The following is a 40889-nucleotide window of genomic DNA, read 5'->3' as shown; positions in this document are numbered from 1 at the left end:
GTTGTAAAATGTTTCGCAAAATCAATTTACAACTTTGAGGGGAAACCTTTAGGGAGTACCCTCATTTTAAAAAATTAGTCGGTCACTAGTGAAATACAATAATTAAAATATACCTGCATTTTTGCAGTGGATTTTTTCATATAACTTGGATTTAGTTAGCTGATTTAAGGGTAAGGGCAAGTAAACGTACTTGCCCTTCTTGCATAAAAAAAGGAGCCATCGGCTCCTTTAATAATCAAGTGTTTAATTATTTTTACTACTCGTCCAACAGTGCTATTATAGCCTTTGTCACCCCTTCCTGATCATTGCTTAAGGCTTCAAAAGCAGCAGCTTCTTTAACAAGCGAATGAGCATTGGCCATTGCGTAACTGTACTTAGCCTCAGTCATCATCTCCAAATCATTCAAATAATCACCAAAAACAACCGTCTGCTCTTTGCTCACTCCGAATTTTTCTTGCAAAAATTTAATCGCATTCCCTTTATTAGTTCCTTTGGGCATAATATCTAACCAAATAGGGCTAGATGTGCTTATTTGAAAATCATTAGATAATTCTTTTAACTGAGGATAGGTAGACGATTCCATATTTGAAAAATCGTTAACCGCTATTTTAAGAATATCATCTTGTACAAATGTTAAATCCTCCACTATCTTGTGCCGGACATAGTATTTCGACATCTCACTCACAAAATCTTTGGAAGTGTCCTCTACATAAGCACCATCTTTACCACACAAAACAATATTAGCCCCTTCGATAGCCCTAATCCTATTAATTAAACCACTTGCGTCTTTTGGCTTTACCGAACGAGTTACCATCTCTCCTCCACTCCACTTAATAAATCCTCCATTTTCGGCCACAAAGACAATGTTATGATTCAAATGCTTAAACTCGTCTTCTAAGGTGTAATACTGACGCCCACTAGCTACAACAAACTGTATTCCTTCTGCTTTCAGCCTATTAAACACTGCCAAAAAATCACGTGGCAATTGTTTATTCGAGCTCAATAGGGTTCCGTCCATATCGGACACAATCATTTTTATCATCTTCTTATATATTGTTTTGCAAGCGCAAAGATAGAAGGATTAAAACACATCAAAAGTTATCCAACAAAAAACCCCGCTTTTGCGGGGTTAATATAATATGTATTGAAACTAGCTTATTTTACTACAAACTCAAACTCCACATCTGTTGGAGGTAAGCATGTTTCATTGTCGCAGCACATAAATGTTAAATAACCCTTTACCGTTGCCGGACGCTTTGTAATACGTACATTCTGACTTAAAGTAGCCTTCTTTTTAAAATAGGGCACTTCCATATCGAATACCTCATCGTGTTTTACAGTTGGTGGCGTTACCTCAACTGCTTTCTTAAGTGGTTTACTATTTTCACCACCTTCAAAGGTGATTTCAGTAGCCACTGGTCCACCTTCGGGCACATTTAATCCGTATACTTTCCAAGATTCTTCCACAGTTGCATGAGCCACAACCTGAACTTCGTATTGATTAACTTCCTTAATCTCAAACTTCCATTTTACAGGCTCTTTCATTTGAGCACTTACTACTACAGCTCCAAACACAAGCAACATTAATATTGCAAATACGTTCTTTTTCATATTTTTATATTTTAGTTTTTTAAGGTACAAAACAAATATACTGCCAATTTAAATAAATAGTTACTGATAATTGTTGTGAGCCACTATTTTTAATAACAATCAGTGTATCTAAACCTTCGAAATTCACAAAACGTTGTTAAGCACTTGTTAAAAACTGACTGTAAAAGTCATTTAGTCGAATACAGACCTCGAAATACCAATTGCATTTACTAATTTTAATTTCTAATATTTAATACATGCCATCCATCTTCAGACAATGTATGGCTTGATAGAAAACACACAATAAACGAACTAAATTTATTTCGAATGAAAAATTATCTTTTACTAGCTTTCGCTGCAAGCTTATTACTAACAGCTTGCAATCTAAAAACAAATGAATCAGATGATAACTCTGACAAGGCTGACAAAGTTATTGTAATCGACAACCTTCTTAATGAAGCTGAAGGCTTAGTTGATAAAACAATAAAAATAAAAGGCCATGTGACCCATACATGTAAACACTCCGGTAAACGCGCATTTCTTGTAGGTGATGATGAAAAATTTACCGTGCGAGTTGAAGCAGGTGGAAAGATTACTGGTTTCGACCAAAGTCTTATGGGGAATACGCTAATAGTGACCGGCACCTTGAAAGAGCGTAAACTTACCAAGGAATACATTGACCAGTGGGAAGAGGAACTGCAACACAAAGCGGAAGATGGTTCTGCAGAAGCATGTTCTACTGAGATGGATAACATTAACGACATGCGCGCCTGGATGAAAGAACATGGCAAAGATCACTACTCTATTTATTTTGTTGAAGGAAGCGAATATGAAGTGGTCGAATAAGAAGTTTAGAAAATGGATCCGAATCATCCACCGCGACTTAGGTTATCTGATGGTGGGGATTTCTCTTATCTATGGTATATCAGGATACATTCTTAATCATATTGACGGTACAGATCCAGCTTTTAAAAGCACCGAAGGAACAGTTATTTTAGCCAAACATTTATCACGAGCTGAACTCGCTGCTGAATGGCAGAGCAAAGGTGATCTTCCAGAAATAAAGCGCATATTAAGTATTGATGAAGAACACTATCGCGTTATGCTGGATGGCGGATTAGGCATATACGAGACAGTATCAGGAACTGTTGATTACGAGTATCATAAAAAGAAGCCTCTCATTTACTTTATGAATAAGTTGCACTATAATAAAGTGGCTCATTGGACTATTGTAGGAGATATTTTTGCATTTACGCTCATCTTTTTTGCATTATCAGGTCTATTTATGGTAAAAGGAAAAAAAGGGTTAGCAGGTAGAGGCAAATGGTATTTAATGGCTGGTTTGATTTTACCTTTAGTCTACATAATTTGGATGTAAGTTTCAGCATCTAAAAAATGGAAGGATCGCATCTGTATTAAAAACTTAATAAAGATACGATCCTTTTTTTTATCAATACGAATGTTTACTCCACGAAAACCTCACCTTTAAATTCATTCAGAATCATAAGCGTATGAGCTGATGACCAACTAAAGTTGTAGCAACTTAATCCTTCACCAGTTATAGGGTGGTAATTTTCACGAATAGGATGCCCTTTTTGACTTAAGCCTTCGGCATTAAGCAATATTTTATTGGCTAAAATTTTAGCCTCGTTATCAAAGCCATAGTTACGCATGCCTTTTAATCCAAACCAGGCAGGACTCATCCAAACAGGACCTCTCCAATAACCCTTGGGATTGAAACGCGGATTATCTAAGCCGGCTGTTGGAAATGGCACTTTTGTATTAAACTGTTCCTTATCCATCAGGTTGCTAACCACAGCTTCGGCTTGCAGTTTTGTAGCCACATTCGCCCATAATGGGATCCATCCTTCAGGCCCTTTTCCCCGGCTTGCAACACGCTCTTTACTTTCAATATCTACATCGTAAAAGAAACCAGTTTCTTGATCGAACATTTTTTCACGAATGAAAGTAGCCACCTTTTCAGCTTCCTGTTGATATTTTTTTGCTTGCTTGTTACGCCCAAGTAATTCAAACATTTGTGCTAAATATTGTTTTTCGGCCACCAAAAAAGCATTTAAATCAGAACTTTCCTGATTCATACTATAACCAATTAGTCGACCATGGTAATGATTGTCCAACATTTTAACACCTAAGTCCTCATCGAAACGAATGAAGTTATCACCACCACCTTCCCAGGCAGCTGCTTCAATGCGATGATCGCTTATACTGCCATCCTTCTCGGTAATAGCTACGTTATAGGGATGAATGGTACATCCATACTCGCAAATACCATTACCATCGTGATCACGATTTCGATACCACCAGTTATGATACCGCACCAAACGTGGTAACATCTCTACAACAAAACTGGTATCTTGCGAGTGTTCAAAAGCTTGCCACACTGCCCAGGCTGCCAATGGTGGTTTTGAGTTACGCTCATTCCAATTTCCCGAACCATTCTTATCATCGTAGTAAAAAATACAATCCAAAATCATTCCTTCGTCCCAAGGTCGGTCTTCATCATCGACAGAAACCTGATAATCGAACATGCTACGAATGTTGTTCTTAGCTACTTCGGGTAAGAATGGCGCTAAACCAACACTATGTTTCCACGAGTCCCAGGCCCATACTCCATTGAACCATTTATAAAAAGTACTTGGCACAACACCTTCTGTTAGTATTTTCCCTGCTGGCGAACGACGATTGGTATTCAGAGTCATTAACGCCTTCATCCCTGTTTGAAGCGCTCTTTCGTCACTCCCGACTCTTGATTTCACCTTTTCTTCCAAGGCCTTCCATCGCTTACCGTTGGTCCTATGCACATCATCGGCCGTATTGAAATAAGTCGCCACATTACCTTCGAAGATACTAGCTTCTTCATTAGTAAAAGTATAGGCTTGCAAAACATTATATATCTTTTTTTCTCCCTTGGAAATACTTACATGATTAGGTAATGAAAAGCTAAATTTATCACCCTCTATAGTGCTATTAACCTCATCTTGGAACCGGATAGCAAAACGATGCTCAGCACCTGTCATATAATTCCAAATCTCTTTTTGCCCCTTAAAGTTTATATTCAGTCCAGCACTATTTAACTCTAGTTTCAAGTCATTCTTGTAAGGTAATACTTCGCCTTTCCATTCAACTCGAAATTCTGAATCTTCGTTAGAACTATTTTTTATTTCGTATGAAATTAGAGCTGTACGCGAATCGGCATAAGATAAAGTCAAGTTTAGTTCAAGGTCATTTGATTTTAATGTCTGCACTAAACGCCCGGGATAATAGGCCTTAGAGGTAGAATCAAATTGACATGGAATCCAATTACCCTCGATACTTTTCTTGATGATAATTTGACCTAAACTTTTGGCCAAATAAACAGGGTATTCGCCTGCAATAATATACGGACCGGTAAAGCCTCCCATCATATTTACCGATTCGGGCAAGAAATAACCATGCCAAGCCCCTTTATCGGCAAAACCCGTATGAACATGGTTATTTTTAGATGTTGGTGAATCTGGATTATAGGCTATATCTAATACATCGGCACATGTAGCCTCCAAAAACGAAGTTTCTGTAACTGGGGCTTGACACGACGCCAGAAATATTACTGCGCAAATGACAACTAATTTATTAAATAAATTCATGATATATCTTGTTTGTTAATTTATACACAAATGGGGAAAACCAATTAACGAATCGTTATTCGAATACAATTCTCCCCAAATGATTAACATCAACATTTTTTAATATTGGTCGTATCGAATACGAATAACTATAAGCTTTGTAAGGCAAGCAATATTCAGGGTGTACTTTCGCTCCCCAGCTATTATCACCGCCAACACCTTGCTGCGCTAAATCAATAAATACAGAATAAACATCGCCTTCTTTAACAGAGCCACCGTGCTTTTGCGCTTCACCTTTCTTCTTGTGGTACAATACCGAATAATCGAATGGTAATACATTGGCACTTAATTTTTCATCGCCTCGCACCATAAAACCATTGCCTTCCTTATTGATTATACTAAACCAACTAACATCTGTTTTATATCCCGTTTCTTGCGGTCGAACATAAGGAAAATACTGCTCCCAAACACTTCCTGAATAAAGACCAACAAATGCAGAAGTATGACGGTCATTGTAGTTTTCGTGAGGGCCACGGCCTAACCATTGTAAATCTTTAAGATCAGAATTCACCAACATGTGCATGCCTATGCGTGGTAATTCGGGCATGCTCTTATTTCCAGGAATTAATTGATAATCGACATTGATTACTCCATTGGCCAATACAGAATACACTACTTCAACAAGTACTTCCGTTTGTTTATCCTCAAGCTTGGTTGAAACCACAACTCTGTCTTTTAAGTCTTCTACATCAAATGCCACACACCTTAAACGATCAGCCACATCTTTCCAAACGCCAACACGCGACGAAGCTCCATTACCCAAGTCATTGTCGATTTGAGCTCGCCAAAAATGAGGGCGCAAGTCTCCTTTCATGATATCCAATCCATTCAGACTATACTGTGTTAATGTGCCTTTTTCCTTATTGAAAGTTACTTTATGGTCTTTGGTAGCTACATTCAAACTATTGTTAACAGTGCTCACTTCCAATCTTCCTCTAGCCTTTCTTTTAATCGCTGGCAAAGCATAAGGTAAGCCAAACTGCTCAGCAGCCACTTCATGCCCTTTGGGAATCATCGCTGTTGCGATCTTGGTTTTTACATTTAAGTTTAAATGGTATTGTGCTCCTTTTTTCGGATTAATCTTAAATTTAGGTAAGCTCACCACAGCCGAATTATTAGCCTCAATAGTAGGCACTTTAAGTAAACCTGATTTTATTTTCAAGCCGTCTTCCTGAATAGAATATTCGAATTGATAATTCTCTGAAGTATTAAAGTCAAATCGGTTATGTATTTTAATTTGGTTTGACGACAAATCAAGAGCTTCGAAATGGAAATTCTGATATACCTTTTTAACTTCCCAAATGTGTGGATTTAAAGAGCGATCAGCAGCCACTAAACCATTGGCACAGAAGTTACTATCATTTTCAACGCCAACATGGCCCATGTCGCCTCCATAGGCCCATATTGGGTTTCCGTCTTTATCTTCAATGGCAAAGGTTTGATCTACCCAATCCCAAATGAAACCACCTTGTAATTGGTGATGTTTGTAAATCAGATCCCAATAATCCTGAAGATTGCCAACACTGTTACCCATGGCATGTGCATATTCACACAGAATTAGAGGACGCGTTTGTAAATGGTTGGTATGTTGCTTCAAGCGCCACGGGCGCGCATACATTGGGCAGTAAATATCTGTGTATTCATTTAAGCCGGCATCTTCCGATTGTATTGGACGGGTATCATCAATCGACTTCATCAGTTCGTAACAGGCTGGCCAGTTTGGTCCATCACCCGATTCATTACCCATGGACCAAATAATAATTGAAGCATGATTTTTATCTCTTTGCACCATGCGCTCAACACGATCAAGGTAAGCATTCTTCCACATGGCTTGATTAGCAGTAGCTTTTTCAGGCGAATAACCCATACCGTGTGATTCTATATTTGCTTCATCAACCAAGTAGAGCCCATATTTATCACACAAGTCGTACCACTCCTCACGATTTGGATAATGGCTTGTTCGAACGGCATTGATATTAAACTGCTTCATCACTTCAATATCCTTGATCATGCTTTCCATCGAAACCACACGCCCAGTATTCATATCGTGCTCGTGGCGATTCACACCTTTAATCAGGATTGGTTTTCCATTCACCAATAATTGCCCACCTTTAATTTCGGATGTTCTAAATCCAATTTGGCGTGTCACTGATTCTATGACTTTACCATTGGCATCTTTATGCGTAATGGTAAGCATATATAAATTTGGTTGCTCGGCACTCCATTGCTTTACATCCTTAATGCTTGTTTTAAAAACACTATTTAAAGCTACTGGTTTTGTCTCATTAAAATATTCAATGCCATTTCGCTTTATCGAAACTGTTACATTCTCAGCAGCATCAATGGCTCCAACAAATTTCGTTTCTAACGAAAAAACACCGTCGCGATATTGCTTATCCAACAAGGCCTTAACAAAAAAGTCTCGCAAATGAGTTTTGGGACGAGCAATTAAAAACACATCCCGTTCCAAACCACTTATTTTCCAATAATCCTGATCTTCGAGGTAAGCACCATCGCTATAACGATATACTTCAAGCGCCACAGTATTGTCTCCTTCATGTAAATATGAAGTAATGTTGAATTCGGCAGGCACCTTGCTTCCTTGTCCATATCCTAGTTTCTCACCATTTATCCAAATATAAAAAGCGGACTTAACACTACCCATGTGAATAAACACCTCTTTACCATCCCAATCAGATGGAATAGAAAACGAGCGTTTGTAGCTACCTACCGGATTAAAATCGTTTGGTATAAAAGGCGGGTTAGCCGGGAATGGATATGGTACATCGGTATAAATTGGCGTACCAAACCCCTGGAGTTCCCAATTACCAGGCACTTCAATATCATTCCAAGCTTCAATGTTATAATCGTTCTTATAAAAATCCTTTGGACGGTCGGCAGGTTTCTTCACAAAATTGAATTTCCATGTACCGTTCAGGCTTTTCACAAAGGGACTTTCAAACTTATCCCTAAAGGGCTTATCCGACACTTCATCAAATGGAATAAAAGTGGCATGAGCCGGCTCCTTATTCACACTAAAAACTTCGGTATTTTCCCAATCGTGCTTTCCTTGCTCACTGCAAGCAATGCCTGTAAAAACAAACATTGCCAAAACAATCATTTTCAACAGATTCTTCATAACTGTTCTTTTATTTAAATTCCTAATCTCTTTAATTATAATACCAATTGTATTCCAAAATGATTGATAAATCATTTTGCTAATTACAATGGTTAATGCCGATACAAAAGCACAGGTTGATTTTTTTATCAATCGTTTTGGTTTGTAAGCGGTATAATCGGATCGGGAAAGCAAACTATTAATAAAACGCCTAAGTCTTGCCTACCCCCTAAATTTACATTGAAAAATGGATATAGCTCTCCCATTAAAGCTACACTACTAATCTGTAACTGTCTAATTTTTAACTACAAAAACTCAAAAATCACTTTAACCAGAATAGGCACCAATATTGTTAAGATTATTCCACTAAAGATGGCAATGATGCCGTAATCCTTACCTGTGAATTTCACGATAATGGGTAAGGTAGTGTCCATGGCTGTTGCACCTCCCGTTGCAATTCCAGCTAACTTTCCAAAATATCGAACTAAAAATGGAACAGCCAACAAGGTCAGTATTTCTCGAAAAATATTGGATAGCAAAGCAACTACCCCAAGCTCTGGCCCACTCAACTTACTTATAAAAATACTTGATAGAGAGTAGTAACCAAACCCTGCTCCAACGGCCATCGCTTCTTTCACACTTATATCGCTCAAAATAAAAGAAATTAGTGCTGTACCTGCTAAACTACCAACCACAACAGTTAATGGCACCAACACAACTTTTAAATTCATTTTACGCAGGATGGAAAATGCCGTTTTGTCACTTCCAATACTAATTCCAACGAGGAACATTAAAGCAAATAAAGCATAAGTTGTTAACTCTTCATTTAATAACCAAGTTGGAAAAACATCATAAATACCGCCAACAAGGCCGACTGCAAAAAATGCCAATATTATTAAACTCCCTTTCATAACTATGCCTTATCCTTCGTTTTAAAAAACAACTCATAAACAAGCTTTGCCAACAATACGCTGCCTGCAACGGCACCAAATGTTAACCAGAAAGCTTTATAACCAATTCGTGAAAAATTATTGATAATTTCTTCGTTAACCCCAACGGAAATACCAAGTAAAAATAGTAGCAGGTATACAGCCCAGGTAACAGCTACATCAACATTTTTACGTGTTTTTTCCTTATTTCGAAAAAGCCATCCAACGCCTATTCCAACCGAAAATAATGCAATTACAATGTATGAAGCCATATGTATTAGTATAGATGATATTTATTTAACATTTCATTTATCACGTTGAGTGGTTCTTCATACGTTTCAACACTAGAAACACCAGGTGTGGCTATGTACATTTCTTCCCACTCGCGCATATTATTTTTTTGATTTCCCGATTTATCGGAATGATAATTAATCCATCGAGGCACATAATAATCGCGAATTAAACCACTCCAAACACGTCCCGAGTAATCATTAACAGGATCGCCACCCCATGTCGTAATCAATCGTTTGGCATTCTGCTCGTAATAGTCTTTCTCAACATTATTATCTCCCCAGCTACGTGCAAAATTAACCCAATTATCCAATTTATGATTGGGATGTGATTCTAACAAACGATCCATTACCAATAGAATATCCATTATTTCTTTTAATTCCAGATGGTCATTTTCACCTTCTTCATCAAGAAAAAATAATAATTGCTGATCAATAAAAAGCCCCAAATATTGCACAGCCATCTCTATGGCATCGTAGGTATATAAATCACTTTCATCTAATTCAGATGAACAAGCCACAAATGTTCTGACCGCTTCCTCAAAAGTTTGCGATGTATGAACGGTAGCATGATCTTCAACGCCCTGAGGCTTATCATAGGGTCTGAATTGATAACGATGCATTGGATGATCGGTAAATGTTCCAAAGCAAGACTGGTTCAAAAGTTCAAAAGCATCCTTCATTTTCGCAGGATAGGCTCCATAACGTTGAATACAATATTTTTCAATCCAACTATCTAAATTAACTCGTTTATGCGACCAGGCCACATCCGATAATAATTCATAAATAATTTCATTATTTTCAATCCCCTCGGGAGCAAAACCAAATCCAACCAAATTCTTTTTATTCTCATACTCGAGTGCATCAACCGCAATATTAGCATACACATCAAGTACCCCATTCAATGGCACTTTACCTCCCATATTAGGGATAAAAGAATAAATCCATTTTTTACCAAAGAAACCTTCGTACATTTTCCAGGATGAATCAATCTTCCAGAATACATGATTGTACTCGTTCGCCAAATCAAGTATTAATAGCTTGTCATCAGGTACTTTTGAAACCAGAGATCCCAATCGCTCTTTTGTCCAGAACAACTTGCCGTTTTCATCACGGTGATAGGGAAATGTCCAACCTTGCATAACCCAAGTGGCATCCGGATTAGCCTTTTTTATGGAGTTATAAACAGACTCGCCGTACATAGCCAGTTCAGCAAAGGCTTCTTCTGGATCTGGAGATTGCGGCACATCCATTTCATTAAAACTATCGGCCAAATAATATTCACCTTTACCAAATTCCTTTTCCCACTCTTCAATGTATAAAGCACCTATTTCAATAAATTGCGGACTTTTAGGTGAGAGGATGTAGGCATTATTTTCCAGTGGCAATCCACCTCCCCACCCAAGTTCACGCATCTCAACATCAGGATACAATCGCTTTAAGCCTTTAGGTACAAAGCCAGCAAACGCATGAACAATTGGCGTCATCTCCAAGTCATACATCCGATCTAACATTTTGTGTGTTAAATCAATTTGTTTCTGATAATACGAATCAGGCACAGGCCCATCCCAACCATTAAGGTTACCCATGCGGTTCCAGGGAAAATGTGCAGGACCAGAAAAATAAGCTTCAATTTCAGGTTTGGTTAACCCAAGTTTCTCAAACACTCTATAAAGAATCGCCTCATGTGCACCACCAATCAATGGCATATTTATGCCATGTAAAGCCATCCAATCAATTTCCTTCTCCCATCGCTTCCAATCCCAATAGGCAGTGGAGTAACCATGTGTTACCACATTAAAATAATAACGAAATTGATACGGACTTGTTACCTGACGATTAACCTGTGGTAAAACTTCAGGAATATTAATTTTTGAACCAGACCAAGACACCAAACTATTACAATCGTTTTTAAAAAATTCGTAAGTTCCCCTACATAAAGCGATAGGTGTATTAGCTTTAATATGAATCTTTCCTCCATTATTAACTACTGAATAAGCATCCTTTTTTATTGCATTAGGTTCTAATGAAAATTCAAAAATATTTAGTTTATCGGCACCAATTGTCCTGCTTAAAACTTCAATTGCTACTTCTTGATTAGCTTTCTTTTCATCTAATTCAGAACAACTAAAAATAAAACAAGAAAGCACAAGCATACCAAAAAAAACTATCTGCTTACATTTCTCCATCATCTTCAAATCTTTGTTAAGTCTAACTAATAACATATTTAGTAGTATTTTCCTCTACTGATCTAGCATAAACCTTTGGTAAAAATACTTTTATTTTTTACGAAAAAACATAACATTTACTTCATACTCAATTTAAATACTTTTTGATCATATCCCTTCATTTTAACACCTACCAAATAAATACCTTTTCTTATTCCTGAAGTAGATATTTCATTTACTCCTTTACTACGCTTAATAACCTGTCCTGACAAATTATATATTGAAATTGCCTCAACAAAAGGTTCATCTCTCACACTCATAAGTTGAATTTCATCGTTGTATACTATTTGTAAATCATTATCCACATTTATCGTATTAATTGCATTCGATCCAATAGCTCGCAATTCCACATCATCCCAAAACCATCCATAGGCTTGTTCTTCATAAATACAGAATCCTAAATAAATTTTTTGACCTAAAAAGTCGTCGGGAATTTTCGAGACCGCTTCTTCCCATGTGTCGTTTGCTTGCGGGTGTGAATCGTAAATGGTAGCCCAATTCAGCTTATCAGTTGAAATAGCAACCTTATTAGCAGCATCTCCTTTTAAATCATACTTCTGCCAAAATGAAAATTCAACCTCATTATAATCGTAAAGATCAATCTGAGGAGTAATTAACCAGAATGCCTCATTTCCCTCATTCTTATTATAAAACTGAATACTATTTGTACCTGCAGGTGTGTGATTACCTCCTCTTACAGTTTCCCAATAGGTGTCACTACCTTCGTTTCCTTTCAAAGCTTCCCAGCCATCAGGCAATAACGGAATACTTGCATTCTCAAAATCTTCAACAAATAAACGAACGCCAGCTTCTTCATTGATAAACTTAAGGCTTACTCCAGTTTTTTCCGACTGATTAATTTCCTCACTAGTTAGTGTTTTATAGGCGGAATTATGAAACTTAAATTTAATATTATAGCGATTATTCGACGGCTCATGTTGATCTTGTTTGCCAACCAACTCTAATTCTATTGAATTATTTGAAATCCTTTTTGTCCTCACACTATAAACTAAAGGCAAATTTTTCACTTCAAAACTGGAAGATTTTAAACTTTCTCCTTCAAATACAAATTCATCACCTACTAATTCTAAACGAATCGTATTTCGAATTGATCCATCGTTTAAATACGACTCAAAAAAAGTCTCGCCATGCCACAATAAAGTGGGTTGTGGCTCAGCAATATTAAAACTTACTGCATCGTTTTCTAAAACCGTGATATCCTTAATTTCAACCCCAGATATTCCACCTGAAAATAACTTGGTAGAAGGTATTGTAAAAGCACCAACATGTGTTTTACCCTCAATACTTGGAAATAAATCGGCAGCAACTCCACGATCCTCTCCATCATATAAACCACCTGAATACGAAAAATCAGCTTCGAGCATCCGAATCCCAGGATTTTGACGATTATCATTTACACCTCGCTCTTTTTTGCTTTGCTGCTCATTAACTTGGTAAATCGCCAAGCCAGAACCTGGTTGTGCTTCATCATTGTTTTCAGCCTGTCTATTCTCGATCAGAAAATACTCATTATCGCTTCGTGTGTTTATTTTGAGCACCTGGTTTTCAGATGTATTCATCGATGACAAAACTAAACTCTCGTATTCATCAAAATTTTTCTCTATTGGAGTTTCCCACCCCAGTTTATACCTGCACCAAGCCATGAGATTTGATGGTCGATAACCTCCATCCAACCACGAACCTGCCGACATTAAAGCCCAATGCCCAAGTCCACTCGATTTTCCAGTTCCATCATACAAATCGGGTAAACCTAGTGCATGTCCGAACTCATGACAGAAAGTGCCAGAACCAGCGGCTTGCAGAACTCCGTTGTTCTTTCGCATTTCGCATGCAATTACATATTGATCGATTTCAACACCATCGTATCTTACCTGCTTGTCTACAGTACCCGATAATGTCCAGGAGTGAGGCCATATATATTGTTCTTCACCACGATGATCAGCGCCCAAACCTGCATGCATAACAATCACTGCATCGGCATTCCCATTATTATCATTATCATATTTAGAGAAATCAACACCAGAGTTCTCTGCTGCATCAACTGCTTCTCTAACCAAATTTCCAGTTAAATACATACCTTTTTCTTCGGAGTACTCAGTACTCGGATTATCGGTACTCATCCACCCTACTACATCAAATGAAATATTTAATTTGCCATGTGAAGCTCGTTGAAAAAATTCTTTAACACTACCAAACCCCTCGTATCCCGCTTCATTAAACATTCTATCAATATCTTCGCGTGTACGACTATGTTTTTTATTAGAGTAATCAATTAAAAGCACCAATATATTAATATCACCGACACTTTGGACTGAAGGAAATAATTGGGTCGCCTTTAAGATGGCCCTTTGTTGTTGATAATATTGCGCTATCCTAATATTAAAAAGTAAACAATTCTGCTTTTGTTCTTCAGTATGATTCAAGGTAATTTCATGGCCAGACGGATATAACTTTCCATCAATAAAAGCAGCATACTCAAAACATTTTTCATACTGAATAACTGGATAAGAATCTTCAGTTAGAAAATAATTCAGAGCGTTATCTCCAATCCGAGTAAGTTTAATTACTTCACCCAAAGAGTTGGTATAAGCAGTCGTTTCAGGAAAAATAGGTGAACCGACCACTTTAGATTGTGCAACAATAATATTTGTTGCCAATGCAAAAAATAGGAAAATTATAATAAAACGCATATACGATATGAGTGAAACGTTAGTTAAACGCTACAAAGTTTATGGGAAAAATTTAGTTAGTGTGCACAGAAACCTCAGGCACACTAACTAAAGATCATATATTATTTTAATTCATAGTCATGGTACAATTACCAGAACACCATGGGAAACTTCCTTCGGTGCCATCATCACAAACATAATCGAACTGAATGAAATCCATCACCTTACCATCTTCATCCATAGTAGCAATTAAATCAGTTGCTAACCACCAAGCTCCTTTATCATCCCAACCATTATCCAATTTTGTACCAGCTGGAACAATAAAACGTAGATTATTAAGATCGGTAGCATCCACGGTTCCAGCCATATCCAAACCATTACCCCAGAAACTATTCATTACTAATTCGTATGGAGTTCCAGTCGCTTTAACTGAAGCATCACGAGTCCAACCGTCACCTTCGAATGTATAATCTCCAGCCCAACCCGATACATCGTAGTTAATCTTATTTAGAACAACTGTTGAGGTAGTCTTTGAATTTCGTGCACCGCTTACCGTCGTGATATTTAAAACCACCTTTTTCTCAACATCCGCTTCCAGTTTTTGAGCATCAATAACAAATGGCACTTCCACAAAATTAGAACCAGCGACTACTACCAAATTCTTGCTTTCTATTGTAAATTCAGTCCCTTCAATAGCAGTTGTTGCAGCATCAACTTCAATGCTTACCTTTACATCTGACGCTATTGATTTACCAAATAAACGCACATTTACAGGATCAATCTTTTCAGCATAAGGCTCCAGTATTATATTAGCTCTATAGATATCAGCTTCCCATACAACTACGGGCACTTCTTGTTCTATATCTTCAATATCCTTTGTATCGCACGACCATACAAAGATCAAAACTAAAAGAGGAATTATATATATATTTAATTGCTTCATTTTTTTATTTTTTAAGTATTGATAAACTTTATGCCCTTACTTAAATCTATTTTTTATTAAAATAGACTAAAATATTAGGACACATATAAAAAGTCACAACTATAATTCCTCATTAGTGTTAGTTTCACTTTCGGGAATTGGGAAATAAGCATGATTTGATAAAACAAAGTTATCTGCCCCAGGCTTACCACTGTTTTGCATCTTAGATTCAAGTAAGTTAGGATCCCATCGTCGTAAATCGAAGAATCGATGACCTTCATATGCAAGTTCAACAGCACGCTCATGAATAATTCTTTGGCGCATATCTTCTTTACTCAAACCACTAGGCAATGCAGGCATATCAGCTCGTGCTCTAACACGGTCAACATGCGGTTTGGCAGCATCAGCAGAACTTGATTCATTCAAGGCTTCACCATACATCAATAATACATCTGCGAATCGCATAGTTGGTACATTTTGAGAAGAATACCATGGATCATTATCACTCTCTGGTCGATCTGACAAAGTATATTTACGGTAAATTATTTGTTCTGAATCACCAAAAACATCTTTAAAACTTTCTCCAAATACGTCTATATTAGGATCATCAAAAAACAATGTTTCATACATTCTAGTGTCATACAATCCTGTTGTAGCAATCATACCTTCCGACTTAAATTCATCTACTATGTTGGAAGTTGCTTCAATATTTCCCCAACCACCAGTTTGACTGGCAGAAGTAAATTTACCTAGTACATGACCAATATGACGTCCATTAGAACGCACCGGCGAATATTGAATTTCAAAAAGTGATTCTTCATTATTCTCATTTGATCCATCAAAATTTGATTTATAATCGTCCACTAAATCATATTCACCAACACCATCATCAACTAATTTCTTAAACTCTGAAGCAGCTTCGGACCACTTCCCTTGATACAATAAAGCTTTTCCCAAATACCCAATGGCTGCACCTTTTGTTGCGCGACCAGTATTTTCTTTGGTCTGCGTTTCTGGTAAATTATTAGCTGCATCAATCAAATCTGATTCAATAAGTGCCCAAACCACAGAGCGTTCACTAACACCTTGTGATAACTCTTCTGCACTGGTAGGTGCCTTTTCTTTTAAAATAATCTTCTCCCAATTATTTAATAAGCGAAAATGTAGAAATGCACGTAAGAATTTTGCTTCAGCAACAATTTGATTGCGTTGTTCTGGGTCAATTTTCTCATCTCCCATTGCCCCAACTTTCTCAATTACCTGATTAGCATGGTTCAATCCGCGATAAGAATCTTCCCAATAAATAAAGAAACGACTGTTACCAATTGTGTAAGTAAAAGTGGATATGGCTGTCCAATCTGCATATCTATCTGGACCAGGCATACACATATCTGAACGAAATTGCTCAACTACAAAGTTTACCTCAGTCACATCCCAACGGTCTGACGCACCAATCTGAGCATAAACGGTTGCTAAAGCTGCTTCCGCATCGGACAGATTACGATAAAATGTTTCAGTTGTTAGTAAATCATCTGGAGTTTGGGTTAAAAAATCATCACCACAACTCCCCAATATTGGCATCAAGCCAACTAATATATATATAAGATATTTCTTCATGATAGTGCTATTTTATAAAGTAATTTGAACACCTGCAATGTACATTTTAGAGATTGGATATAATGCTGTATCCAGACTTGGGCTCCACACGTCGGACCTACCAATTTCCGGATCCTGCCCAGTATAATTAGTAAACGTAAATAAGTTCTGGCCACTTACATAAAAGCGTGCCTTTTGCAGCTTAATCTTTTCAGTCCAAACTCTTGGTAGAGTGTATCCTAATTGTATCGTTTTAATTCTGAAATAATCTCCATCTTCAAGAAAACGAGTCGATTCCCGACTATTACCATTAGGATCACCAAAAGCAGCACGCGGCATATCAGTATTAGTATTCGATGTAGTCCATGCATTCGCAGTAGTAGCAAACATATTTCTTCCCGTGCGCATACCTTCAAAATAATAACGATTACCATTATATATCTTATGACCTGCTGATCCATGCATTAAGATAGATAGATCAAAACCTTTATATGCAGCATCGATACTAAAACTATAATTAACCTTAGGAATACCAGTACCACTAAATATTTTATCATCGTCATTCAATACACCATCACCATTCACATCTTTAAAACGAATGTCTCCAGGTTTTGCATTTGGTAGGATATCAACACCATCTTTACCCTTAGCATTATAATCACTAACTTCTTTGTCATTCTGGAAAATACCATCAACCTGATACAAATAAAAAGCACCTAATGGACCTCCCACTCGAGTTTGATGCGCAAAGTGTTCCGAATAATTTAAAGCAACACCTCTGATACTTTCTGAATCATTCCCTAATTTCGTCACTTCATTCTTAGTGGTACTCAAACCCCCAAATAGAGTATACTCTAGATCTCCAACTCTATCTTGATAAGTTAATTCTAGCTCAAATCCGCTATTTACCATTTCTCCAAAATTCACTTTTGGAGTATTAATACCAGCTGAAGAAGGAATTGGTTTATTAACCAGCATATCAGTTGTTGTATTATCGTAGTAATTCAATGAACCAGACAGCTTATTATTAATTACTCCAAAATCAAAACCAATATTCATCGTTGTTGTCGTTTCCCATCGGTATTCTCTATTTTCTAAATCTCTCGAGATAGTTCCTAGCCACACTGTTTCTCCACCACCTCTGGAATAACTTAAATATTCACCTGTGCTACTGGTCATCAAAGGCATATGTTCGTAAAGGCCTAAACTATTTTCATTACCAAGAATACCATAACTGGCTCTTACTTTTAAGTTTGACAACCAATCCTGAGAACCCATAAAACTTTCCTCGGTTAAACGCCATCCTAAGGCAAAAGAAGGAAATGTACCGTATCGTGAATCTGGACCGAACTTAGAAGAACCATCACGACGCACCGTTGCCTGAAACAAATAACGACCTCTATAAGAATAATTTAAGCGCCATAACAACGAAGTTTTCGTATAAGTAGTGCGGGATCCACCTACGGATGAATCACCATCTTGACCTGCATCTAAGGTATTAAAACTCTCATCTAAGAAACCTGTTGGTTCTTCCGTAATAATTAATTCATCTCCTTCAGCACTATATACATTCTTAAAGCCACTTATATTGGCAGTCATCCAATCATTTGTTTCTTTCTTAACAACATAAGCACCCATTAATTTCAAACTATGATCCCCGAAATCTTTTGTGTAATTAAGTATATTATTAATATTCATTTCACGCCAGTTAGATCGCTCTTCATATACTCGAGGATAGCGTACAATCTGCTTTTCATTAATATTATATGAAGGATGATGTAAAAATGAATGACGATTGCTATTATTTAAACCTGCTTCAAATTTAAAATTTAGTCCTTTAATAATATCAAATGTCACATAACCCAATCCACTGAAAAACTGGTCTGTTGATTTGCTATCGCGAAAATGCTCTGTACCAACTGGATTATTGTTAGAAAGCATTCCTTTATCATCATCGGCGTAACCAAAGCCATCCGGCCTTGAACCATCAAATACTGGTATCATAGGCATCATTTCATATGCTTCTTTAATACTCATCGACAAATTACTACGATCAGTCTCGTTATAACTCACATTAATCCCTGCATCAAAATACTCTCCTTTGAAATCAATTTTAGAACGAATATTTGCCTTTTTAAAATCTGACCCAATAATGGTACCCTTCTGGTCCAACCAACTACCAGAAACATAGTATTGAATATCCTTTGATCCACCACTCATGCTTACATTATACTCTTGCATTGGTGCATCGCGCACTACAGCATCTAACCAATTAGTATCGTAATAATAAGGTTCAGATAAAAACTGTGGCTTTGATGTATTCGTATTTTCATACATCATATTAGCTACCTTCATGTATTGACTTGAATTCAACATTTGAAGCTGTTCTGTTTGTTTCTGTACAACCATTTTCGCAGAAGCATTAACGGTCATTTTACCTTCTTTACCCCTTTTTGTTGTAATTAAAATAACTCCATTAGCCGCTTCAGTACCATAAATTGCCGCGGCAGCTCCATCCTTTAATACTTCCATCGATTCAATATCATCTGGATTCAGCATAAACATGCTACCCGGAACATTATCAATAATCACCAATGGGCTATTATTATTTAAAGTACTTGCTCCGCGAATTTTGATATCCATGCCTGCACCAGGCCCACCTCCAATTGAAGTGATATTTACACCAGCCATTCGACCTTGCAGTTGCTCAGCGGGATTAGATGCAACTACTTTTGTTAATTTATCTCCTTTAACAGATGCTACAGCTCCTGTCAAATCACTTTTCTTTTGAACGCCAAAACCTATAGCAACAACTTCGTCTAATCCAAAGGCTTCATCCATTAAAGAAATATCAAAACTTGATTTACCCTGAGCAGCAACTACCTGTGTTTCAAATCCAATAAACGAAAATACTATATTTTCATCTGTTGTATTAATCTCCAACTCAAACTCACCATCAACATTTGTAATAGTTCCATTTGTAGTACCTTGCACAAATACGTTAACACCAGGCAATGGAAATCCTGTATTATCAACTACCTTACCTTTAATGGTTTTCTTTTCTACCTGTTGTGCAATATGATTTTCATCTTTCATTATTACAATTAACTTGTCGTTAATCTGATAAGTCAAACCGGTTCCCTTAAGTGCCACTTGTAGCACTTCATCTACATTAGCAACATCAACGTCCTGTGTAATAACACGATTTAAGTCAACTTGATCATCTTTATAAAAGATAGTATAAGATGATTGCTGCTCAATCTCCTGAAAGACATCTTTTAAGGTTGAATGCCCTTTAGTAAAGTTTAAATTCTTTGATTGGGAATAAGATGATGCGGAAATATGCACCATACTAACGATCAGTAGGAATATTGAAAGTTTCATAATCTTCCACTGTTTTGAATTCGCAAAGGAACAGAGCATTCCCATGCTGTTAGAAAATTTTTTCATAAATTTGTGTGATTTATTTTAAACTCGTTTTAAAATTATTCTTAACCGGAAGGATGTTGCCGCATCTCTCCGGTTTTTTTTGTATGTGCTACTTTACCTCATAGGCAACTATTTTTTCAATGTTATAAATACTTTTCTATGCTCAGTTGTATAATCCACTGGCGTGGTCATCCGTATGGCATCAAATGCCTGCCATACAGTTTCTTCATTTCTAAATTTACCTGTATATGTAAGGTCTTTAAAATCTTCTTTATTGTATTCAATGGTAACATCGTACCATTTTTCCAAACGTGTCATTAACTCATTAAAAGGTATACTTTCAAAATAAAACTCATTCTGAGTCCAGTTACATTCTAACTCAATATTAGCCCATTGAATCTTTAAGCCATTATTTTCATAAGTTGCTTTTTGACCAGGCTTTAAAATTATACCATCATCATAAGCAAATCCCTTACGATTGAGTAAGACCTTACCCGATACTAAAGTAGTTTCAACTCGTTTAAATTCGGGATAAGCCATCACATTAAACTCTGTACCCAAAACTCTTACTTCCAAATCATCTACATTAACCACAAAAGGTTTTTTGGGATTATGCTCTACCGCAAAATAAGCTTCGCCTGATAACTCAACATTCCTTTCCTTTTCTGAAAAATTACTTGGGTATACCAACTTGGATCCGGCATTCAATGTCACATTAGTTCCATCAGGTAATTTGAGTGTAGATTTAGAGCCATACGGCACTTCAATTGTTGCGTAATGAACATCCTCATCAGCTACTTCAAAAAAGAAATATCCAGCCATAAGCGCAATTACAGCAACAGCTGCCACCTTAATCAATTCGATGGAAATTCTACGGAATGGGATCGACCTTAATCGAGATTGATTTAACTTCTTCCACTGCTTCTGTGATTTTTCATGCCCAATAACAGATGGTGTGGCATCCCACACATCCTTCATCTCGTGATAATGTTTCCTGTTCTCCTCTGCCTCCTCAAGCCAATTATTTAATCGCTTTAACTCGGATTCCGTTGCAGTGTTATCCAAGTGGCGAATAATAATCTGCTCTATTTCGTTCAATTCGTTCATCTGTCATTTCACTTTCTATATAGCATGACAGACAAGTACGAAAAACTACGTCAACAAAATGAAAGAATTTTTAATTTTTATTTACAAAATCACGTAAGGAGTCGCGCAACTTATTAATTGCCCGATAAATACGAGTCTCTACAGTACGTTGTGGAATATTTAATTTTTCAGCAATTTCTTTGTTCTTTAAGCCTTCAAAACGACTCATTTCAACTACCTGCTTGTAGTCTTCGGGTAATTCTTTAACCGCCGATGCAATTACGCTAGCCGTTTCTTTTTGAAGTAAGCTCGTCTCCCCATTAAAATAATCAAGCTCTTTTTCCCTTAATTCAAGAGAAATTGCCTGATGATGTTGACTATGTAATTTTTGCTGCTCTATGTGGTTCAAACAAAGATTGTATACGGTTTTATAGAGATAAGCAGTGACAGATACTTTTATAAGCACTTCATTCCGGCTTTCCCAAAGTCGGGTAAATGCATCTTGCACAATGTCCATTGCCAGATCTTTATCTCTAACAAATTTATAGGCATAGAGCACCATAGCATGATGGTGCTCCATGAAGAACTCTTCAAAGTTCTTTATATCTGCCAATACAATTTTATCAGACATAAATTAACACAAACCTTTATTATTAGTCTTTTGGTACACGTTTTTCATCCGGAAAACGCTGGCGGTATTCCACCCAAAACGATTTTACCTCATCCTTCATTTCACGATGCAGGAATAACAAACCAATCAAGTTTGGAATGGTCATCAATGCAATTGTAATACCCGATAAAGTCCAAATGATTGTTGTGTCAACAAAGGAAGCCAAAAAGAATGCAACTACATAGATCATGTGATACCAAATGACCGCTTTGGGTCCCCATAAATAGGTAACTGCCCTATCGCCATAATACGACCAGGAAATAGCTGTTGAGAAGGCAAACAATAGTAATCCAATTGATACAATGTATTGACCCCAATGGCCAAACCAGCCTTTGGTAAAGGCAACAGTGGTAAGTGGTGCACTATGTACTAATGATTTACCCCGAATAACTATTTTATTACTTGGCTCAGATGAGAATTGTGCCTTTATTTTATCCATAAACGATTCAGGCTCTGCCGTATCATCTTTCAAACTAACCACACCATTCATCACATCAATATGACCTGTAAATGGAGTACCTCCCTTTTGAACCTTAACATTTTCGGCCAAAGAACGAGCGTGTACAACTTTAACATCTGATGTTATCAACCCTTCTTCAACACTAAGTATACCAGTAAAAAGTGGCAAACTCTCTTCTCCGTTAATATGATTGGCTAGCTGAATTCTACCATTATCACTTACATCTTCATAATGCACACCTTGCAATACTTGCAGGTCGGCTAACTGGAAACGGTTGTCCAATTTTTCGTTCCAAACACCCGAAGCCAATAAGGTTAAACCTGTTAGGGTACAAATAATGATGGTATCAATAAATGGTTCTAATAACGCAACCAGACCTTCCGATACAGGTTCGTGTGCACGAGCCGCGGCATGCGCAATTGGCGCAGACCCTTGTCCTGCCTCATTAGAAAATAAACCGCGGTTTACTCCGCGATTAAATGCAAATGCTATGGTTGCTCCCAGAAATCCACCTGTTGCGGAAGAACCTGTAAATATATCGGCGAAGATGGCTTGAATAGACGGCCAAATATTCTCATAATTAAAAGCAATAACCGAAATAGCTCCGATAAAATAGAGTAATGCCATAGCAGGCACCAACTTCGATGTCACCTTTGCTATACGTTTTATACCACCAATTATAACAAAACCTAATAATATAGCTAACACAAAACCTGTTAACATGTGCGGTAAACCAAAGGTGGCAAATATGGAGTTGGATATGCTATTAATCTGAGGTAAACTACCTGTACCAAACGAAGACAAAACGGTAGCTAGGGCAAAAACAATGGCGATCCATTTACCCGTATTCAGCATTTTACCCGAAGACAATTTGATGTTCAGACGCGCCTTCATGAAATACATTGGTCCACCTGCCATTGAACCATCAGCAACTTTCTCACGGTATTTATGCGAAAGCGTCACCTCAACAAACTTTGTGGTCATACCCAACATGGCAGTTACCAACATCCAAAATAAAGCAGCTGGCCCACCCATATGCACTGCCAAAGCCACTCCAGCAATATTTCCTGTTCCTACGGTTCCCGAAAGCGCGGTTGTTAAAGCCTGAAAGTGGGAAGTATCTCCCTCATCATCTTCCTTATCAAATTTTCCCTGAACAATGCGTAAAGCATATTTAAAAAAACGTATTTGTGGGAATTTCAGATAGATGGTAAAAAAGATACCTGTACCGAGCAATAGCCATACAAACCACAGATGACTACCAATATATGAATCAATTAATTTTAAAAATTCGTTTAGTTCTTGCATAATTTTGGTTTGCTTAAAAGTCTTTGATGTGTTAAGAAATGCTAAAAAACGAATTTTTTATTTTTTATCCCTCAGAAACGAGAATTTTATTGAGAAAAAATGAAAATTAATTTTTTACAAGTTATCCTGACTGCTATTTATCATGATAGTCAAAACGCTAATCTTTCACCATACCACACGTTCTATTGCCTTTTCCATTTATTTCATATAGGGCATCACCGAGCTCCGATCTCATCTTATTAGCCAATATTTTAATCTCCTCAACTACTTCTGGATTTTGCATGGCTACATTCTTCGTCTCGCTAATATCAACTGACAAATCATATAATTCAATTTCATTCATCGTATTATACTCATATTCAACTGGCAATCCATTATCACCACCCGGCCGGCCATTTAATGTTCGATAAGAATGTGGAAAATACATTTTCCATTGCTTATACCTAACGCCATGCAACTCATTAACATGATAGTAAAAGTAATAAGCATCATGCGGACTTTTATTGGATTCTCCTGTCTAGATGTCCCAAACACTCTTACCATCAAATACATTTTGAGGAAGTGAACTACCGGTTATTTCAGCAATTGTCGGCAAGATGTCAATATTCATCATTGGGGTTTCAATGTTTCTTCCTGGTTTTATCTCATCTGGAAAATAAATAATACACGGCTCCCTTTGCCCACCTTCAAGTGCCGTACCTTTTCCTTCTCTTAAAGGATAGGCACTACCAGCGTGTGTTCCATAATTTAACCATGGGCCATTATCAGATGTAAAAATAAGGAGGGTATTATCTTCAATTTTTAACTGTTTTAATGTTTCCATTATTTGACCGACAGACCAATCAATCTCCATAATAACATCACCATATAAACCTCTTTCTGATTTCCCCTTAAATTTATCCGAAACATATAATGGCACATGCGGTTGTGGGTGTGCAACATACAAAAAGAACGGCACATCTTTGTTGCGTTTAATGAAATCAACGCTCCGTTCAGTAATCTGAGTCGTTAGCAGGCTTTGATCAGTCAAAGTGTCAATTATGGTTTCATTTTCAAATAATGGTAAGGGAGGAAAATCAAATATGGGACCTTGCTGAGGGTGCATTGGCCACATGTCGTTGGAGTATGGAATCCCAAAGAATTCATCGAAGCCATGGTTTAATGGCATAAAATCCGGATGATCTCCCAAATGCCATTTACCAAAAATTGCAGTATTATAAGCCTTAGCTTTTAACATCTCAGCAATGGTCGTTTCCGACAAACTCAAGCCATGTTTGCTATCGGGCATAAAGGCTCCATGTATACCTATTCTATTAGGATAACAACCCGTCAATAGCCCTGCACGAGAAGCAGAACATACGGCTTGAGCAGCGTAAAAATCTGTAAGTCTGATTCCACCTTTTGCCAATTTATCCAGGTGAGGCGTTTCAATATCCGGGGAACCAAAACACCCAAGGTCCTGATACCCCTGATCATCAGTGAATATGATAATAACATTAGGCTTGCCACTTTCCTTCTCATGCTTTTGTGAACAAGAAACGACAAAAAAGAAAGTCAGAATAAAAACTAAACACTTGGTCATATCAAATCATTTTTCAAACAGCAATATACCGCAATGATTAGATACTTGAAATAATTTACCTTCTAATTGAGTCCCTTCATCGACAATTGAATACGTTTACGCTGGCGATCAACTTGAATGACCCTTACTTTTACGTGCTGCTGTAATTTAACAATCTGGTTAGGATCGCTCACATATTGATTGGCTAATTGAGAAATGTGCACCAAGCCATCCTGTTTTACACCAACATCAACAAAGGCACCAAAATTGGTAATATTAGTAACGATTCCAGGCAACTCCATACCATCGTGTAAATCATCAATGGAAAAGATTCCTTCGGCAAATTCAAAGGTTTTAATCGTTTCACGAGGATCGCGGCCTGGCTTATCTAGCTCCGACATGATATCATTCAATGTAGGCAAGCCAACTTTATCGGTCACATAGGCATTCAAATCAACCTTTTGACGCAAAACCTTATCAGCAATAAGGTCAGCTACTTCACACTTTAAATCCTTTGCCATTTGTTTGACAATACGATACGACTCTGGGTGAACCGCTGTATTATCCAAAGGATTATTAGCATTAGCTATTCTTAAAAATCCTGCACTCTGTTCGTAGGCTCTGGCACCCAAACGCGGTACTTTCTTTAACTTATCACGTGAATCAAATGCACCATTCTCACTTCGGTAATCTACGATATTCTGAGCCAACTGAGGTCCCAATCCTGAAACATAGGTTAATAGATGCTTACTCGCTGTATTAAGGTTAACCCCAACCTGATTAACACACGATTCAACAACTTGATCTAAAGATTTTTTTAATTGATTCTGATCCACATCGTGCTGATACTGTCCAACACCTATGGATTTTGCATCAATCTTAACCAATTCTGCCAAAGGATCCATCAAACGTCGACCGATGGAAACAGCTCCACGCACTGTTACATCGTAATCAGGAAACTCTTCGCGAGCTACTTTACCTGCTGAATAAACCGAAGCTCCATCTTCGCTCACTACAAAAATTTGCACCTCATGTTTAAATTTCAAACCTTTCGCAAAAGCTTCTGTTTCGCGCGAAGCTGTGCCATTACCAATGGCAATGGCTTCTATTTTATGCTTTTCAACCAAGCGCGTGATTGTATCGCTCGATTTTTGATATTCGTTTTGAGGCTGGTGAGGATAAATATTACAATTCTCCAATAAGCCTCCGTACTGATCGAGACATACTACCTTACAACCACTTCTGTAACCAGGGTCTAAAGCCAAAACACGCTTCTGCCCAAGGGGCGAAGCCAATAATAACTGACGTAGGTTATCAGTAAAAACCCGAATGGCTTCGGTATCTGATTTCTCCTTAAACAAATTCGAAAATTCCGTTTCAATGGAAGGTGACAATAAGCGTTTGTAGGCATCGGTTATAGCATCCTGTACCTGACCAGCCGCCTCTGTATCGCTTTTTACAAAATAACGATCCAATCGATCCAAGGCATTTTCAGCATCAGGCCCAATACTAAGCTTCAAGAAACCTTCTTTCTCTCCACGGCGCATAGCCAAATATCGGTGCGATGGGCATTTTTTCAATGGTTCACTCCATTCGAAATAATCGCTGTACTTTGCCGCTTCTTCCTCTTTTCCTTTGGCAACTTTTGAAGTAATAATAGCCTCTTTTTCAAACACAGATCGCACTATTTCGCGCCCTACCCGATGCTCATTAACCCATTCTGAGATTATATCGCGTGCTCCTTGTAGAGCATCACTCACAGTTTCCACTTCACCTTTGACGAAGGCATTGGCTTTTCCTTCAACATCGTTCTCATATTGTTTCATCAGAATCTTAGCCAAAGGTTCCAAACCTTTTTCACGAGCTTTAACAGCACGCGTTTTACGCTTTGGTTTGTAAGGCAGATAAATATCTTCAAGTTCTGTTAAATCGTAGGTTGACTCTATCTTTTTTCGAAGCTCATCACTTAGCACACCTTGCTCATCCATCGATTTTAGGATGCTCTCTTTCCGCTTTTCAATTTCCTGAAGCTTCTCATAGCGCTCCTTCACGTTTGCAATATCCAACTCATCCATACTGCCAGTCATTTCTTTGCGATAACGACTGATAAATGGAATGGTAGCTCCTTCATCCAAAAGCGTTAACACATTAGAAACACTCGTCTTTACAAGACTTAACTCCTTAGCGATTAGATCAACAAACAAATTTTGCATTGAATAAAAATATGAGAATTAACAATAGTACAACCATCCATAAACTAGATCAGCTTGTGAAAATAGTAAACTTAAAGAGGAGCTAAAAGATTTTCTTAGCTCTTGTTTCCTCCTTTATTGGTTCGCGGCTTTTTGTTGAAGCTACGTTTCTTATTGTAACCACCTTTGCGCCCCCGACCTTTTTTTAAGGCACCAGGATTGTACTCAGGAGCATCACCAATATGCGGAGGTAATGGAATTTTATAAACTTCCTTTTCGATAAGTTGCTCTATCTTATGAAATTCAAGCACTTCCTTATCATTTATTAAAGTTATTGCTACTCCTTGCGTTTGCGCACGAGCAGTTCTACCCACGCGGTGTACATAATCTTCAGCGTCGCGTGGTACATCAAAATTGATCACCAAATCGATCTTTTCAATATCAATACCACGAGCAATAATATCGGTAGCCACAATTATTTGAACCTTCCTATTTCGAAATTCCCGGAGCACATCTTCACGCTCAGCCTGTTCTAAGTCAGAATGAATATCTTTGGCATTAAAACCATTGCTTCTCAAAGAACGAGCAATCTCCTTGGCTTTTATTTTAGTTGAGGCAAAAACAATAATACTTGGTAAATCTTTATCTTTCAATAAGTCATTTAACAAAGCTACCTTTTGTGTATCATACACCATGTAAGCCGCTTGCAATATACCTTCCGCTGGTTTACTCATGGCGATATTCACCTCATCAGGGTCTTGCAATATATTTTTAGCTAACTCTCTAATTTTTGAAGGCATTGTTGCCGAAAACATAAGCGTTTGACGCTCTTTAGGCAAGAAAGTAACCACCTGCATAATATCTTCGAAAAAGCCCATGTCTAACATGCGATCTGCCTCATCTAAAATCAAATGCTGAAGCGTATCCATTTTTACATAACCCATGGTCAGATGCTGTATCAATCGACCAGGAGTCGCAATCACAATATCAGCCCCGGTGGTTAAAGCATTTTTTTGGCGGTTCCATTCATCCTTATCATTACCACCATAAATAGCAGTTGACGATACATCAAGAAAGTAACCAAATCCTTCCATTTGCTGATCAATTTGAATTGCCAACTCACGCGTAGGAACAATGATTAAAGCATTTATTTTATTATGCCCATCTCGTACTAGCTTATCTAGTACAGGCAACAAATAAGCAGCTGTTTTACCCGTTCCGGTTTGCGCAACGGCAATCAGATCTTTACCCTCCTTAATAATTGGGATGGTTCTCTCCTGAACAGGTGTTGCTTTTTCAAAACGCATGGAATCCAATCCATCTAGCAACTCATTGGAAAAATCAAATTCTTTAAACTCCAAGATTATCTTTTTAGTAATATTTAATCTACATAAACTACCAGTCCCTTAAGGTATTCTCCCTCGGGATGGTAAATATCAACCGGATGATCAGCAGGTTGAGTTAATTGCTGCAATATACGAACTTTTCGTCCCGCACGCGCTGCCGCCGAAAACACCATTGTTCTGAATTGCTCTTTTGTTATTACCTGCGAACATGAAAAGGTAAACAGAATGCCGCCCTTCTGAATTTGCTCCATAGCCTTGGCATTAAGGCGTCGGTAGCCCTGAAGTGCATTTTTTACCACATTCTGGTGTTTGGCAAAAGCAGGCGGATCCAATATAATCAGATCATATTGATCTTTTGTTTCTCCCAAGTACTTAAAAGCATCTTCGGCAAAGGCCTGATGACGTTCATCTCCCGGAAAATTTAATTGCACATTATCGTTGGTTACCTGTATGGCGCGCTCCGAACTATCAACCGAATGAACCAGCTTAGCATCTCCACGCATGGCATAAAAGGAAAAACCACCTGTATAGCAAAACATATTCAAGACCTTACGTCCTTTGCTATAGCGCTCAATGAGAGAACGATTTTCGCGTTGATCAACAAAAAAACCAGTCTTCTGTCCCTTCTCCCAATCCACGTGGAATTTTAAACCATTTTCAAGGGCAATCTTCTCTGGCTTATCTCCGTAAATATACCCATTGGTAGCATCCACATATGCTTTATATGGCAATGTTCCCTCCGACTTAGCATAAACTGATTTAAGCTTATCGCCCAACACATCTTTCAGTACATCAACAATTACATCCTGAATACGGTACATACCAACCGTATGCATCTGAACAACTACAGTTCCATTGTAATAATCTATAATTAAGCCAGGCAGATAATCACCTTCTCCATGTACTAAACGATAGGCATTAGTCTGTTCATTTTCAGCCAAACCAATGGCCTTACGAAGATCATATGCTTTCTGAATTTTATTTCGCCAAAAATCATAATCCATCTCAACCTGTTCGAAGGATAATACCCGAACTGAGATGGAACCAATAATAGAATGACCTAAGGCAAGGAAATTTTCGTTACTATCCAGAACTTCCACAAAATCACCTTCCATCAATTCACCCTTAATCTTCTTAATGGCGCCCGAGAATACCCAGGGATGAAAACGATTTAAACTTTGTTCTTTACCTGCTTTTAAAACGAGTTGAGGCAATTTTGCCATAAATCAAATTCTATAAAGTTTGAACTTCACATTGCGGAAATTCCGCTGTAAGTTTATTAAATAATTCAACCCCCACCCATGCATCGGTAGCAGCATAAATAACCTGACTATCGGTTAAGTGAGGAGCTTCCCAGTTGGATAAACGCTGTCGCTTGCTTATGCGGAAGTTTAATACAATTCCAGCCAATTTACGCAAACTCATATCTTCTATCCCCACATCTTTCACATAATCCTGCAGCTCAACAAAACCAGCATGACTAAACCCTTCTAAACGCTGTAAGCCTTTTATATCATCTCTTAAAGCAACACCAACCTTTTGAATTTCCGGATTCTCCATTAAACGTATCAAAGACGGATGTAATCCTGTTTTATTCAATCGGAATAAATAGCCCTTTTCTGGCGATGCAAACTGCAAAAGCGATACTTTATTAATCTTTCCTTTTTGAAAAGAAGGTTTCGTTTCCGTATCAAAACCAATAACAGAACATTGCTCAAGCTCTTTTACTTGCTCCTCAATCTGGCTTTCATCTTCTACAACTACCACATTTCCTTCGAAATGATGTAATGGCAATAAACTTAGTTCCTCCTTCGATATGGTTTTTTGCATTAACTAGTGTCTTTTCAATTAACTAATCTTCCTGTTCTTCTTGCCAATCCTTCTGCATGCGACTAACGAACCAATTATCTGTTTTTCGCTCCTTTTGTAAAGTCTCTTCTCCCTCCTCTTCTTCCAAATCTTCTTCACCATAAAGCACTGCGTGCAATGCACGTAAGGTGTTCACAATCCGTTGCCCCCAGTACATTTCAAAATCTTGCTGAACAACAGCTAAGGCATCGTTCATTATTTCAACCGCTCCAATTCGATAGGCCGAAATAAAATCCTTAAGATCTTGATATATATCTGCAATATCCTCGGCAATAAATGCGATAATTGGCGTATCGCTACGTTGCATATCAGCGGTGAATACTTCTAAATAATCATTAAATCGCCCTAACTTAAAAGCGACTGAAGCTTGTACCTGCTCATAAACAATTTCATCAACTGTTTTTTCAATAGGTTCGTCCAGCTCAACTTCTATCTTTGGCAAAACAGCAGCTTTAATATATATCAAAGGAATAATTCGAGTTGCAACCGTTACAAAATCAGTGCGCGAATAATGTTCGCACCCTTCAATAAATGTACAAAACTCCTTGGCTACAGTAACAAATTCAATTACATTCTTGGAATAAACAATGTGCTCTAAAGGCTCTTCCATATACGACTATTATTCAACCCCTCTTAAGTCAATTATTGATTTTATTAATCGCCAAAAGTAACAAAAAAAAAGCAGATTAGGTGCATGCCGATGGTTGTCATTTTCAATCCTTATCAATGCTGACTTTAAAGTGATTTAGTCACGTAATTAATTGCGCCACCATTCGTACATGCCATCTTCCGAAACACCAATTATTTCATATTCTTCGAGCCATCTTACTACCTTTTCCAGCTCATCCGAAGGCACTTTAACTTTTTCCTTCAATTGATTAAGAGACATTGGATTTTGCTTAAGTATACTTTCCAGTTCATTCTGTACTTTATCAAAATCGCTTACCGATAAATCAGTTTTCTTAATCTCCAGACAGACATCGCAATGCCCACAATTTGTTAAATCAGTTTGTCCAAAATAACTTAACAAAAGCTTACTCCGGCAGATATGATTGTAGGTTCCATAATCGATAACACTTTGAATCCGCCCTTCGTATTTTTCTTTACGATCTTGATAAACCGCTTTTCTTAATTCCACATGCCGACCTTCTTCACGCGATGTGGTGTATGTAATAACTGGTGTTTTACGCTGAGGAATATACTTAATCACCTTAAGTTTACTCAAACTAAGCAAGTAATCGTAAATTGCTTTCCTGGTTACATTCATTCGCTTAGCCAACACCTCCTCATTCACCGAAACATACTCGGTAAACAACCCTGTATACGAACGCAATAAAAGCTTCAAAAAACGATCAAAGGTTTCATTAGCAACCTGAAATCTATATAACTCGTCGCGTCGCATTATAAAGTGAACCTTTGAAGCCAAATTCATTTCCTCTGAAAATTCGAGATATCCAGCACGCTGCAATATTTTCAAACTATTATAAACAATCATGATATTCATTTTGTAAGTACTACAAAACAGCCCCATATCAAAATCATAAATCATTCCATAACCACTACCAACCGCTATTTGAAAGAAATTCCCCAAAGCTTCATACACGCGAATAATTATTTCCTTATCCGGAAACGAAAGAGGAATACTTCGCTTTAATCGCGCCTTGTCGTTGTTTGACCACAACATTAATGCGTATGCTTTTTTCTCATCGCGGCCTGCCCTTCCCGCTTCCTGAAAATAAGCTTCTAAAGAATCAGGCGCATCCATATGAATAACTATGCGAACATTGGGCTTATCAATTCCCATCCCAAATGCATTGGTGGAAACTATCACACGTACTTCATCATTTGTCCACATTTGCTGACGCTTATCCTTATATTCCTGAGGCATTCCAGCATGAAACGAACTGGCCGAAACACCATTTTTCAAAAGCATCTCAGCATATTCCTTTGTCTTCTTCCTACTCCTTACATATACAACAGCACTTCCTTTCACCTTCTGAAGCGCACTTAAAAGTTGCTGCTCTTTATCCTCAGCATAACGCACCACATAAATTAGATTATCGCGCTTAAAGCTTTTTTGAAATAGTTTTTTTTGCTTGAAAAGTAATTTATCCTGAATATCATCAACCACCTCAGGGGTAGCCGTCGCAGTTAAAGCTAAAATTGGCGTATCAGGAATTAACTCGCGAATTTCAGCAATCTTCATATAAGATGGCCTAAAGTCATACCCCCATTGTGATATACAGTGCGCCTCATCAATGGCCAACAGTGAAACATTTAACTGAACCAACTTATCTTTAAACAAATCCGTTCCTAAACGCTCAGGTGATAAATACAAAAACTTAACACCACCAAAAATACAATTATCAAGCGCCACATTAATTTCATCTTTCGACAAGCCTGAATGTATAGCAACAGCTTTAACACCACGTTTTTTTAAATTAGCTACCTGATCCTTCATTAAGGCAATTAATGGCGTTACAACAATACAAACACCTTCTTTAGCCAATGCGGGTACCTGAAAAGTCAAAGACTTCCCACCTCCAGTTGGCATTAAACCAAGTGTATCTTTGCCATCAGCAACCGATTGAATAATATCTTCCTGCAAAGGGCGAAATGCATCGTAGCCCCAATACTGTTTTAATATGTGGTGAAAAACGTTCATATTGCAAACAAAGGTAGCCGAAATTAAAGAAAACGAGCGTAGTATTTTTTTAACATCGCGTTCAAAACAAATATTTTTTAGGCCAATCTCTCCAAATAAGCACACGCGCTATTGTTCAATACAAATCCTACCACAAGAGAAGTAAACCCAAATCTTCCAAGCCTTACAAGCACTTAAAAAAATCGCTTCTCAAAAGCTCCCACCGACCCATTGGTCTAAGTTTATTTTTTAAACCAATATTAACATTTTAAAGCGAAGCAGATGTGTGATTTTTTAGTAGTTTTGCCAAAATTTTTTAATCCCAAAAACAAAGGTTCCATGTCATTTATTGAGGATAAAATCGTTTCCGAAGGTTTAACATTTGATGATGTTTTACTAATACCAGCATACTCACAAGTTTTGCCGAGAGATGTTAAACTTAATGGTCTTTTTTCAAGAAACATTGTTGTTAACACCCCTATTGTATCAGCCGCAATGGATACTGTTACTGAAGCTAGCTTAGCTATCGCTATTGCTCGCGAAGGTGGCATTGGCGTTATTCATAAAAACATGAGTATAAGCCAGCAAGCCAAACAAGTAGTAACGGTAAAGCGTGCAGAAAATGGAATGATTTATGACCCGGTTACCATACTTCAAGGCAGTACGGTTGGACAAGCCTTAGGTTTAATGGCCGAATATAAGATAGGTGGAATTCCAGTGGTAGACAATTATGGATACTTAGTAGGTATAGTTACAAACCGCGACTTACGTTTCGAACCAAACATGGAACGTTCAATTGACGAGGTAATGACCACTGAGAATTTGGTTACAACAAACCAAACTACCGACTTAGAAAAAGCTGCTGCCATTCTTCAACAATACAAAATTGAAAAGTTGCCAGTTGTTGACAACAACAACAAACTAATTGGTTTGGTAACTTATAAGGATATCACTAAGGCAAAAGATAAACCTTTAGCATGTAAAGATGAGAAGGGTCGTTTACGCGTAGCTGCAGGTGTTGGAGTAACATCTGACACATTCGAGCGCATCGATGCATTGGTAGCTGCCAATGTTGATGCCATTGTTATTGATACGGCACACGGTCATAGTAAAGGTGTTTTAGAAACCTTGAAAATAACCAAAGAAAAATACCCAAGTCTTGATGTAGTGGTTGGTAACATTGCTACTGCTGAGGCTGCACTAGACTTAGTTAAAGCTGGAGCTGATGGTGTGAAAGTTGGCATTGGTCCAGGTTCAATCTGCACAACACGTGTTATCGCAGGAGTTGGGGTACCACAGTTATCTGCCATTCACGATGTTTCCAAAGCACTAGAAGGCACTGGTGTTTCTGTTATAGCCGATGGAGGAATTCGTTATTCAGGCGATATCGTTAAAGCGCTTGCTGCAGGAGCACACGCTGTAATGGCCGGTGGTTTATTCGCTGGAGTTGATGAATCTCCGGGTGAGACCATTATTTACAATGGTCGTAAATTTAAAGCATACCGAGGCATGGGATCTGTTGAGGCGATGCAACAAGGGTCAAAAGATCGTTACTTCCAAGATGTTGAAGACGACATTAAGAAATTAGTGCCAGAAGGAATTTCTGCTCGTGTACCTTATAAAGGAACGCTTTATGAAGTAATCTATCAATTGGTTGGTGGATTAAGAGCTGGCATGGGGTATTGTGGGGCCGGAAACCTAGAAGGCTTACACAAAGCTAAATTTACGAAAATTTCAAATGCCGGTATGAGTGAGAGCCATCCGCATGACGTGACCATTACACGTGAAGCACCGAATTATTCTAGATAAAAAAGAGCTTATTATATTATTGCGCCCGTTTCATTTATGATTCGGGCGTTTTTTTATATTATAACAGCTTGTTATAAATTTATCGCGACAAAACATATTTTCTAAAAGTATAATAAACTAAATTTGCGAACGTTAATTAAGGAATAATATAATTGAACAATCTACAATGATGAATACACGTATACTCCTAGCCATTAGTGGCATCTTCTTACTTAATGCATTTTTACCAGTTATTAGCACTGCGCAAGACAACACCTTATTAACCATTGGTGAGAATAACTATTCAATTGAAGAATTCGATTACATTTTTGACAAAAATAATTCTTTGTCGCAAGAACCTTTAACAAGAGAAGAGTACGTACCAATATTTGTTAACTACAAACTTAAGGTTAACGAAGCAATGGCACAAGGCTATGATACGATGCCCAGTTTTAAAAATGAACTAGAGTATTATTACAACGAACTTGCTAAACCCTACTTAACCGACAAAAAGGCCACAGATGCTGTAATAAAGGAGGCTTACGAACATTTACTCTATGAAGTTGATGCCTCTCATATTCTGATTAAATTATCACAATCAGCAACACCAGAAGATACTTTAGAAGCTTATAATCGCATTAAAGCTCTAAAGGAATTAATCACTGACGAAGCATCATTTGCAAAGATAGCCCGCGAACATTCAGAGGGGCCTTCATCCAAAAATGGCGGTCGCCTTGGCTACTTTACCGGTTTCATGATGGTATATCCTTTCGAGAAAGCAGCATTCACAACTGAACCTCAAAACGTTTCCAACATAGTAAGAACATCATTCGGTTATCACCTTATCTATGTACACGACAAGAGAAAAAATCCAGGTGAGATTAAAGTGGCACATATCATGAAGATCATACCTCCCAATGCACCTCTTAATTTAAAGGAACAGGCAAAAACAGACATTGATTCGGTATATTCACAATTATTGGATGGTGCTGAGTTTAGCACTTTGGTTCAGGCGTATTCTGACGACAAAAACACACTTCAAAACAATGGAGAACTACCTTGGTTTGGAACAGGACGCATGGTTCCTGAATTTGCAAAAGAAGCCTTTGCCTTGCAAGATAGTGCACAGATATCAAAACCAATTCAAACACCATTTGGCTGGCATATCATCAAACTTATTGAGAAAAGGCCAATCGCTCCATTAGAAGAACAAAAAGAGGACATTCTACAAAAGATAAAACGTGACGAGCGTGCTTATGCTGGGCAAAAAGCTACCATTGAAAAACTTAGAGCTGAGTACAAACCAAAGTATGATCGTAATTTAATTTTGGACCTTAAAAAAGGTACTGGTAATAAAGAAGCAACTAATATATCGCTCTGTACTTTTGCTGATCAAACCATAAGTAGTGATGATTTCTTAGCGCACCTCGATCGAAGTAGAATTGACATATCGAAGATTAACAATGAAGAAGTGTTAGCTGCATGGGAAAGTTATATGGACACAGAACTGTTGGCATATGAAAAAAGTGTACTAAAAAATAAGTATCCCGACTTTAGGTATCTGATGAATGAATATCACGATGGACTGCTTATTTTTGAGATTAGCCAAAAAGAAATCTGGAACAAAGCTTCAACGGATACATTAGGCCTCTCTGAATTCTTCATCGCCAACAAAGAGAAATATCGTCAGGAAGAGTGCTTTGAAGGCACCTTATATTTTTGCAAGAAAAAGAAAGATTACAAAAAACTTCAACTCATACTATCCGACACCTCAATTATAATGAATGATTCACTCAAAAAGGACATTCAATTATATGCAAAGGTTGAAAAAGGCACATTTAAAAAAGGCCAATACCCACTGTTGGATCAACAAATTTGGGGTTCTGAAAAACAAAAAGCAAAAGATTATAAATATCTCCTTCGCAAGGGTGAGCACATTTTAGAGAGAGAGCGTGAACTTAATGAGGTTCGTGGAATGGTGATGTCGGACTACCAGACAGAATTAGAGAAAAACTGGGTGGAAGCTTTAAATAAAAAATACAATCCGCAGATCAACACAAGAATTATTGAAGAGACCAAGCAATAATTTTTAGAGCTGCAATAGTATTGTATATTTGTGATACAAACTCAAGATTTATGGTTTCCGCAATGAAATATCTGTTCACTAAAAGTAGTATCATAACCCTTTGCATCTTCGCATGCTTTTTATGTTTTTCATGTTCTGAGAACGATAAGCAAGAGAATAATGAACCCATCTTATTGGTTGGAGATAAACAACTAACGAATGGCATGTTGTATAGGGCTATCCCCAATCATCTTTCAGATGAAGACAGTGTTTTCTTTGCTCAGGATTATATTAATCGTTGGATTCGCTCGGAATTACTACTGCGTAAAGCCGAGCTTAATTTAACTCCCGAAGAAAAGGATGTTGAAACATTATTGGATGAATATCGCCGATCGTTATTGGTGCATCAATATCAACAAAAATTATTGGAGCAAAAATTTAGTCCCTTCATAACAGGAAGCGAGATAAGTCAATGTTACGACGAAATGGTCGATAACTTTAAATTAACCGACCCTATTATTAAAGGTGTATTTGTGATAGTTCCAAAAACAGCACCTAATATTGAAACACTAAAAAAACTTTACCGTTCTGACAAGCAAGAGGACATGGTTAAGCTAGAAGCTTATTGTTTTCAGAACTCAAAAAAGTACGAAGTGTTCTTCGATCACTGGCTTCCAATGAAAGAAATAAATAACAAACTACCCGAACCCATTGCTCGCACGGAGCAATTCATTCGTTACAATAAACATTACGAAACTTCCGATTCCTTATTTCACTATTTCTTAGCCATAAAGGAATTTAAATTAAGTGCTGAATTGGCACCAATGGACTATGTTGAGGAAAAAATAAAGGCTATTCTTTTAAACAAAAAACGAATGGCATTTATCAAGCAAATAGAAAGTGACTTGTACGAAGAAGCCCTGAAAGACAAATCCTTAAAGTTCTATTAGATCAAACCATTAATATTTCACTTTTTATCACACCTTGAATCTTGTATTTATGCCATCTCAGGCATAAAAGCTAATCCTTTTTTTTATATTTGCAAGAATCAAAAATCGGCAGGCCTAATAGTGCGTCCGAAATAGCATATACAAAACTGAAAGCATGCGAAGAATATATATCCTAAGTACCCTTATCTTAACTTTATTAGCATCGAATCTATCTATTCATGCACAATCTAATGTAATCGATGAAGTGATTGCTGTGGTTGGTGATAATGCCATTTTAAAATCAGATGTCGAGCATCAATATCAGCAGTCATTAATGGAAGGAGCCAACTTTGCTGGCGACTTGAAGTGCAATATTTTCGAACAGCAATTAATAAGTAAGTTATTACTTAATCAGGCTGAACTGGATAGTATTGAAATTAGTGAAAACGAAGTAGTAAATCAGGTTGATCAACGTATTAACTATTTTATTTCTCAGATTGGAGATAAGGAAAAGTTGGAAGAATATTTTAACAAATCACTTCTGCAGATAAAACGCGATCAAATGGAAATGGTGCGTACACAAATGCTGACGCAAAGCATGCAAGGTGAAATCACCAAAAACATTGCTGTAACGCCAGCTGAAATTAGCGCTTTCTACAGAACAGTAAATAAGGACAGCTTACCAATGATACCAACGCAATTTGAATTGAAACAAATTGTGCTTAATCCTAAAATAGAGCAAAAAGAAATTGACCGCGTTAAAACTCAACTGCGCGATTTTCAACGTCAGATAAATGAAGGACGCGACTTTGCAACGCTAGCTGTATTATATTCGGAAGACAAAGGATCGGCTCAACGCGGTGGAGAATTGGGATGGATGCCACGATCAGGATTAGTTCCTGAATTTGCCAGTGTAGCATTCAACTTACAGGATAAAAAAAGAGTCTCAAAAATTGTTGAGACTGAATATGGTTTTCACATCATTCAATTGATCGACCGTAAGGGTGAGCGCATCAATTGTCGTCACATATTAATTAAGCCTAAGGTAGGTCAAAAAGCCTTGGACGAAACAAAAGCTACACTTGACACCATTCGCGGCTTAATTGCTGACAACACCATTAGTTTTGAAGAGGCTGCATTACGTTTCTCGATGGATAAGGATTCGCGTGTAAGCGGTGGTACAATGCTTAATCCTGAGACAGGAACTAAAAAGTTTGAATTATCTCAAATTCCAGTAGCCATTAATAAGGAGCTTCAAAATATGGAAGTTGATGATTTATCCAACTCGTTTTACATGATGGATGAACGTAAAGGACAAGCCACCTATCGCTTAGTTCTTCTCGAAAAGAAAACAGCACCACACAAAGCGAATAAGCGCGATGATTATCAAATGTTGCAGAATATGTTGGAAAACAAAAAGCGCCAGGAAACATTAGATGATTGGATTAAAGAGAAACAAAGCGATACCTACATAACCATTGATAAGAGCTGGGTTAACTGCGAATTCAATTATAAAGGTTGGATAAAATAATAATTCAGAATAAAACAATAGTTATTAAATAGAGTACTTAATAGGCCGTCGTTAGATCGAAACATTCTGTGTATATAAGTTTTATGGATATGTTAGTATGTAAGCACGTATATCATAAACCTACACGTATATAAGATTAGTAATTTTGAAAAAGATTGCGTATATTTAATACTACTATAAAGTGAGCTATCAATTTAAAAAGCGTCATCTCGAAGCCTATTTTTGGTTGTTAGCTATTGTGCTACTTGCGTTTACCAATCCTGAATTAGACAGTCACTTTTCATTGTGCCTGCTTAAAAATTTAGGTTTCGATTTCTGTCCTGGATGTGGATTAGGACACTCCATTGCTTTTATATTTAGAGGCCGGTTTGCCGAATCGTGGCATACTCACCCTCTTGCTATTCCTGCTCTACTTCTCCTACTCTATCGATCCTATTCATTACTGAAACCTGATATTCATTTTAAATCCTTTAATACCAAAAATTATGAATAGAATTTTTACTCTACTACCTGAAGCTGACACTGAAGAAGCCCTTTTCCTTGAATCGTTTCTTAAGGACGTTAGCGATGAGCAACTACAGAATTTTATATTGGTCTATCGTGGACGAAGAAAAGATCCTCAGACCCTATTAATCATGTCTGTAGTTGGATTATTTTTTCTACCCGGATTGCAGCGCTTTATGGTAAACCAAATTGGAATGGGGATTTTATACCTTTTCACCATAGGTTTATGTTTCATCGGTTCAATCGTTGATTTAGTAAATTATAAAAACATGGCATTTGAATACAACCAGCAAGTGGCCAGAGAAATAAGAGTACTTATCTAAAACCGTTTACTAATTAAAAAATTATAGGTATAAAATACAAAAAGAGGGTGTCCAAAAAGTAAAAATCACAATTAGGTTACTTTTAATTTGTAATCAAATATCCTTTTTTACTACCCCTAAATCCCCTGAAGGGGACTT

The 40889-nt window shown here is 37.5% G+C and carries 29 protein-coding genes and 1 pseudogene; 8 read left to right on the top strand and 22 right to left on the bottom strand.

Annotated features, from left to right (window positions below; all coding sequences use genetic code 11):
* Positions 1-256 precede the first annotated feature (256 nt).
* Positions 257-1042 carry an HAD family hydrolase gene (locus ACRD7B_RS19330; RefSeq protein WP_430826285.1) on the bottom strand — a complete coding sequence of 262 codons (786 nt, stop codon included), beginning with the start codon at positions 1040-1042 and terminating at the stop codon, positions 257-259.
* A 113-nt stretch (positions 1043-1155) separates the two neighbouring features.
* On the bottom strand, positions 1156-1611 hold the full coding sequence (locus tag ACRD7B_RS19325) for a protein-disulfide reductase DsbD domain-containing protein (protein ID WP_430826284.1): 456 nt from the start codon (positions 1609-1611) through the stop codon (positions 1156-1158).
* A gap of 306 nt (positions 1612-1917) precedes the next feature.
* On the opposite strand from ACRD7B_RS19325, the gene ACRD7B_RS19320 reads away from it, so the two are divergent.
* Both ACRD7B_RS19320 and ACRD7B_RS19315 read left to right on the top strand, forming a co-directional pair.
* Positions 1918-2436, top strand: coding sequence for a hypothetical protein (locus tag ACRD7B_RS19320; protein ID WP_430826283.1), 519 nt, complete (start codon positions 1918-1920; stop codon positions 2434-2436).
* The gene (locus ACRD7B_RS19315) at positions 2375-2968 is read left to right on the top strand and encodes a PepSY-associated TM helix domain-containing protein (protein WP_430826282.1); all 594 of its coding nucleotides are present in this window, start codon (positions 2375-2377) and stop codon (positions 2966-2968) included. The genes ACRD7B_RS19320 and ACRD7B_RS19315 overlap by 62 nt, the downstream gene beginning before the upstream one ends.
* 85 nt (positions 2969-3053) lie before the next feature.
* On the opposite strand, the gene ACRD7B_RS19310 is transcribed toward ACRD7B_RS19315, so the two are convergent.
* The 20 genes and pseudogenes from ACRD7B_RS19310 to ACRD7B_RS19215 all read right to left on the bottom strand — a co-directional run bounded on the left by ACRD7B_RS19310 (position 3054) and on the right by ACRD7B_RS19215 (position 33737).
* Positions 3054-5234 (bottom strand): MGH1-like glycoside hydrolase domain-containing protein, encoded by a 2181-nt coding sequence (locus tag ACRD7B_RS19310; protein WP_430826281.1) that lies wholly within the window; start codon positions 5232-5234, stop codon positions 3054-3056.
* 55 nt (positions 5235-5289) lie between these two features.
* Positions 5290-8412 carry a beta-galactosidase, LacZ type gene (lacZ, locus tag ACRD7B_RS19305; protein WP_430826280.1) on the bottom strand — a complete coding sequence of 1041 codons (3123 nt, stop codon included), beginning with the start codon at positions 8410-8412 and terminating at the stop codon, positions 5290-5292.
* 284 nt (positions 8413-8696) lie between these two features.
* Positions 8697-9302 carry a LysO family transporter gene (locus ACRD7B_RS19300; protein WP_430826279.1) on the bottom strand — a complete coding sequence of 202 codons (606 nt, stop codon included), beginning with the start codon at positions 9300-9302 and terminating at the stop codon, positions 8697-8699.
* Between the two features lie 2 nt (positions 9303-9304).
* A complete protein-coding gene (locus ACRD7B_RS19295) occupies positions 9305-9592 on the bottom strand; it encodes a LysO family transporter (RefSeq protein WP_430826278.1) in 288 nt (95 codons plus the stop codon).
* 5 nt (positions 9593-9597) lie between these two features.
* Positions 9598-11835: an alpha-N-acetylglucosaminidase gene (locus ACRD7B_RS19290; protein ID WP_430826277.1), complete on the bottom strand. Its 2238-nt coding sequence runs from the start codon at positions 11833-11835 to the stop codon at positions 9598-9600.
* 80 nt (positions 11836-11915) lie between these two features.
* Positions 11916-14549: a M6 family metalloprotease domain-containing protein gene (locus tag ACRD7B_RS19285; RefSeq protein ID WP_430826276.1), complete on the bottom strand. Its 2634-nt coding sequence runs from the start codon at positions 14547-14549 to the stop codon at positions 11916-11918.
* Positions 14550-14655: 106 nt separating this feature from the next.
* Complete coding sequence (locus tag ACRD7B_RS19280) at positions 14656-15471, bottom strand: hypothetical protein (RefSeq protein WP_430826275.1); 816 nt, start codon at positions 15469-15471, stop codon at positions 14656-14658.
* A gap of 99 nt (positions 15472-15570) precedes the next feature.
* Positions 15571-17067, bottom strand: coding sequence for a RagB/SusD family nutrient uptake outer membrane protein (locus ACRD7B_RS19275; RefSeq protein ID WP_430826274.1), 1497 nt, complete (start codon positions 17065-17067; stop codon positions 15571-15573).
* A gap of 12 nt (positions 17068-17079) precedes the next feature.
* The gene (locus ACRD7B_RS19270; protein WP_430826273.1) at positions 17080-20430 is read right to left on the bottom strand and encodes a TonB-dependent receptor; all 3351 of its coding nucleotides are present in this window, start codon (positions 20428-20430) and stop codon (positions 17080-17082) included.
* 174 nt (positions 20431-20604) lie between these two features.
* Complete coding sequence (locus tag ACRD7B_RS19265; RefSeq protein WP_430826272.1) at positions 20605-21582, bottom strand: FecR family protein; 978 nt, start codon at positions 21580-21582, stop codon at positions 20605-20607.
* 70 nt (positions 21583-21652) lie between these two features.
* On the bottom strand, positions 21653-22192 hold the full coding sequence (locus ACRD7B_RS19260; protein WP_430826271.1) for an RNA polymerase sigma-70 factor: 540 nt from the start codon (positions 22190-22192) through the stop codon (positions 21653-21655).
* Positions 22193-22214: 22 nt separating this feature from the next.
* Positions 22215-23999, bottom strand: coding sequence for an alanine/glycine:cation symporter family protein (locus tag ACRD7B_RS19255; protein WP_430826270.1), 1785 nt, complete (start codon positions 23997-23999; stop codon positions 22215-22217).
* 157 nt (positions 24000-24156) lie between these two features.
* Positions 24157-24483: pseudogene (locus ACRD7B_RS19250) on the bottom strand (arylsulfatase); the annotation flags it as partial.
* 33 nt (positions 24484-24516) lie between these two features.
* Positions 24517-25581 carry a sulfatase family protein gene (locus ACRD7B_RS19245; protein ID WP_430826269.1) on the bottom strand — a complete coding sequence of 355 codons (1065 nt, stop codon included), beginning with the start codon at positions 25579-25581 and terminating at the stop codon, positions 24517-24519.
* A 62-nt stretch (positions 25582-25643) separates the two neighbouring features.
* Positions 25644-27773 (bottom strand): Tex family protein, encoded by a 2130-nt coding sequence (locus tag ACRD7B_RS19240; RefSeq protein WP_430826268.1) that lies wholly within the window; start codon positions 27771-27773, stop codon positions 25644-25646.
* Between the two features lie 95 nt (positions 27774-27868).
* Positions 27869-29113: a DEAD/DEAH box helicase gene (locus ACRD7B_RS19235; protein ID WP_430826267.1), complete on the bottom strand. Its 1245-nt coding sequence runs from the start codon at positions 29111-29113 to the stop codon at positions 27869-27871.
* A gap of 20 nt (positions 29114-29133) precedes the next feature.
* Positions 29134-30321, bottom strand: a complete 1188-nt coding sequence (locus ACRD7B_RS19230) for a class I SAM-dependent rRNA methyltransferase (protein WP_430826266.1) — start codon at positions 30319-30321, stop codon at positions 29134-29136.
* Between the two features lie 10 nt (positions 30322-30331).
* Entirely contained in the window at positions 30332-30928 is a 597-nt protein-coding gene (locus tag ACRD7B_RS19225; RefSeq protein ID WP_430826265.1) for a 3'-5' exonuclease, read from the bottom strand.
* A 22-nt stretch (positions 30929-30950) separates the two neighbouring features.
* Positions 30951-31577 carry a DUF5063 domain-containing protein gene (locus tag ACRD7B_RS19220; RefSeq protein WP_430826264.1) on the bottom strand — a complete coding sequence of 209 codons (627 nt, stop codon included), beginning with the start codon at positions 31575-31577 and terminating at the stop codon, positions 30951-30953.
* Between the two features lie 147 nt (positions 31578-31724).
* On the bottom strand, positions 31725-33737 hold the full coding sequence (locus ACRD7B_RS19215) for a RecQ family ATP-dependent DNA helicase (protein ID WP_430826263.1): 2013 nt from the start codon (positions 33735-33737) through the stop codon (positions 31725-31727).
* A 213-nt stretch (positions 33738-33950) separates the two neighbouring features.
* Here ACRD7B_RS19215 and guaB point away from each other — a divergent pair, with 213 nt between their 5' ends.
* From guaB to ACRD7B_RS19185, 6 genes are all read left to right on the top strand, one after another.
* Positions 33951-35420 (top strand): IMP dehydrogenase, encoded by a 1470-nt coding sequence (gene guaB / locus ACRD7B_RS19210; protein ID WP_430826262.1) that lies wholly within the window; start codon positions 33951-33953, stop codon positions 35418-35420.
* A gap of 166 nt (positions 35421-35586) precedes the next feature.
* Positions 35587-37485, top strand: coding sequence for a peptidylprolyl isomerase (locus tag ACRD7B_RS19205; protein WP_430826261.1), 1899 nt, complete (start codon positions 35587-35589; stop codon positions 37483-37485).
* A 62-nt stretch (positions 37486-37547) separates the two neighbouring features.
* On the top strand, positions 37548-38414 hold the full coding sequence (locus tag ACRD7B_RS19200) for a hypothetical protein (RefSeq protein WP_430826260.1): 867 nt from the start codon (positions 37548-37550) through the stop codon (positions 38412-38414).
* A gap of 154 nt (positions 38415-38568) precedes the next feature.
* On the top strand, positions 38569-39924 hold the full coding sequence (locus ACRD7B_RS19195; RefSeq protein WP_430826259.1) for a peptidylprolyl isomerase: 1356 nt from the start codon (positions 38569-38571) through the stop codon (positions 39922-39924).
* A gap of 181 nt (positions 39925-40105) precedes the next feature.
* Positions 40106-40417, top strand: coding sequence for a DUF2752 domain-containing protein (locus ACRD7B_RS19190; protein WP_430826258.1), 312 nt, complete (start codon positions 40106-40108; stop codon positions 40415-40417).
* Positions 40410-40751 carry a TM2 domain-containing protein gene (locus tag ACRD7B_RS19185; protein ID WP_430826257.1) on the top strand — a complete coding sequence of 114 codons (342 nt, stop codon included), beginning with the start codon at positions 40410-40412 and terminating at the stop codon, positions 40749-40751. Before ACRD7B_RS19190 ends, ACRD7B_RS19185 begins: the two co-directional genes overlap by 8 nt.
* Positions 40752-40889: the final 138 nt, after the last annotated feature.

This window comes from Carboxylicivirga fragile (assembly GCF_050589805.1).
Lineage (GTDB): Bacteria > Bacteroidota > Bacteroidia > Bacteroidales > Marinilabiliaceae > Carboxylicivirga > Carboxylicivirga fragile.
This window is presented reverse-complemented; position numbering and strand designations above follow the sequence as displayed.

Bases quoted from the DNA above. Each gene is read 5' to 3' on its own strand.
- ACRD7B_RS19330 (WP_430826285.1), bottom strand. From the start codon at position 1,042: ATGATAAAAATGATTGTGTCCGATATGGACGGAACCCTATTGAGCTCG.
- ACRD7B_RS19325 (WP_430826284.1), bottom strand. From the start codon at position 1,611: ATGAAAAAGAACGTATTTGCAATATTAATGTTGCTTGTGTTTGGAGCT.
- ACRD7B_RS19320 (WP_430826283.1), top strand. From the start codon at position 1,918: ATGAAAAATTATCTTTTACTAGCTTTCGCTGCAAGCTTATTACTAACA.
- ACRD7B_RS19315 (WP_430826282.1), top strand. From the start codon at position 2,375: ATGGCAAAGATCACTACTCTATTTATTTTGTTGAAGGAAGCGAATATG.
- ACRD7B_RS19310 (WP_430826281.1), bottom strand. From the start codon at position 5,234: ATGAATTTATTTAATAAATTAGTTGTCATTTGCGCAGTAATATTTCTG.
- lacZ (WP_430826280.1), bottom strand. From the start codon at position 8,412: ATGAAGAATCTGTTGAAAATGATTGTTTTGGCAATGTTTGTTTTTACA.
- ACRD7B_RS19300 (WP_430826279.1), bottom strand. From the start codon at position 9,302: ATGAAAGGGAGTTTAATAATATTGGCATTTTTTGCAGTCGGCCTTGTT.
- ACRD7B_RS19295 (WP_430826278.1), bottom strand. From the start codon at position 9,592: ATGGCTTCATACATTGTAATTGCATTATTTTCGGTTGGAATAGGCGTT.
- ACRD7B_RS19290 (WP_430826277.1), bottom strand. From the start codon at position 11,835: ATGTTATTAGTTAGACTTAACAAAGATTTGAAGATGATGGAGAAATGT.
- ACRD7B_RS19285 (WP_430826276.1), bottom strand. From the start codon at position 14,549: ATGCGTTTTATTATAATTTTCCTATTTTTTGCATTGGCAACAAATATT.
- ACRD7B_RS19280 (WP_430826275.1), bottom strand. From the start codon at position 15,471: ATGAAGCAATTAAATATATATATAATTCCTCTTTTAGTTTTGATCTTT.
- ACRD7B_RS19275 (WP_430826274.1), bottom strand. From the start codon at position 17,067: ATGAAGAAATATCTTATATATATATTAGTTGGCTTGATGCCAATATTG.
- ACRD7B_RS19270 (WP_430826273.1), bottom strand. From the start codon at position 20,430: ATGAAACTTTCAATATTCCTACTGATCGTTAGTATGGTGCATATTTCC.
- ACRD7B_RS19265 (WP_430826272.1), bottom strand. From the start codon at position 21,582: ATGAACGAATTGAACGAAATAGAGCAGATTATTATTCGCCACTTGGAT.
- ACRD7B_RS19260 (WP_430826271.1), bottom strand. From the start codon at position 22,192: ATGTCTGATAAAATTGTATTGGCAGATATAAAGAACTTTGAAGAGTTC.
- ACRD7B_RS19255 (WP_430826270.1), bottom strand. From the start codon at position 23,999: ATGCAAGAACTAAACGAATTTTTAAAATTAATTGATTCATATATTGGT.
- ACRD7B_RS19245 (WP_430826269.1), bottom strand. From the start codon at position 25,581: ATGACCAAGTGTTTAGTTTTTATTCTGACTTTCTTTTTTGTCGTTTCT.
- ACRD7B_RS19240 (WP_430826268.1), bottom strand. From the start codon at position 27,773: ATGCAAAATTTGTTTGTTGATCTAATCGCTAAGGAGTTAAGTCTTGTA.
- ACRD7B_RS19230 (WP_430826266.1), bottom strand. From the start codon at position 30,321: ATGGCAAAATTGCCTCAACTCGTTTTAAAAGCAGGTAAAGAACAAAGT.
- ACRD7B_RS19225 (WP_430826265.1), bottom strand. From the start codon at position 30,928: ATGCAAAAAACCATATCGAAGGAGGAACTAAGTTTATTGCCATTACAT.
- ACRD7B_RS19220 (WP_430826264.1), bottom strand. From the start codon at position 31,577: ATGGAAGAGCCTTTAGAGCACATTGTTTATTCCAAGAATGTAATTGAA.
- guaB (WP_430826262.1), top strand. From the start codon at position 33,951: ATGTCATTTATTGAGGATAAAATCGTTTCCGAAGGTTTAACATTTGAT.
- ACRD7B_RS19205 (WP_430826261.1), top strand. From the start codon at position 35,587: ATGATGAATACACGTATACTCCTAGCCATTAGTGGCATCTTCTTACTT.
- ACRD7B_RS19200 (WP_430826260.1), top strand. From the start codon at position 37,548: ATGAAATATCTGTTCACTAAAAGTAGTATCATAACCCTTTGCATCTTC.
- ACRD7B_RS19195 (WP_430826259.1), top strand. From the start codon at position 38,569: ATGCGAAGAATATATATCCTAAGTACCCTTATCTTAACTTTATTAGCA.
- ACRD7B_RS19185 (WP_430826257.1), top strand. From the start codon at position 40,410: ATGAATAGAATTTTTACTCTACTACCTGAAGCTGACACTGAAGAAGCC.